Source organism: Amycolatopsis sp. 2-15 (genome assembly GCF_030285625.1).
Taxonomy (GTDB): Bacteria; Actinomycetota; Actinomycetes; order Mycobacteriales; family Pseudonocardiaceae; genus Amycolatopsis; species Amycolatopsis carbonis.
The window spans coordinates 2,236,868-2,294,538 of record NZ_CP127294.1 but is presented as its reverse complement, the minus strand read 5'-3'; the positions used below and the strand labels follow the sequence as shown (position 1 = coordinate 2,294,538).

Here is a 57,671-nt window from a genome sequence, read left to right as displayed (position 1 = left end):
ACCACGCCGCCACCCGACAAGGTGGCCGAGGAACCGATACGAGGCCACATCTCAAGCCCTCATGGGAAGAGCGGCCAGGGTGACATTCGGCCAACGCGGTCGTGATGTCGATCGACCTCGCAGCCACCCGACAAGGTGGACGAAGAACCTGTGCGAGGTCGCATCTCAAGCCGCCATGGGAACGGCGAACGAGGCGGGGTCGAGGTCGGCCAACGCGGTCGTGATGTCGATCGACCACGCCGCCGCCCGACAAGGTGGCCGAGGAACCGGTGCGAGGCCACATCTCAAGCCGCCGCGGGGACGGCGGCCGGGGCGGGGCGGAGTTCGGCCAGGACGGCGCGGGCGGCGGTGGCCAGGGCGCCCTTGGGTGGGAGGTCGAACTCGCCCGTTTCGAGGGTGGCGGCGACGCGGCGTTCGGGTGGCAGGGTGGCGAGCAGGGGCGGGCCGAGGAGCGCCGTGGTGCGGGAAGGGGGCGCGCCGGCGTGGGGGTGTCCACTTGCGACGATGGCGAGGCGGTCGGTGTGGGGCGTGAGGAGGTCGAGGACCTGTCGCGCGGCCATGCAGGCGCGGAATTCGACCGGCACGACCAAGACCACCAGGTCTGCGAGAGAGGCGACGGCCAAGGCGCCCTCGTCGAGGTGGCGGGGCAGGTCGCAGACGACGCTGCGGCCCGAGCGGCGGCCGGCGGTCACGACTGCGGACAACGCGCGCGGGGCGGGACCGGGGCCGGTACGGCCGCAGGCCAGCACGGGCAGAGTGCCGCGGCGCGGGAGGGCGTCGACCAAAGTAGGCAGTGAGACGCGGCCGGACAGGCGGACGTCGGGCCAGCGGTGGCCGGGGGTGTTTTCCAAGCCCAGTGGGAGATCCAGGCCGCCGCCCAAGGGGTCGCAGTCGACCAGCAGGGCTGGAGCGGCGCGGTCCGCTTCGACGGCGGTCGCGGCGGCCAGCACGGAAGCACCCGCGCCGCCGCGGCCGCCGATGAAGGCGAGGACCGGGCCGGGGTGTTCGGCGGGGGCGTCGGCGACGTCGGCCAAAACCACGGTCAGGTCGGATTCGTCGTCGGGCAGGCACAGGACCCGCCGGGCGCCGACCAACGCCGCGCGGCGCCAGGAGTCGACGCCGACCGCGCCTTTCGACACCACCACCACGCCGTCGCGGCGGGGTAAAACCACGCGGTCGTCGGCGCAGTCCTCGTCGAGCACGACCAGCGGTGCCCGCGTCCAGCGTGAACGCGCAGCCGCGAGATCGGGTGCGCGGTCGAGTTCGCAGCCGGCGACCGCGGCGACGCGCAGGATCTCGTCGAGCACCGCGCCCTCGGCGACGACGAGTGGACGTGCGGTTGTCATGAAGGCCTCCCCCTGGCGGATCGGACCCGGGCCACGTGGACCGGGTCCCACCAAGATCACCCGGCCCGAGCGTCGACGGCAATGGCCAACTGCCCGGCCTGTGGATAACCCGGGGCTTGTGGACAACTCGCACGCGAAACGGCTCGGCGCGGAGTTCCGGTCGGACCGATGAGGCACAATGCGCGACCCGCCGACGCCCCTGAACCGGGGAATTCCAGGCAGAATCGTAATTGCCACGAAAAACATCCTGGCGACCCGCGAACACGGAGGAAAAAATGCGCCATCCTGGAAAAGAGGGTGGCCCTCGCCAGGGGGGAGGGACGAGGGCCACCGTGGGTTCAGCCCCGGGGGTCGGACTGAACCGGCCCGGTTGGACACCGGGTTCCCCCACTGTAACTCCGCAGGGCACCGATTGGCGCCGCGAGCGACACCTACGATTCGATAACGGCATCCAGAGGCGGATGCACTGTCCTGTCATGGATTTTCCGCCGGACGGGCGCGCCGGTGTTCGATCAACGCGAGAACGCGGGCGCCGCTTCTCCTATCCTGATCACGTGGCCGAACCCAGCACCGCGCCGCCGCGCGAATCCCACCCCGAAGAACCTCGGCGCACCGTCGCCGCGTTCTTCGATCTCGACAAGACCATCATCGCTTCTTCCAGCGCGCTGGCGTTCAGCAAACCATTACTCAGAGAAGGGCTGATCAACCGCCGAGCCGCTTTGCGTAGCGCGTACGCACAACTCGTCTTCTCCCTCGCAGGCGCCGACGCCGACAAGACCGAACGCATGCGCGCCGAGGTCTCGAAGCTCTGCGCGGGCTGGGATGTCGCCCAGGTTTCCGCGATCGTGCGTGAAACGCTCCACGACGTGGTCGACCCCCTCGTGTACGTGGAGGCCACCGATCTGATCAACCGCCACCTCGCCGACGGCCACGACGTCGTCGTCCTCTCCGCCACCGGCGAAGAGGTCGCCGCACCCGTCGCCGCGATGCTCGGCGCCACGCGCTGCGTCGCCACGCGCATGGGTGCCACCGACGGCCGCTACAACGGCGAAATCGACTTCTACTGCTACGGCGACAACAAGGCCGTCGCCGCGAAGGAGCTCGCCGCGACGTACGGGTACGACCTCGCCGAGTGCTTCGCCTACACCGATTCGAGTACGGACATCCCGCTCCTGGACACCGTCGGCCACCCCCACGCGGTGAACCCCGACAAGCTCCTGCGCCGCGAAGCCGGCGAACGCGGCTGGCCGATCCTCGCGTTCGAACGCCCGATGTCACTGCGCAGCCGGATCCCCGCCCGGTCCGCGGGCATGGTCGCCCTCGGCGTGGGCGCCTTCGCGGCGGGCGCCACCTGGTACAGCCTGAGTCGTCGCCGACGGTTCCGAACGCCCCCGCGCTAGGCACCCACACGGCGGTACCGCGACCCGTTTTCTCAAGCGTAGAGCGGAATCGGCCGTTGCTCAGGGTGTGTGCATCACCGGATCGAGCCTCTTTTCCCGGTGCACCCGTCCACACTCTTGAAGTGACCGGGCTCACGGCGTAGAAAGAAGGTGCGGACGTTGAGCCGGCCAGGGCAGAGGTAGAAGAGAAGCCTCTGCCACCCCGGGCAACCTCCGTGCGCGGACTCCGGGTACCCACGCGCAGCGCGCCGCGGGAGGCTCGTCGTCTAGGGACTGCGTACCGGGACGCCGGACGCCGAGTCCATGAAGGTACGACCAGAGTTGCACGCTTGGTCGCCCGAGATGTTCCGCGCTAGCAGGCGGCGCCCGCCGGCTTCGGCCGACGGGCGCCGCCAGCGTTTCCGGGGTAATCTTCCCAAAAATCCCAGCACAACCCCCATGTTCCTGCGCTCGGCCGATGGACAACGCCCAAGCCGGTGAGTAGCTTCCCGATACCGGCGCTGCCAGGTGGACTTCTCACCACCCCGCGGCGCACGACACTGGGAGGCCTTTTCGTGACGACCCGACTCGCGCGCACGCGCCCGCGGAGGATCCATGCGCTCGCCGTCCCCCTCGCGGGGCTCCTCGCCGTCGCCGGAATCGGCGCGACCGCTTCCGGCAGCACACCGGAAGCGAGGGCGATGACGTCCCTCGACGCCGCCGCTCAGCAGGCGCTCCACGGCCTCAGCCTCGAGGAAAAGGTCGGGCAGCTGTTCGTCACGTGGGTGAACGGCAAGTCCGCCGATGAGGTCAACCCCAAGAACCAGACGGACTTCGGCGTCGACACGCCCGCCGAGGTCGTCCGCAAGTACCACCTCGGCGGCGTCATCTACTTCAACAACGACACCCGCGACAACTTCGACACCCCGACGCAGGTCGCGAAGCTCTCCAACGGCCTGCAGCAGGCCGCGATCTCCAGCGGCGCCCACATCCCGCTGCAGATCGGCACCGACCAGGAGGGCGGCACCGTCACCCGGATGGGCGCTCCCGCCACGGAGTTCCCCAACTCCATGGCCATCGCCGCCGGCCGCAGCACCGACAGCGCGACCCAGGCGGCCACGATCATCGGCCACGAACTGCGCGCCGTCGGCATCAACCAGGACTTCGCGCCCGACTCCGACGTGAACTCCAACCCGGCCAACCCGGTGATCGGCGTGCGCTCGTTCGCCGGGCAGCCCGGGCTCGCGAGCCAGTTCGTGACGGCCGAGGTAAAGGGCTACCAGAACTCCGGGCCGGCCTTCGAAACCGTTTCCTCCACGGCAAAACACTTCCCCGGCCACGGCGACGCCGCCACCGACAGCCACACCGGGCTGCCGCGCATCGACCGCACCGAGGACGAGTGGCGCAAGATCGACGTGCCGCCGTTCAAGGCCGCCATCGCCGCGGGGATCGACTCGATCATGAGCGCCCACATCCAGTTTCCGAGCCTCGACCCGTCGGGTGAACCGGCCACGCTGTCGAAGCCGATCATCACCGGGAAACTGCGCAACGAGCTGGGTTACGACGGCGTGGTGATCACCGACGCGCTGGAGATGCAGGGCGTGCGCGAGCTGCACAGCGACGCCGAAATCCCTGTGCTGGCACTGAAAGCCGGCATCGACCAGCTGCTCATGCCGGTGCACCTCGACCTCGCGATCAACTCCGTGATCGCCGCCGTGAAGTCCGGCGACCTGCCGATGCAGCGAATCGACCAGAGCGTGCTGCGGGTGCTCAAGCTGAAGCTCAAGCGCGGCATCCTCACCTCGCCGTTCGACAATCCGGCGCTGGTCGCGAAGAAGGTCGGCACACCGGCGCACCTCGCCACCGCGCAGGGCATCGCCGACCGCTCGATCACCGCCATCGCCAACGACGCGGGCGTGCTGCCGCTCAAGCAGAAGCCCGCCACCGCGCTCGTCACCGGCTGGGGCGTGGCCAGCACGCAGACGCTCGCCGAACGCCTCACCGCCCACGGCACCAAGGCGACCGCGTTGCAGACCGGGCAGACCCCGTCCGACGATCTCATCACCCAGGCCGCCGCGGCCGCCGCGAAGACCGACCTCGTGGTGGTGCTGACGAACAACGTCGGCGGATTTCCCTTGCAGAACGAGCTTTTGCAGGCGCTGATGGACACCGGCAAGCCGGTGGTCGCCGTCGCCGCGCAGATCCCGTACGACGCCGGGTACGCCAACCCCGTGCCCACCTGGCTCGCGACCTACGGCTACATCACGCCGTCGCTCGAGGCGCTCGCCAAGGTCGTGCTCGGCGAGACGAAGCCCAGCGGCAAGCTGCCCGTCGACGTCCCCGCGGGCGCCGACGTGAACACCGTCAAGTACCCCTTCGGACATGGGCTGAGCTGGTGAACGTCAACCGCAGGAAGTTCCTCGCCGTCCCCGCGCTCGCGGTGCCGGTCCTCGCGAGCGCGTCGGCGGTCGCGGAAGCCACGCCGGCAAAACAACGAGTGCTCACGGGCGCCGAACAACTCGCCGCCCAGCACTGGCGCCCGCTCGCCGGGCGCAAGCTCGGCGTCCTCTCCAACCCGACGGGTGTGCTCGCGACCGGCGACCACATCGTCGACGACATGGTCGCCGCCGGCGTGAAGCCGGTCGCCGCCTTCGGCCCCGAGCACGGCTTCCGCGGCAGCGCGCAGGCCGGCGGTTCCGAAGGTGACTACACGGACCCTCGCACCGGCATCCCCGTGTACGACGCGTACGGCGCCGACGCGGCGAAGCTCGCCACGCTGTTCACCAAGGCCGGCCTCGACACCGTCGTGTTCGACATCGCCGACGTCGGCGCCCGCTTCTACACCTACATCTGGTCGCTCTACACGGCGATGGTCGCGGCGGCGAAGGTCGGTGCGGCCTTCGTGGTGCTCGACCGGCCCAACCCGATCGGCGGTCGCCTCGCCGGGCCCGTGCTCGACCCGAAGTTCGCCTCCGGCGTCGGGCGCAAGCCGATCGCGCAACAGCACGGTATGACCGTCGGCGAGCTGGCGCGGCTGTTCAACGCCGAGTTCCTGCCGGGCGAAGGCGTGAAGCCGGTGAAGCTCGACGTCGTCGAGGTCCGCGGCTGGCGGCGGGACATGCTCTTCGCCGAAACCGGTCTCGACTGGGTCATGCCGAGCCCGAACATGCCGACGCCCGACACCGCGATCGTCTACCCCGGCACCTGCCTGTTCGAAGGCACGCTCTTCGCGGAGGGCCGCGGCACCACGCGGCCGTTCGAGATCATCGGCGCGCCGGGCGTCGACTGGCACTGGCGCGACAAGCTCGAAGCGCTCGACCTGCCGGGCGCGCGCTTCCGCGAGACGTACTTCGTCCCCACGTTCAGCAAGTTCGTGAACGAGACCTGCGGCGGCGTGCAGCTCACCGTGACCGATCCCCAGGCGTTCGACGCGATCACCACCGCCGTCGCGATGCTCGTGACGGCAAAGCAGGTCGCGCCGCAGACGTTCGGCTGGCGGCCCGACCACGCGATCGACTTGCTGTCGGGTTCCGACCGGCTGCGCACCATGATCGACGCCGGCGCCGGAGTCGACGAGGTCACCGGCGCCTGGCGCGCCGAGCTCGCCGCCTTCGATCGCCAACGCCGGCCCTACCTGATCTATCGCTGAGGAGAGCGGTCATGCGTGCTAGGAAGGTGCTCGCCGCGACAGTCATCGTGCTGTTCGCGGCCACGACGACCGCAGGAGCCGCCGCCATCGCCACCACGACGCAGCACGACCCGCTCGCCGGGCGCTTCGACGTGGTGCGACACGGCTTCGCGGCGCCGTCGACGACGTTGCGTGAAGGCAAGCCGTCCGACGTCGGCCTCGACGCCGGCCCCATCAAGTCCGCCGAGCAGTTCCTGGCGAGCTGGACGCAGCCTGACGCGTCGGGCCACCCGCACCTCTCCGGCGCCGTCGGTCTGCTTGCCCACGACGGCGTGGTCGTCGACCGCTACGCCGTCGGCGGCGCGCTGAGGTATGCCGACGCCGCGGGCACCGAGCTGCCGAAGGACCAGCAGGTCCCGATGCGGAACGACACGATCTTCGACATGGCGTCGGTCTCGAAGCTGTTCACCTCGATCGCCGCGCTGCAGCTGGTGGAGCAGGGCAAGCTCGACGTCAACGCACCGGTCGTGCGCTACCTGCCCGAGTTCGGCGTGAACGGCAAGGAAGCCGTGACGATCGAGCAGCTGCTCACGCACACGTCGGGCTTCGACGCCGACCCCGTGCCGTCGCTGTGGCAGGGCTACCCGGACATCCCGTCGCGCCGCAAGGCCGTGCTCGACAGCCCGCTGAAGAACGCGCCGGGCACGACCTACCTCTACTCCGACCTCAACATGCTCACCCTGGGCTTCGTCATCGAGAAGCTCACCGGGCAGACGCTGGACAAGGTGGTGCACGACCGCATCACCGCGCCGCTGGGCATGGTCGACACCGGCTACAACCCGCCCGCGTCGAAGCTGGACCGCGTCGCCGCCACCGAGTACGAGGCCGATCCGCCGCGCGGGCTCGTGCGCGGCCAGGTGCACGACGAGAACGCGTGGTCGCTCGGCGGCGTCGCCGGGCACGCCGGCGTGTTCTCCACGGCTAGCGACCTGGCGATCCTCTGCCAAACGATCCTCAACGGCGGTACCTACCGGGGCAAGCACATCCTGCGTCCCGACACCGTCGAGACGATGCTGACCAACTACAACCAGCGCTTCCCCGACGACGCCCACGGCCTCGGGTTCGAGCTCGACCAGCCCTGGTACATGGGTGCGCTTTCCTCACCGGTGACGGCGGGCCACACCGGATTCACCGGTACGACGCTGGTCATCGACCCGGAATCGCGGTCCTTCGCGTTGTTGCTGACCAACCGAGTGCACCCGAGCCGTAACTGGGGTTCCATCAACACAGCCCGCCAGGTCTGGGCCACTTCGTTGGCCCAAGCCATGACTGTGAAGCCCGCACAGGGCCGTGACGCGTGGTTCGCGGGCCTCGGCGACAAGTCAGCGGCTACGCTGAGTACGCAGCCCTTGACACCGCGATCCGGCGGCCCGCTGCAGGTCTCCTTCTACGCTTTCGTGGATACCGAAGGTTCTACTGATCCACTTCAGCTGGAATCGTCCTCGGACGGCGTTTATTGGCAACCAGTCGCGGTTCACGCGACCGGACCGGGCGCACCCCCCGGACAGGTGACGTCGCTCTCAGGTCACGGACACCGGGCCTGGTGGTGGGTGACGGCAGAAGTACCGACGTCGGGCGTTACGACCCTGCGCTGGCGTTACAACACCGACCCGAGTTACACCGGACGCGGAGTTTCTGTCGACGGTGTGAAAGTCACCGAACGCGGCCGGGCAGTTCTCGATGGTGAGCGGAATCCGTCGGCACTCACCGCGACCGGGTGGATTTTGAGCGCTCGGTGACCGGCCTGTCGCCCAGCGCCGAACTGGCCCTCCCACTCAGCGATCCGAAGCCTTTTGCGGGGCGACACTAAGTTGCCAAGTCGTTAGCTTGAGCTCGTTAACAAGGTCGACCTGGTTAGCGACTTTCTGGTCAACGATTAATCGCAAAACGAAGTCCGCAGACACGGACGGGTTGCGATCCTGCCGAAGGATGTGGGTAGCCTTGTCGCAAATGCCAACGGTTAGTAACTTTCCGACGGTGGACGATGCCGATTCCGTAACCATCCCGGCACCGTCCGAGCAAACCCCAGCTCAGACCACTGTCCGTGACGCCGATGCGAGCCCGCTGGTCCGCATCCGCTCGCTGCTGCCCGGGCTCGCCCGCGCCGAGCAGCGAGTGGCGAAGGTCGTGCTCGAGGACCCCGCGACGGTCGCGCGCCGGAGCATCACCGAGGTCGCCCTCGCCGCCAGCACCAGCGAGACCACGGTCACGCGGTTCTGCAAGGCCGTCGGCGTCGGCGGGTACCCGCAGCTGCGCATCGCGCTGGCCGCGGACACCGCGCGCACCGAGGCCAGAACCACGCGCAACCTCGGCGGGGAGATCAGCCCCGAGGACGACCTCGCGGCCGTGATCGGCAAGGTCAGCTTCGCCGACGCGCGCGCCGTCGAGGAGACGGCCGACCAGCTCGACGTCGCGACGATGCAGCGGGTGATCGACCTCTTGGCCGAGGCCGGCCGCGTGGACGTCTACGGCGTGGGCGCGAGCGCGTTCGTGGCCGCCGACCTGCAGCAGAAGCTGCACCGCATCGGCCGCGTGAGCTTCTCGTGGTCCGACACGCACATCATGCTCACCTCGGCCGCGGTGCTCAGCCCCGGCGACGTCGCGATCGGCGTCTCCCACACGGGCGCGACCACCGACACCGTGGAGGCGCTGCGCGTCGCCCGCGAGCACGGCGCGATCACCGTCGCCGTCACGAACTTCCCGCGTTCGCCGATCACGGAGGTCGCAGACCTCGTGCTCACCACGGCAGCGCGCGAAACCACCTTCCGTTCCGGGGCCACGGCGAGCCGCATCGCTCAGCTCACCGTGATCGACTGCCTGTTCATCGGGGTCGCGCAGCGGCACATGGACGCCTCCGTCAACGCGTTGGACGCGACGAGGGACGCGGTCGGCTCGCACCGGCTCGGGGTCAGGCCCGACGGTCGCCGCCGTCCGCGGGAAACCGGTAAATGAACTCAGAAACGAGGCGCATGATGACCGTCCCCTGCCAGGCGGTGCACGTCGATTCGCCGACCGAGCAACGCAACCCCCGCACGGTGGACATCGACCTGATGTCCACCATGGGGATCCTCAGCGCCATCAACGCCGAGGACCGCCGGGTGCCCGACGCGGTGGCCGCGGTGCTGCCGCAGCTCGCGCGCGCGGTCGACTACGCCGTGGAAGCCCTGCGGGGCGGCGGCCGCGTGCACTACGTCGGGGCGGGCACGTCGGGCCGCCTGGCGACGCTGGACGCGGCCGAACTCGTGCCGACGTTCAACGTGCCGCCGGACCTGTTCGTCGCGCATCACGCGGGCGGCGAGAAGGCCCTGCGGCAGGCGGTGGAGAACGCCGAGGACGACGACGAGGCCGGCGCGGCCGAGCTCGCTGCCGTGGTGCAGCCGGGCGACTTCGTGCTCGGCCTCGCCGCCTCCGGGCGCACGCCGTTCGTGCTCGGCGCACTCGAGGCGTCGAGCGGCCTCGGCGCGCACACGGGGCTGGTTTCGGCCAATCCGCGGGCGTCGAAGCCGGCCGGCGTCGACGTGCTCATCGCCGTGGCCACCGGCCCGGAGGTGCTCGCCGGCTCGACCCGCATGAAGGCGGGCACGGCGCAGAAACTGATCCTCACGGCGTTCTCCACGGCCACGATGATCAAGCTGGGGAAGACCTACTCGAACCTGATGGTCAGCATGCGGGCCACGAACGCGAAGCTGCGCGGCCGCACGATCCGCATCCTGCAGGAAGCCACGGGCCTGACCATGGCCGACTGCTCCGACGCCCTCACCGAGGCCGGCGGCGACCTCAAAACGGCCCTCGTGCACCTGCTGTCGGGCTCCGACGTCGAACACGCCGCGGCGGCGCTGACGGCCAATGGGGGCCACGTACGGAAGGCGCTCGACTCGCTGCACCTGCGCGCGGGCTGAGCTGCGTCTTCGGCCTCGGCTCCGCCGAGGCGCGCGAGATCGCTTCAAGCCCGCGATCTCGCGTGGTGGCAGGGCAGTAGGCCGAACGCCAATGACGTAATTCGGGCGAAGAGCCCCTCATCTCCTGGTGAGGGGCTCTTTTGTGAATCTGCGCTTATTGCGGTTCACCTGTTCACCTGCCTACCCTCTCAGGTGTTGCGCTGAGGGAGGGGCTGTCGATGACCGGGGTGCAGGAACCGACCCGCGCGAGGCAGCCGTTGTCGAGGCGGGAGTGGTGGTCGCTCTCCGGGATGGCGGCGGTGATCCTGCTGCTGAACCTTGTGGGCTGGGGTGTGCTCGTGCTGTTCATCGCACCGCACCACTACGACCTGGGCGCGTCGGGTGTGTTCGGGATCGGGCTGGGGGTCACGGCGTTCACGCTCGGCATGCGCCACGCCTTCGACGCCGACCACATCGCGGCGATCGACAACACCACGCGCAAGCTGATGTCCGAAGGCCAGCGGCCCCTGTCGGTCGGGTTCTGGTTCTCGCTCGGGCACTCGACGATCGTGTTCGGTCTCTGCCTGCTGCTCTCACTCGGCGTGCGCGCCGTCGCCGGGCAGCTCGAGGACGATTCGTCGACACTGCACGAGACCACCGGCCTCATCGGTACGTCCGTCTCGGGCGTTTTCCTCTACCTCATCGCGATCATCAACCTCGTGGCGCTCGTCGGGATCGTCCGGGTCTTCACACGGATGCGCCACGGCGAACTGGACGAAGCCGAACTCGAACACCAGCTCGACAAGCGCGGCTTCATGAACCGCCTGCTGCGCGGCGCGACCAAGGCCGTGCGCAAGCCGTGGCACATCTACCCGGTGGGTGTCCTCTTCGGACTCGGCTTCGACACCGCCACGGAGATCGGCCTGCTGGTCCTCGCGGCCGGCGCCGCGGCGTTCGCCCTGCCCTGGTACGCGATCCTCGTACTGCCCGTGCTCTTCGCCGCGGGCATGAGCCTGTTCGACGCCGCCGACGGCGTGTTCATGAACTTCGCCTACGGCTGGGCGTTCTCACGGCCCATCCGCAAGATCTACTACAACATCACCGTCACAGCACTGTCCGTGGCCGTCGCGCTGGTCATCGGCACCATCGAGCTCGTGTCGATCCTCGCCGAGAAACTCGACATCACCCACGGCCCACTCGCCGCGATCGCCGACGTGAACCTCGACTACGTCGGCTTCGCCATCGTCGGGCTGTTGATCCTCACCTGGCTGATCGCGCTCGCGGTGTGGCGGTTCGGCCGCATCGAGGAGAAGTGGTCGGCGCGCCTCACCGACCACTGAGCCGGTCGACGCGCAGCGCGAGCTGGATCTCCAGCGCGCGTTCCGGCTCACGCCAGTCATCACCGAGCAGCGCGGAGACGCGGTCGAGGCGCTGCACCACGGTGTTCACGTGGACGTGCAGCTCGTCCTTGGCGCGGGCCAGGTTCCCGCCGGCCGCGAAGTACGCGCGCAGCGTGCCGACGAGGTCGGTGCCACGGCGGGAGTCGTAGTCCAGGACCGGACCGAGCGTGGCCGTGACGTAGGCGGGCAGGTCGGCGTGGTGGCCCAGCAGCACCCCGAGGAAGCCCAGGTCGGCCATCGCCGCGCCGTCGCCTTCGCGGCCCTGTGCGAGCAACGTGCTCACGCAGCGGACGGCCTCGGCGTACGCGTGGGCGAGCGCGGCGGGACCCTTCACGGGGCCGGCGGCACCGACCGTCACCGGACAGTCCACAACGGACTGGAGCTCCCGCGCCACCTTGGCCGCCGCGATGCCGTCGGGCGCGAGGGCCACCACCTGCTCCGCGTACACCCCGACCAGGTCGCCGTACCGCGCGCACGCCGACGCGAGGCCACGCCGGGAGATCCCCGGTGCGTGGGCGACGAGCACCACGTGCGGCGCCGCCAAGTCGACACCCAGCCGTCGCGCGCGGGCCGTCAGCGAAGCCGGGTTGCGCGCGGGCGCCGTCAGCAGGTCCGTGAGCAGCTCGCCGCGCACCTCGTCCTCGGCCTGCGCGACGGACCGGCGCAGCATCAGCAGCAACGCCGTCACCACGGCCGCGCGCTCGAACAACCGCCGGTCCGCGCCCGCCAGCTCCGGCCGGCCCGCCAGCGTGAGGCTGCCCAGCAGTTCCTGACCGGCCCGCACCGCGCACACCCAGATGTCCGATGTGGACTCCGCACGCCCGCTGCCGCGCGAGGAAGCCACCGCCGGCGCGTCGAACGAGAGCACGGAGCCCGCCAGCAGGTCACCGGAAGCGTCGTGGACGGCGATCTCGCCACGCAGCACGCCGGCCACCTCCGCGGCGACTTCCGGCAGGTCACCGCCGCGGAGCACGAGGTCCATCAGGCGGTCGTGGGCCTCGTCGGCGCGGCGCATGGTCGCGTTCACGGCGTTGAGCTCGGCGGCCGAGCGGCGCGTCTCGTCGAGCAGGTGCGCGCTGTCCAGGGCGATCGCCGCGTGGTTGGCCAGCGACGAGAGCAGCGCCACCTCCGCCGTCGAGAACTCGCGCGGCGCGCGATCCGACGCGTAGAGCACGCCCAGCACCTTGCCGCCGATCGCCAGGGGCACGCCGAGGATCGCCGTGAGTCCCTCCTCCAGCACGCCGGTGTCGATGGGCGAGGTGTGGCGGAACCGGGCGTCGGCGAAGTAGTCCGCCGTCGCGTACGGCCGCGCGGTCTGGGCCACGAGCCCGCCGAGACCCTCGCCCATCCCGAGCACGATTTGCTGGAACAACGCGGAAACCGAGCCGTCCGTCACTCGGATGTAGGTCTTGCCGGCGGCTTCGTCGTTCAGGCTCAGGTACGACACATCGACGCCGAGCAGGGTCCGTGCCCGCCGCACGATCGAGCGCAGCACCGCGTCCGGGTCACGCAGCCGCGCGAGGTCGCTCGCGGTGTCGAACAACGCCGTGAGCTCGGCTTCGCGCCGCTGGTGCTCGGTGAGCGTCTCGCGGACGCGCAGCGCGAGCTCGGTCGCATCGGCGCCGGACTCACGCGCGGCGTGCGCCAGCTGCTCGCTGCTCGCTCCGGCGGCGAGCAGCTCGAGCAACCGGCGGTAGGGATCCACACAGGTCATGCTGTCACTGAGCGCCGTTCGGCGGGAGCCTCCTGCAGCGACTCGCCGCGCGTCTCGCGCGCGCCGAGCAGGGCCAGCACCGACAGCACGCACATCGCGGCGACGTAGATCGAAACCGGCACCGTCGAGTGGTACGCCTGGAACAGCGCCACGGCGATGATCGGCGCGATCGCGCCCGCCGCGATGGACGACAGCTGCCCGCCCACCGAAAGGCCGGTGTAGCGCACGCGTGTCGGGAACTGCTCGGCGAAGAACGCGGCCTGCGGCCCGTACATCGCGCCGTGAACGACGAGCCCGATGGTCGCCGCGCCGATCACCGCGCCCGTCGTGCGCAAGTCCAGCAGCCAGAAGAAGCCGAACGCCCACGCGGCCATCCCGACCACGCCGAACAAGTACACCGGCTTGCGCCCGATCTTGTCGGAAAGCAAGCCCCACAAAGGAATCGTCACGAAGTGCACGGCCGAGGCGACCAGCACGGCCGTGAGCCCGGTCGCCTTCGGCAGGCCGAGCCCGGTCGTCACGTAGACGAGGATGAAGGCCGTGATCACGTAGTACGACACGTTCTCCGCCAGCCGCGCCCCGAACGTCACGACGAGCCCGCGCAGGTGCCCACGGAACACGTCCACGATCGGCGTGGCTTCCTCCTCCCCCGCCGCGGCCTTCGCGGCCAGGAACACCGGCGACTCCGCGACGGCCAGCCGCACCCAGAGCCCGATCGCCACCAGCACGCCCGACAGCAGGAATGGGATGCGCCAGCCCCACGCGTTGAACGCCGCGTCGGACTGCACCGACGCGAGGATCGCCAGCACCGCCGTGGCCAGCAGGTTCCCGGCCGGAACGCCGGTCTGCGGCCACGACGCCCAGAAGCCGCGCCGCCGGTCGTCGCCGTGTTCGGACACGAGCAGCACCGCGCCGCCCCACTCGCCGCCGAGCGCGAAACCCTGCACGAGCCGCAGCAGCGTCAGCAGGACCGGGGCGAGGACGCCGACCGCGCCGTACGTGGGCAGCACGCCCATCAGGAACGTCGAGCCGCCCATCATCACCAGGCTCACCACGAGCAGGCGCTTGCGCCCGATGCGGTCACCGAAGTGGCCGAACACCAGGCCGCCGACGGGTCGCGCGAGGAAGCCGACCGCGTAGGTCAGCAGCGCGAGCAGCGTGCCGGTGAGCGGGTCGGCGTTCGGGAAGAACAGCTTGTTGAACACGAGCGCGGCGGCGGAGGTGTAGAGGAAGAAGTCGTACCACTCCACGGTGGTGCCGATCAGGCTCGCGCCGACCACGCGCAGCAGGCCGGCCCGGGTTGGTGTTGTCACTGCAGACTCCACTTCGTTGTGGGGACGGGGTTTCAGGCGGCCGACCAGCCGCCGTCTAGGGGCAGCGACGCGCCCGTGACGTGCCCGGCGTGCTCGCCGCACAGCCACACCACAAGGTCGGCGACGTCCGCCGGTTCGATGAGCCGTTTGATGGCCGCGCGCCGCAGCAGCACCTGCTCCACGACCTCGTCGGCGTCGAGACCGTGCTCGGCGGCCTGCGCGTCGAGCTGGCCGGTGACGAGCGGCGTGCGCACGTAGCCTGGGTTGACGCAGTTGGACGTCACGCCGTGCTCGGCACCTTCGAGAGCAGCCACTTTGGACAGTCCCTCGAGCGCGTGCTTCGCCGTGACGTACGCGGCTTTGAACGGGCTGGCGCGCAGGCCGTGCACGCTGGAGACGTTGACGATCCGGCCCCAGCCGCGCGCGTACATCGCCGGCAGCGACCGGCGGATCAGCAGGAACGGCGCGGTCACCATCAGCGCCTGGATCCGCGCGAACTGCTCGGGCGGGAACTCTTGCAGCGCGGCCACGTGCTGGAACCCGGCGTTGTTCACGAGCACGTCCAGCTCGGCCGGCAACGTGTCGATCACCGCGGGGTCGGTGAGGTCACCGACGTGCACCCAGCCGCCGATCTCCGCCGCGGCCGCTTCAGCACCGCGCGCGTCGACGTCCACGACGTGCACCTTCGCGCCGGCCGCGGCCAACGCCCGGACGCAAGCGAGCCCGATTCCGCTCGCGCCGCCGGTCACGAGAGCGACGCGGCCGTCGAGGGCGCCCGGTGAGCTGTGACTTACCCCACTGGTCATGGGCTACGAGGTTAGGACTCACCCACCTCGCCGACCATGTGTCAGGCCACCACAGCCCGGCAAGATCCAGTGTGGCCTGACCACACCCCTAACCGGCGGCAGACGAAATACTCCGCGCCTCCCGCGCACCCACTTCGAACGCCTCACAGCAGAACAGCAGCCACTCCCGCACCCCGTCCGCAGTCCCGGCCGCGAAGCCGGCAGCCAGCTCGACGTACTTCGGCACGCGCCGGAAGAACGCCACCTCCGGCACGGTCAGCGCCTTGGGGTCCAGGCCCGTCGCGATCATCGACAGGCGCGCCGCCGCGCGGGCGACCACGCCGTCGGCCGAGCCGAACGGCCGCAGCGCCAGCAGCTCCCCGTGCACGACGGCCGTGAGGACCGGCCCGGGCACCGACGTCGCCCCCGTGACGAGCTGGGCCAGCAGCTCCAGGCGCTCGCCGCCGGCGAGGGGCCGGCCGAGTGCGTCGGGATCGTCGACGACGTCGGCCGCGGCCAGGACGTGCAGTTTCGCCAGCGCCTGCAACGGCGCGCGCCGCCAGGTGGGCAGCAGCGGTTCCAGCGACTCGGCCACGCGCAGGGCGCCGGCGAGCAGCGGGTCGGCGACCGCGCCGTCGGCGGGCAGTTCGGGGTTCGCGCCGTCGATGCCGGCCGACGCCCGGGCCGCGCGCACCGACGCCTCGGCGGCCGTCTCCGCGCCGCCTCGCAGGTTGGCGGGCAGGCGGTGCACGGCGAACACCGCGTCCTGCGCCGCCTTGGCCGCGGCGGCGACGCCGTCGAGCTCCAGCAGCGGCTTGAGCGGGTCCCTCATGCGTCGAGCACCTGCCCGGCGCGCTTGACGACCGGCGGCAGGACCGACCACGGGAAGTTGATCCAGCGGTCGGTGCGGCGCCACACGTACTCGCTGGTGACGATGGAATGCGGCTTCTCGTAGATCACGGCGCAGCGCACGTCGGCCACGTGGTCGGCGCAGAAGTCGCGCACGAGCTTGAGGGTGGCGCCGGTGTCGGCCACGTCATCGGCGACGAGCACCTTCTTGTTGCTCAGGTCCACGACGTTGGGCACCGGCGGCAGCATCACCGGCAGGTCGAGGCGCTGGTCGACGCCGGTGTAGAACTCCACGTTCATCACGTGCAGGTTCTTCACGTCCAGCGCGTAGCCGAGGGCGCCGGCGACGAAGAGCCCGCCGCGGGCGATGGAGAGGATGAGGTCGGGCTCGAAACCGTCGGCGGCGATCTGCTCGGCGAGCTCCCTGCTGGCGGCGCCGAACAACTCCCAGGTGAGCTCTTCCCGCGCCGCGCCGTCTTCAGCCATGCTTTTGCCTCTCCTCTATCGTTCCCGCGAGCATAAGCAACCGGCAAGTGGCCTGGGTAAATGATCGAGAATTGGCTATCGAGGACGACCACTTGACGCCGTAGCTTGGGTTTCGTGAGCGACTGGAACGACCACCCGACCCTGTCCGGCACCCACGTGCGCCTCGAGCCTCTCGGCCCTGACCACGCCAAAGGCCTGTTCGAGGCGGGGCAGGACCCCGCGATCTGGGCCTGGTTGAGCTTGCGGCAGTTCGAGGAACCGGCCGACGCCGAGCGCTTCGTCGAGGCGGCCACGGCCGATCCCGACCGCCGCGCGTTCGCGCAGATCGACGTCAGCACCGGCCTCGTCGCCGGCACCACGTCGTACTACCAGGTCGTGGCGAAGCACCGGATCCTCTCGATCGGGCACACCTGGATCAACCCCCGCTGGCAGCGCACCGCGCTCAACACCGAAGCCAAGTTCCTGTTGCTGCGCAACGCTTTCGAGGTGCTCGGCGCCCAGCGCGTGGCGTGGGAGACCGACAGCCGCAACCTGCGTTCGCAACGCGCCATCGAGCGGCTCGGCGCACTGCGCGAGGGCGTGCTGCGGGCCCACCGGATCCGCCCGGACGGCAGTTCGCGCGACACAGTGGTGTACTCGATGACGGAAGCTGAATGGCCCGGCGCACGCGCCCGGCTGCTGGCCCGCCTCGACTGAGGGCGCGCCCACACGGCTGCATCCTTGTCGCGAGCGGACTAACGTCGCTAGCGTGCCGTGAGCCGCGGGTTCGCACTACAGGAGGCCTTGCACCATGACCGAGCAGTCCCCAGCGCTGGACAACCTGCTCACCGAGAGCCGCACCTTCCCACCGAGCGACGAGTTCGCCGCTCAGGCCAACGCCAAGGCCGACACGTACGAGAAGGCGGATGCGGACCGGGAGCAGTTCTGGGCCGAGCAGGCCGAGCGCCTGAGCTGGGACACGAAGTGGACCCAAGTACTGGACTGGACCAATGCGCCCTTCGCGAAGTGGTTCGTCGGCGGCAAGCTCAACGTCGCCTACAACTGCGTCGACCGGCACGTCGAGTCCGGCCACGGCGACCAGGTCGCCATCCACTGGGTCGGCGAGCCCGGCGACACCCGTGACATCACCTACGCGCAGCTGAAGGACGAGGTCTCCAAGGCCGCCAACGCGCTGACCTCGCTCGGCGTGACCGCCGGCGACGTCGTGGCGATCCAGCTGCAGATGGTGCCCGAGGCGATCTTCGCGATGCTCGCGTGCGCCCGCCTCGGCGCGCTGCACAACGTCGTCTTCGGCGGCTTCTCGCCGCACGCGCTGCGCGCCCGCGTGGACGACGCGGCGGCGAAGATCGTGATCACCTCCGACGGCCAGTACCGCCGCGGCAAGGCCGCCGCGATGAAGGCCAACGTGGACGAGGCGCTCGAGGGCGCCGAGACCGTGGAGAAGGTCATCGTGGTCCGCCGCACCGGCAGCGACCTCGCGGGCGAGGTGCCGTGGACCGACGGGCGCGACCTGTGGTGGCACGAGCTCGTCGACGGCCAGTCGGCCGAGCACACGCCCGAGGCCTTCGACAGCGAGCACCCGCTGTTCATCCTCTACACCTCCGGCACCACCGGGAAGCCGAAGGGCATCCTGCACACCTCCGGCGGCTACCTCACGCAGGCCGCGTACACGCACCACAACGTGTTCGACCACAAGCCGGGCGAGGACGTGTACTGGTGCACGGCCGACATCGGCTGGATCACCGGCCACAGCTACATCGTCTACGGGCCGCTGGCCAACCGCGTCACGCAGGTGGTCTACGAAGGCACGCCGAACACCCCGCACGAGGGCCGGCACTGGGAGATCGTGCAGAAGTACAAGGTCTCCATCTACTACACCGCGCCGACGCTGATCCGCACGTTCATGAAGTGGGGCGCGGACATCCCGGCGAAGTACGACCTCACGTCGCTGCGCGTGCTCGGCAGCGTCGGCGAGCCGATCAACCCCGAAGCCTGGATGTGGTACCGCGAGACCGTCGGCGCGAACAAGGCGCCGATCGTCGACACGTGGTGGCAGACCGAGACCGGCGGGATCATGATCTCGCCGCTGCCGGGCGTCACCTCCACCAAGCCGGGCTCGGCGCAGCGCGCGCTGCCGGGCATCTCGGCGAAGGTCGTGGACGACCAGGGCAACGAGGTTCCCCACGGTGGCGGCGGCTACCTCGTGCTGGACAAGCCGTGGCCGGGCATGCTGCGCGGCGTGTGGGGCGACGAGGAGCGCTACCGCGAGACGTACTGGTCGCGCTTCGCCGACCAGGGCTTCTACTTCGCCGGTGACGGCGCCAAGTACGACGCCGACGGTGACATCTGGCTGCTCGGCCGCGTCGACGACGTGATGAACGTGTCGGGCCACCGCATCTCGACCACCGAGGTCGAGTCGGCGCTGGTCTCCCACCCGACGGTGGCCGAGGCGGCCGTGGTCGGCGCGACCGACCCGACGACCGGGCAGGGCATCGTGGCGTTCGTGATCCTGCGCGGCAACGCTGTCGACGGTGGTGACGAGGCCGTGCAGGAGCTGCGCAACCACGTCGCGAAGGAGATCGGCCCGATCGCGAAGCCGCGCCAGATCATGGTCGTGCCGGAGCTGCCGAAGACGCGCTCGGGCAAGATCATGCGGCGCCTGCTGCGCGACGTCGCGGAGAACCGGGCGATCGGTGACGTCACAACGCTCGCCGACTCGTCGGTGATGGACCTGATCTCCTCCGGTCTGCAGTCGGGCAAGGAAGAGTAGGCACCGCGGGGTAGATTCTGTCCGCGAGGAAGGGGCTCTCCCGCCGGGAGGGCCCCTTCCTTCATGACTACCCCGAATGGCGGACATCGAACGCATGTTCTAAGATGTGCCGCTGTACCCACCCCAGATCCGGGCAAGGAGACGACACGAATGACCGTGGAAGCCTTGACGCACGACGAGGACACCGCGGCCGAAGCGGCGACGACTGAGGCAGCCCCTGCCTCGGCCCAGGCCGCCGACGCCCCGGAGGTCACCGAGCCCACCGAGACCACCGCCTCACCTGCGTCGTCTTCCGGTTCAGACGCGGCCGCTCCGGCCGCCGAAGAGGCGCCGAAGCCGAAGCGCGGCCGCCCGAAGGCCGCGGCCGCGTCCACCGCGAAGAAGACCCGCACCGTGGAGCTCATCCTCACCGTCACCGGCACGGCCGACGGCGAGTGGCAGGCCGAGCTCAAGAACGGCAGCAAGTGGGTCGCGAAGGGCCTCGAGATCCCGGCCGCCGCCGTCTCGCGCGCGGCGAAGGAGCTGCACGCGGACCTGTCGGGCCCGATCGACGAGGTCATCAACCAGGCCCGCGAGGCGCAGGCCGCGAAGGTCGCGCAGCTCGAGGCCGAGCTGGAAGCCGCCAAGGCGGCTCTTGCGGAGCTTGACGCCTGAGTGGAGCTCGACGTCTGAGGTTTCCCTGAAACGGCCCGGTATCCTCGTGGTGCCGGGCTTTTTCATGTCCGCGGCGGGTTTCCGGCAGCGGCGCGTTCAACTCGAGCCTGCAACTGTCCACAATGGCTGCCACTGCGACGCGGTCGAGCCGGCCTGCACCGTCGAGCAGCCACCGGCGCCGATCTTCTGACGTTCAAAGGCTAGGCACAATTAAATAAGGAAACCCTTCCTTAATGTTGCCAACAAGACAGCAGCGCGCACCCGAATTCCGTGTTTCACTATTCCCGTGACCGAAACGGTGGACGCGACTGATTCCCACTCCCACGAGCCCCACGAGGACGTGGGTGGCAAGCTGAACTGGCTGCGCGCCGGGGTTCTCGGGGCCAACGACGGGATCGTGTCCGTCGCGGGCATCGTGGTGGGCGTCGCGGGCGCGACCACGAACAGCACCGCGATCCTCACCGCCGGAATTGCCGGACTGGTGGCCGGCGCGTTTTCGATGGCCGGCGGGGAATACGTGAGCGTGAGCACGCAGCGCGACACCGAACGCGCGTTGCTGCAGCTCGAGAAGCAAGAGCTGAAAGAAATGCCCGAGGCCGAGGAACGCGAGCTGGCCGAGATCTACGAGGGCAAGGGCCTGTCGAAGGAACTCGCCGCGGAGGTCGCGCGCGAGCTGACCCGCAAGGACGCGTTCCACGCCCACGCGGAGGCCGAGCTGGGCATCGACCCGGACAACCTCACCAACCCGTGGCAGGCGGCCTGGGCTTCGCTGATCGCGTTCTCCGTCGGCGCGCTGCTGCCGCTGTTGTCCATTGCATGGACGGCCGTGTCGGTGCGCGTGTGGGCGTGCGCGCTGGCCGTGGTCGTGGGCCTCACGCTCACCGGGTTCGTGAGCGCGCGCCTGGGCAACGCGCAGGTGGGGCGCGCGATCGCGCGCAACGTGGGCGTCGGCGCCCTCACCATGCTCGTCACCTATTTCGTGGGAGTGCTGTTCGGCACCACCTTCGCCTAGGAGCTAGTGCACGCCCTTCATCAGCCGCCGGATGAACGGGATCAGCGCCAGCAGGATCAGGCCGATCGCGATGGCCACGCCGCCGATGATGCTGAAGTACGGCGTCTCGTCGTGCACGTCGTAGGACTCGGCGAGCTTGCCCGACATCGCAGTGCCCAGCGAGACCGACAGGAAGTTCAACGCCACCATCTGCGTGCGGAACGCCTTCGGCGCGAGCTTCGTCGACAGCGACAGCCCGACCGGCGACAACATCAGCTCGGCGATGGTGAACACCAGCAGGATCCCGGCGAGCGCGATCAGCGGGCTGCCGTTCACGCCGGTGCCGGTCATCGGCAGGAACAGCAGGAACGCCAGGCCCATGAGCACCGTGCCGAGCACGAACTTCATCGGCGTCGAAGGCTGCTTCGGCCCGAGCTTCGTCCAGATCGCGGCGACGATCGGCGCGAAGATGATGATGAACACCGGGTTGATCGAGTTGACCCACGACACCGGCATGTCCCAGCCGAACAGGCTCCGGTCGAGGCGCTGGTCGCTGTAGACCGAGACGACCGTGGACTGCTGCTGGTAAAGCGAGAAGAACGCGGCGCTGGCGATGTACATCGGAATGAACGAGAACACGCGGCTGCGCTCGTCGGACGTGATCTTCTTGCTGGTCAGGATGACCACGAAGTACACCACCGAGATCGCGACGACCACGTACACGACCACGTCGGCCAGGTTCGACGGTCCGACCACCCCGGACATGATCAGCGCGACCACCGCGACCACGATCACCACGGCGACGCCGATCGCCATCCAGCGCTGCGAAGGCAGCAGCGGGTTCGGGATCTCCGACGCCTTCTCGCCCAAGTTCTTGCGGCCGATCGTGTACTGGATCAGGCCGAGCGCCATGCCGATCGCGGCGAGCCCGAAGCCGAGGTGGAAGCCGACCTCAGACTGCGCGAGCCCGGTGAGCAGCGGGCCGATGAACCCACCCAGGTTGATACCCATGTAGAAGATCGTGAAGCCGGCGTCACGGCGTTCGTCACCCTCGGCGTAGAGGGTGCCGACCACGGCGGTGGCGTTGGCCTTCAGCCCGCCCGACCCGATCGCGACGCACGCGAGGCCCACGCCGATGCCGGTCAGGCCCGGCAGCAGTGCCAGCGCGATGTGGCCGATCATCACCAGCACGGCGCTGTAGAACAGCGTGCGCTCGGAGCCGAGCAGGCGGTCGGCCACCCACGCGCCGATCACGGTGGCGAGGTAGACCGTGCCGCCGTACGCGCCGACGACGCCGAGCGCGTCGCCCTGGTCGATGCCGAGACCGCCCTGGTCGGCCTTGTAGTACAGGTAGATGGCGAGGATGCCGAGCATCCCGTAGTAGGAGAAGCGCTCCCACATCTCCACGCCGAAGAGGTTCGCCAGCCCTCGTGGGTGCCCGAAGAACCTCGTGTCGTGCTGCGCCGCCTCGGTAGAGGTACTCACAACTGTCTCGTCCTTGTCCTAGACAACGTTGTCGTTTCCGATTCGCATGCTAGAAGGCAAACGGGTGAACGGGACACTTGACCTGCTGTGGGAAGCGTCATCCACAGCCCTCACGGGCTCTTCGCGTTTGTTAAGGTCATATCAAGGTGCGCCGGGAAGTCTGGTCGGCAAGAGTTTGCGTTCGTCGCCGTACCCGGAGGTCAGCCCGTGCTCGCCGCTCGTCAAGCCGCCGCCGAATTCGCCCGTTACCTGCGTACGGAGACCACCGGCGGGATCATCCTGCTGGCCGCCACGGCCGTGGCGCTGATCTGGGCGAACTCGCCGGCCGGTGACGTCTACCGGGCCGTGCGAGACTTCCACCTCGGCCCCGAGTTCCTGCACCTGAACCTGTCGGTGGGCGACTGGGCGAAGGATGGCCTGCTCGCGTTGTTCTTCTTCGTCGCCGGGCTGGAGCTCAAGCGTGAGCTCGTGGTGGGTGAGCTCTCGAGGTTCAGGCAGGCGGTGCTGCCGGTGATCGCGGCCGTCGGCGGCATGGTCGTGCCCGCGCTGATCGCGCTGGCCGTCGGCTGGGGCACGCCGGGGATCGACCGCGCGTGGGCGATCCCGGTGGCCACGGACATCGCGTTCGCTCTCGGTGTGCTCGCGCTGACGGCGTCGAACCTGCCGAGCAGCGCCCGCATCTTCCTGCTGTCGCTGGCGGTGGTCGACGACCTCGGCGCGATCCTGGTGATCGCGATCGTCTTCACCACGGGCTTCGACCTCGTGGCCGCCGCCGTCGCCGTGGTGGCGCTGGCGCTGTACTGGTTCCTGCAGCACAAACGCGTGCGCACGCCTTGGCTGTACGTGCCGCTCGCGCTGGTCACGTGGGTCGCAGTGCACGCGACGGGCATCCACGCGACGATCGCCGGCGTCGCGCTCGGGCTGCTCACGCGCGTGAAGCCTGACGAAGGTGAGGCCGAGGCGCCGGCGCTGCGGCTGGAGCACCGGTTGCAGCCCTGGTCTGCGGCGGTCGCGGTGCCGGTGTTCGCGCTGTTCGCCGCGGGGATCTCGGTGAGCGGGCACGCATTGGGCCAGGTGTTCACCACGGCGCTGCCGCTGGCCGTCCTGATCGGACTGGTCGTGGGCAAGTTCGTCGGCATCCTCGGCGCGAGCGTGCTGGCGGTGAAGCTCGGCGTGGCGGAAAAACCCACCGGCACGGGGTGGCGTGATCTGGCGGCTCTGGCGCTGCTCGGCGGAGTCGGCTTCACGGTGAGCCTGCTGATCTCCGACCTCGCGCTCGAGAGCGCGGAGAGCGAGCTGACGAAGGCGGCGGTGCTGATCGCGTCGGCCATCGCCTCGCTGGCGTCGGCCGCGCTGCTGCTGCGGCGTAACCGGGCGCACGCGAGAGCAGACTGATCCCGACACTCCCGCCGGTCCGCCGCGCCTGGGGAACGGGTACGTGGCACGATGACCCGGTGACCAGCCCCAAACACGAACGCACCGGCCCCGACGGCGTGGGGGCCGTGCCCTACCTGCCCCTGTCGAGTGACGAGGAGGCCGCGGCGGCGGAACAGTCCATCGGCAAACTCGTCGGCGACGCCACCCAGCACCTGTCGACGCTGGTCAGGGCCGAGGTCGAGCTGGCGAAGTCGGAGCTCGTCGGCGAGATGAAGAAGGGGCTCAAGGGGGGCGTCTACTTCCTCATCGCCCTCGCGGTGGGGCTCTACAGCTCGTACTTCCTGTTCCTCTTCATCGCGGAGATCCTGTCGGACTGGTGGGGCGTCCGCTGGCCGGCGTTCCTCACCGTGTTCGGCCTGATGCTGCTCACCACCGCCGCCACGGCGTTCCTCGGCTGGCGCAAGGTGAAGAAGCTGAAGGCGCCGGAGCGCACGATCGACAGCTTCAAGGAGACGGCCGCGGCCCTGAAGCCGAGGCGCGCCGCCGAAGAAGACAACCTGCCCGCGACGCGTCCCTGACGCGGCACCGCACCCAGGCTGAGTTGCCAAAACGATCGGCACAGTACCGGCTGAAGCGGAGCCCGCAGTGCAGCTCACGCCCGACCCGTCGATCGTCCGGATCGACGGCCCGTGGACGCACCGCGACGTCTCCGCCAACGGCATCCGCCTGCACGTCGCCGAACTCGGCGACGGACCACTGGTGCTGCTCCTGCACGGCTTCGGCGAGTTCTGGTGGACGTGGCACCACCAGCTGCGCGGCCTCGCCGACGCCGGGTTCCGCGCCGTCGCCGTGGACCTGCGCGGCTACGGCGACTCCGACAAACCCCCGCGCGGCTACGACGCGTGGACGCTGGCGGGTGACGTCGGCGGCCTGATCAAGGCCCTCGGCGCCCGCCGCGCGCACCTCGTCGGCCACGCCTGGGGCGGCCTGCTCGCGTGGACGGTCGCCTCCCTGCACCCCCGGCTCGTGTCGTCCGTGACGGCCGTCGGCGCCGCGCACCCGCTGGCGCTGAAGTCCGCCGTGCTGCGCTCGCCCCGGCGCCAGGGCCGCGCGGTCGGGCACCTGTTCCGCTTCCAGGTCCCGATGGCGCCGGAGAAGTGGCTGGTGCGCGACGACGCCGCCAACGTGGAGTCGTTGTTCCGCAGCTGGTCCGGCCCGGCCTGGCAGTCCTCTTCGGACTTCACCGCCACCGTCGACCGGTTCCGCCAGGCGATGCTGATCCCGGGCGTCGCGCACTCCGCGCTGGAGTACTACCGCTGGGCCTTCCGCGCCCAGTTCCGCGGCGAGGGCCGCCGCTTCACCGACGCCGTGGGCAAACGCGTCGCCGCCCCCGTACTGCAACTGCACGGCGCCGTGGACACGTGCATCGTCCCGGAAACCGCGCGCGCGTCCGTGCACTGGGCCGGACCACACGGTGAGCCCCGCATCTGGCCCGGCGTGGGGCACTTCCCGCACCTGGAGGAGCCGGACCGGGTGACGAAGTCCGTTGTGGACTTCGTGAGCTGACTCAGCTCGCGGGGAACAGGTCAACCACGCGGCAATGCGCGGACCTGAGCCCTTCGAGGTCGTGGGAGGCTCGGCGTTCGCTGGTGTTTCGAGCGGGCGCCGACAACCCGCGATCGTGCTGTCGCGGATACCGCGGCGGCCGCACCGTGGCGGCGACGCGGCCGTCGTGTAACAAGGCACCGAGCCCCGCGCACCTCGGTCATCGTGGTCTGAATATCTGTCCGCAAAGAACCGGAACTCCTCCTGCGCACCCGCGGTGAAAGCAGTGATCTCGAGAGGCAGGTGCTCGCGCCAGACCTGCGCCGAGCGCAGGGCCACCACAAGCCCCTCGGACTCGTGGAGCACGCGTTCCCAGGGCAGGCTCGCCGCCAGCACCGACGACCGGGGCGCCATCGCGCGCGAGCGGTCGAACACCGGCTGCGGCAGCTCCACCGGCTCGGAAGCCAGTTCGTCGAAGATGCCCATTCCCACGTCGGATGTGGCGTCTACTGCGCCCGGCTTGTTCGGCAACCGGAGAAGCCCGACTCAGCTCGCGCAGGCGCCCGTGCTCACGTTTGTCGTCTGCGACGGCGCCGCCCCGACCTCCGCGCGCACCTGTTCCGCGGTCAGGGTGAAGCCGGTGTCCGGGTCTTCCACGGCCGCGCCGAAGACGACTCCGATCACGTCGCCGTCGGGGGTGATCATGGGGCCACCGGAGTTGCCGCTGCGGATGCCGGCGCGGATGGTGAACACGTCGCGTTGCACGGTGTTGGCGTCGTAGATGTCCGGGCCGCGCAGGTTGATGCGGCCGCGCACGCGGGCGGCGGTGGAGGTGTACGGGCCGTCGAGCGGGTAGCCGAGCACGATGGCGTTGTCGCCGGCGCGCGCGGTTTCCGGCGCGAACGGCAGGGCGGGCGCGGACAGGCCCGGCACGGCCAGCACGGCGATGTCGACCTCGGGGTTGAAGTACACAACGCGCGCCCGGTAGTCGCCGCGGGTGGACTCGATGCCGACCTCGCTGGTGCCCGCGACCACGTGCGCGTTGGTCATCACGCGCTGCGGCGCGATCACGAAACCGCTGCCCTCCAGCGATTTCGAGCACGAGGGCGCGTTGCCGCGGATCTTCACCACGCTCGGGCGCACCCGGCGCGCGACCGCGGTGATGTTCATCGACGTGTCCGGCGGCGCGGCGTCGGCGGCCGGCGCCTTCTCGAACGGCGAGAGCGCCGACGGGAAGCCCGACGCGTCGAGCAGCTTGCGCAGGTCGCTCGGCAGGCCCTGGGCCTCGGCCGGCATCAGGTCGTTGACCTCGCCCAGCACCACCGACGAGTTGATCGACTTCGCCAGCCCCGGAATGGCCGACACGGTGGTGAGCGGGTTCGCCACCAGCCACGCCACCACGAAAACCGCTGCGGCCTGGACGATCGCGCCGAGCGTCTTGTCCACTCCGGACAACTTGTCGGGATTGATCTTCTGGCGCAGCTTGCGCCCGATCCACACTCCGAGCGTCTCACCGAGCACCACGAGGAACACGACCACGGCTAGCGCGAAGGCCACCTTCGCGACGGGGTTGTCGAACAGCTCGATCACGAACGGCGCCAGCTTCACACCGAGCACCGCCCCGATGGCGACCCCGACAAGCGCGGGCAGCGCGACGATCACGCCCTGGAACGCCCCCGAAACGGCCGCCAGCACCGCCAGCACCAGCACGAGGACATCGACCCAGTTCACGCCGTCACTCCTCGTTCGCCTCTCCCCGCGCCGCGTTGCGGGCCCGGTGTTCGGCCAACGCTACGTCAAGGTCGCGCACGTCGCCGGTGTCCCACTCGCGCTCCCAGCCGCCGAGTGAAAGCAGCGCCGACAGCAGCCCGGCGGTGAAACCCCAGACGAACAGACCGGCGACGTCGAACGCCGGACCCGTCCACGAGCGCCCGCGCATCCGCACCCGGAACCGGTTGGCCGGATCGGCGAGGTCCGCGAGCGCGACGCGCGCGACGGCGGCCGTCTCACCGGGATCCACGGCGTGCACGGGCGAGGGTGTGTGCCAATACGCGAGCACGGGCGTCACCGCGAAGCGCGACACCGGCACAGGCAGCTCCGGCAGGATCGCGACGGGCAGGATCCCGGTCGGGTCGACACCCGTCTCTTCCTCGGCTTCACGCAGGGCCGTGCCGACGGGCCCGCCGTCGCCGTCCTCCGCGCCGCCGCCCGGGAACGCGACCTGGCCCGCGTGTGAGCCGAGCGTGTCGGCGCGGCGCTGCAGCAGCACGTCGGGACCGTCGGCGCGCTCGCCGAAGAGGATCAGCACGGCGGCCGAGCGCGTGAGCGAGTCGTCGACGGTGAAGCGGCTGAACGCGCGGCTGTCGACCTCCCCGGACACCTTGACCAGCGGCCGCAGCCATTCGGGCACGGCATCGGGGTCGACGAGGGGACCGGTCATGAGAAGTCCTTCACGGCTGCGCGCACCTGGTCGGTGCTTTCGAACGTGCGGGGGCTGGAGATGAAGCGCACCTGACCGTCGGGGGTGACGAGGTAGGACGCGGGCAGCGACGGCACCTTGAGCGCGGTGCGGATCGGGCCGGTGTCCCCAGCGCCGTCATAGATCGCCGGCAGATGCACGCCGAGCTGCTGCAGTAGGCCGAGTCCGTCGGCGGCCGGGCTGGCCGTCTGGACGCCCAGCACACGCACGGCGCCGGGCTCCACGGCGTAGCTCTGCAGCACGGGCAGCTCGGTGCGGCACGGCACGCACCACGAGGCCCACACGTTCACCAGCGTCGGGCCGCCGGCCAGCACCTTGCCGACGTCGACGCGCGAGCCGTCGCCGAGGCAGTCGGCCTGGATGCCGGACAGCTGCCCCACGGCGGGTCCGGGCGACGGCGGCGGGCACGCCTGCAGCGCGGCCTTCGCGCGCACGCCGGCGAGGTCACCCGTCGCCGCGGGCGCGTCCTTCGAGCCGCCGCGCGTCGTGAGCACGGCGACCAGCACCGCGACCACCAGGACCGCGACGCCGAGTGCCCACTTGGTGACCGTGGTCACCCGCGGGCCGCCAGCTCGAGGATGTGCTCACGCTCCTCGCCCTTGACGAGCTTCGCGGCGACCTCGAACTCGGTGGGTCCCAGTCCGTAGGACGGGCAGTCCTTCTTCAGCGGGCACGCGCCGCACGCCGGCTTACGCGAGTGGCACACGCGGCGGCCGTGGAAGATCACGAGGTGGGACAGCATCGTCCACTCCTTGCGCGGGATCAGCTCCCCCACTGCGTGCTCGACCTTCACCGGGTCTTCCTCGGCGGTCCAGCCCCAGCGGCGCACGAGGCGGCCGAAGTGGGTGTCCACAGTGATCCCCGGCACGTCGAACGCGTTGCCGAGCACGACGTTGGCCGTTTTGCGCCCGACCCCGGGCAGTGTGACGAGGTCGTCGAGCTTCTTGGGCACCTCGCCGTCGAAGCGCTCCACGAGCGCCGCGCCCAGGCCCATCACCGAGTTGGCCTTGGCCCTGAAAAAACCGGTGGGCCTCAGGAACTCCTCGAGTTCGGTGCGATCCGCGCCCGCGTAGGCGGCCGCCGTGGGATAGCGCTTGAACAGTGCGGGCGTGACCAGGTTCACGCGCACGTCGGTGGTCTGTGCGGAAAGCACCACCGCGACCAGCAGTTCCAGCGGATTCGTGAAGTCCAGCTCGGCTTTCGCGTCGGGATACACCTCGTCGAGGCAACGCTTCATACGCCGGGCGCGTCTCACCAAGGCGAGCCGGCTTTCACCGGCGCCCTCGCGGGGGGCGTTCGTGACGGCAGGTGGCACCCCGATAGCCTACGGGCGCGTCGGACGAGCCGGGCGGGAGCACCCGCCGGTGGACGTCCGACACGCCAGAGCACCACCTCGGCGCACCGTGTGCCGCGAGGAGCGAGGATCTGGAGTCGATGCTTACTTTCCGTAGTGGATGTGCGTCATGACCGCGTGGTTCGTGATTCTGGTCCCACTGGTGATCATGTTCTTCGCTCTCTTCATGGAGCGGGTGGAAAGCCGCCTCAAGCACGTCGCGGTGCAGGAGAACGAGGTCGAGGAGTTCCTCGAGCAGGCACAACCCAACGAGGTCAGGGCCCTTTACGGCCACGGAATCGGCCGTGCTCTGGAGCTGTTCCGGCTCCGCAGGCTGGGCGGACGGGCAGCCAGGCTACGCGCGCGGCGCGTGCGGAGTTAGGCTCCCTGTTCGTGCGAGATCGTCTCCGGCTGCCGCGCCCCGCGCGGCGAGCCGACGGGCGATCTCGCCGACACGCCCTAGACTGACGCGAAAGTGATCGGCGACACGGCCTTCGACCTTCGAAGGAAGTGATCGTTTCTCGACGAGGAGGCACCCGAGGTGGACGAAACCCTGGCCCGTGCGGGCATTTTCCAGGGTGTTGAGCCGGCAGCCGCTGAGGCTCTGGCCCAGACCTTGGAATCCGTGGAGTTCCCCCGCGGCCATGTCATCTTCAGCGAGGGTGAGCCGGGCGACAAGCTGTACATCATCCAGTCCGGCAAGGTGAAGATCGGCCGCAAGTCGCCCGACGGCCGCGAGAACCTGCTGGGCATCTTCGGCCCGTCGGACATGTTCGGCGAGCTGTCCATCTTCGACCCGGGCCCGCGCACGTCGAGTGCGACCACGGTCACCGAGGTCCGCGCCGTCACCATGGACCGCCCGGCCCTGCGCCAGTGGATCTCGACGCGCCCGGAGATCGCGGAGCAGCTGCTGCGCGTCGTGGCCCGCAGGCTGCGCCGGACGAACAACATGGTCGCCGAGCTGATCTTCACCGACGTGCCCGGCCGCGTGGCCCGCGCGCTCCTGCAGCTCGCGCAGCGCTTCGGCAGCCAGGAGGCCGGCCTCCTGCGCGTGACCCACGACCTCACGCAGGAGGAGATCGCCCAGTACGTCGGCGCCTCCCGCGAGACCGTCAACAAGGCCCTCGCCGACTTCGCCCACCGCGGCTGGCTGCGGCTGGAAGGCAAGAGCGTCCTGATCCTGGACCCGGAGCGCCTCGCCCGCCGCGCGCGGTAGCTCCCGGCTTTCCGAAGGCCACCCCTCACCACACCGGTGTCGGGTGGCCTTCGTCATTTCTGGGCTGGAGCTGGGATCCAGGCTTTGTGGGCGTCCCCCACACGAGCGGCATCCCGGTGCCGCCGTCGTGTCGCAGGGCGTTTTTCCTCCACAACAGGGAAACTGAGTGCGGCTTTGGAGATCACCCACCGGCGGGATCGCACGCCTCGGCGAAGCTGAGGCAGACAACACAGCGATCCCGCACGCCTCGGCGAAGCCGAGGCCAAAGACAGGGAGCCGGGCGCCACCCCCGACGTGGCGCACCGGCTCCTTGCCTCGCGCGGACCATCCCCCGACGACCCGCGCTCCCCGCCCTCCGGTTCAGGCCCCGACCCGTATGCCGGAGGGAGCTGGGATGTGCTGTTTCTCAACCATCATGGCCACTACCCACGAATTCAAGGCCATTCACTCTCAAGGACGCCGCTTCGGCCGTTTCGTTGCACGAGTTCACTGAGAATCCATAGAGCGTTACGGGATCGAGACCTCTGCGGCGTAACCGAAGCGTTCGATGCGAGGTGACGCACCCGACCGCAAAACAACTGGTACTTCCGTACCACTCGCAGGCATACTGGTACGCGTGTCCCACTCTGCTCGCTCCGAAGGCCGCACCACACTCGCCGACTACCGTGCCGCGCTGAGGGCCCCTGGTTCTCGCCGCCCGGTCGTCGCGTCGGTGCTCGCCCGCTTGCCGATCGCGATGATCGGCATCTCGGCGCTGCTCTACGTGCAGCGCGAGACCGGCTCGTTCGCCGCCGCCGGACTGGTTTCCGCCAGCTCGCTCGCCGGGGTGTCCGTGGGCGCGGTGGTGCAGGGGCGCCTCATCGACCGCTACGGGCCCACCCGGCCGCTGCTGGCCACGGTGGGACTGTTCGCGCTGTCGATGGTCGCGCTGGCCCTGGCGATCGAGGCGCACGCGCCGACGGTCCTCCTGGTCGCGCTGGCCGCCGCCACGGGTTTGTCGGAGCCGATGATCGGGTCGGCCTCGCGTGCGTTGTGGACGAAACTGCTTCCCGGAGGCCCTGCACGCAACGCGGCCTTCTCGTACGAAGCGATCAGCATGGAGGTGTTCTTCATCCTCGGCCCGGGCATCGCGGGTCTGCTGATCACGGCGCCGTGGGCCGGCACGGGCATGGTCGCGGGTGCCGCGGCGATGGTCACCGGCGCGATGGTGTTCGCACTGAGCCCCGCCGTGCGCGCCTGGGGCCCGGCTCCGCGCGCGAAGACGCGGCTGCTGGGTGCGCTGGCGAGCCCCGGCATGCGGACGCTGGCCGTGGCCGCGCTGGGCTTCGGTGTGGTGATCGGGTTCGTCGAGGTGGCCGTGCCGGCCGCCGCGACGGAGTCCGGGCACGCGGCGCTGAGCGGGCTGCTGCTTTCGGCGTGGTCGCTGACGTCGGTGGCGTTCGGCGTGGCGTACAGCCTGCACCCGTGGCCGCGCCGGCTGGGCCTGCGCCTGCCCGCGTTGCTGGGCGGGTTCGGCGCGCTGGTGGCACTGCTGGCGCTGCCGTCGTCGCTGTGGGCACTGGCCCTGCTGATGCTGCTGGCGGGCGCGCTGATCACGCCGCAGTCGACCACGCACTCGACGGCGATCGAGACGGTCGCGCCGCGCGGTACGGCTGCGGAGGCCTTCGGCTGGGTCCTCACGGCGGTGACGCTGGGGCTGGCCGCCGGCCAGTCGGTGAGCGGTTACCTGGTCGAGCACTCGGGCCCGAGCGCGTCGTTCCTGGCCGCCGGCGTGGCCGGGGTGGCGCTGGCGATCGTGGTGTGGTTGATGCGCGACACCGTGCGCGCACCGGCCGCGGAGCCGACCGAATCGGGTGAGCTCGTGGGCGCCGGCCACTGACGTTTCCGCAGTTCAGCGAGATCGTGGCCGGATTTTGTCGGTGGCCCGCGCTAGCTTCGCGGGCATGGATCTGACGTCACCGGCACGGCCGCTGTCCACGGCCGTGAACGCCGCCGCTCGCCTGTTGCCGAGGCAGGCCGCGCTGCGGCTGCGCGCCGACGCGGACGGGCTCGAGGTCGCCGGCAGCGACCGCGACCTGTCCGTGCGTTTGGTGTGTCCGGCGACGTCCCACACCGACGGGGAGGTGCTCGTGCCGGCGGCGCCGCTGGCCGAGACGCTGAAGATGCTGGACGACGACCAGGTGCGCCTGGTCGTCGAAGGCAGCCGGCTGGCGGTGCGCGTGGAAGGGGCGCGCTTCGCCTTGCCGCTGCTGGACCGGGGTACGCGCGTGGAGCCCGCGCAGCCACCGCGGTTGTCCGAAGTGGACGGGGAGCTGCTGGCGGCCGCGGTCCGCACGGTCGCGGGCACGGCCGCCAAGGACGATCCGCTGCCGGTCTTCACGGGCGTGCGCGTGCAGAGCTGCGGTGACACGCTCGTGCTCACCGCCTCGGACCGCTATCGCATGGCCGTGGCGCGCGTGCCGTTGCGAGCGGCGTGGGGGCCGCTCGACGTGCTCGTGCCCGCACGCCTGCTGACCGAGGCCACGCGCCACGCCACCGGCACCCTGACCCTCCACGCCGACACCGGCCACTTCGGCTTGGCCTGGGCCGGCGGCACCGTCACCACCGCCGTGCTCGACGCGGGGTTCCTGTCGGCCGACGCGATTCCGAGCGGCGACGTCGACACGGAGGTCGAGTTGCCCGCCGACGCCCTCGCCGCGGCCATCCGCCGCGTCGGCGTCTACGCCGAGGACCGCCGCGTCCTGACCCTCGAAGTGGGCGACGCGCACGTCCGCCTCGCCAGCACCCGCGCCGACACGGGCGAAGCCGAGGAAACCCTGAAGGCAAACGTTTGCGGCGGCCGCACCGCACCGTCGTTCCAGGCGCGCTACCTGCTCGACGCACTGGCGCCCTTCGCGGACTCCACCGTGCGGCTGTCGATCCAGCCGGGCCTGCGCGCATGCGTCCTGACGGCGGCGGAGGCCCGGGAGGTGAGCCTCACGTACTACCTGATGCCGATGCTGCCCCGGTGAAACGGAGGGGGACGCGGCCGCCGCAGGCTTTCCGCGACCTCGTCGACGGCTGCGAACGGGCCGTCAATGGCCGCCGGCCACGGCTGAGGAGCCCGGCCTCACGGCCGTGAGGCCGGGCTCACGAAACTCCTGTCAGCCGTCCCTGAGGACGGTGTAGACCCTGCTGCGCAGCAGTTCGTACTCCGCGGCGAGGCGCTTGAGCTTCGGCTGCCGCGGAACGACCACTCCCGAGCTCACAACCTCATCCGCGGCGAACTGGTCTCGCGTCAGATCGATGTCGATGCCACCGGCCAAGCGGTTCCACCAGTGGAAGTCAGCGCGCCGCCCGTCGACGTGGCCTCACCGCGCACGAGGTCACCACCCAGCAGGTCGTTGACCACAACGCGGTCACGCCGCACTGTCCGCGGGCCGGGTTTCCCGGCTGCCAGCCGATCCGATCCTCCGGTGCGCAGGTGTCCTCGCTCCAGGACCGGCGGATGGCGCGCTCGATGCCTGTCAGTGTCCGGGGCTTCACCGGACACAGTTTCGGCCCTCCCCTGGCAAAAGTGGTCCGATCGGCGGGCGAGCTCAGGGCGCGACCCAGCTGCCCGAGCGTTTGATCGTCCGGATCATCGGCGCCGTCTCGACCTGGTGGACGCCGGGGAGGGCGCCGAGGCGGGTGGCGAGGAAGTCGTAGAGGGCGTCGTCGTCGCGGCAGCCGATGCTGAGGGTCAGGTTGGTCGGGCCGGTGGTGGCCGCGACGAGCGCGACTTCCGGGTAGGTCGCCACCTCGCGGGCGACGGCGTCGAGGCGGGACGGGCTGACGCTGAGCCACAGCAAGGCCGACAGGGACGCGCCAAGCAGGGCTGCGTCGACCTCGACGTCGAAGTAGAGGGCGCCCGAGGAGCGCAAGTGCTCGAGGCGGCGCCGGACGGTCGTTTCGGAGCGACCCGACACGGCGGCGAGCGTGGCCAGCGAGGCGCGGCCGTCGTGGGCCAAGGCGGTGAAGAGGGCGTCGTCGCCGGGTTCCAGGCGCGGTGACACCGCGCTGCCCTCCCAGGCGGTGGTCAGCGCGGCGACCTGAGCGGCGTCCAACGCGCTCGCCCGCCCCGGCCAGCCCGCGGGGCCACCAGCGAAGCGGCGCAGCAACCGGTGCGCCGTCACGGACACCACGCGCGGCGTACGCGGCAGCTGGCCCAGCAGCAGCCCCTCGTCGGCCTCCTGGCGCGGCGCCGAGGTGTAGCACGTGATCTCCGTGCCGGCGGACGTCAGGTTGACCCACGACGTGTCGTCGCGCCGCGCCAGGGCCGTGGCGATGGCGCTCGCCGCGTCGGGCATGCAGCGCACGCGCAGCAGCCACACCACGCGCCCGAGTTTGGTCGCCTCCGGCACGCCCACGACCCGCAGCACCCCCGTCGAACGCAGCCGGTGGTAGCGCCGCGCCACGGTCTGGTCCGACACGCCCAGCACCTCGGCCAAGCGGCTGAACGGCACCCGCCCGTCGAGCTGGAAGGCGTGCGTCAGCCGGCGGTCGAGGTCGTCGAGCTGAGGTGAATCCACCGGATCAGCCTAGCCAGCGTCGGATTTCGAGCAATGCAGGCGGATGAGCACCCCGAATCGCCAGCGAAGACGAGAGTCGAACTCACCGGAAAGGAGCCGCGAATGAACCTTGACCACACCGTCTTCCTGGCCCAGCGCTACGAGCGCGTCTGGCAGCTCTACGAGCAGCTCGGCTTCACCCTCAGCCCGCCGTCGCGCCACTTCGCCGCGGGCACCAGCGGCAGCGAGCCGACGCTCGGCTGCACGGCCAACCGCTGCGCCTACTTCGGCGACTCGTTCGTCGAGCTGATCGGCATCGTCGACGCGAAGGCGGGCGACCCGTGGCACGTGCTGCCGATCGTCGCACGCGGCGACGGCCTGCACGGCGTGTCCTTCGGCGTCCCCGACACGGAGGCGGCCGAACGCCGGCTACGTGAAGCCGGCCTGTCGAAGTCCGGCGTGCTTTCCCTGCAACGCGACGTCGACACCCCCGAAGGACCCCGCACCGCGCGGTTCCGCAGCGTCCACCTGCTCCGCGACCGCACGCCGGAAGGCATCCTGCACACGGCCGAGCACCTCACGCCGGAGTACGTGTTCCAGCCGCAGTTCCTCAGCCACGCCAACACGGCGAAAGGTCTCGACAGCGTCCAGCTCGTCGTCGCCGACGCCGACCTGTCCGCCTACACCCGGCGCTACGAACAAATCCTCGGCCAGAAGCCCGCCAACAACTCCTTCGCCATGGGCACCGGCCGCCTCGACCTCGTCCCCGTGACCCGGCTCGACGACGTCCTCCCGGGCGAACAAGCACCCCGCCTGCCGTACTTCGCGGCGCAGACCGTCGCCGTCGAAACCCTCACTCCCGCAAGGAAACTGGCCGCCGACGCCGGCCTTCCCACCGTCGACCTGCGCGGCGGCGGCTTCTTCGTCCCCGCCGCTCACGCCGGCGGTGCGGCAATCGCTTTCGTGGAAAGGTGAACACAATGATCGTCGAGACCACCCACGGCAAGGTCCGCGGCGCGAACGGCGCGTTCCGCGGCATCCCTTACGCCCACCAGGAACGTTTCCAGCCGCCGGCAAAAGCACCCGCGTGGACGGGCGTGCGCGACGCGCTGGAACCGGGCCCGGCGGCGATCCAGCCGTTGTCCCGGCTCGAGGCGGTGGTCGGGCCGATGACGCTGGCGCAGTCGGAGGACTGCTTGTCGCTCAACGTCTTCACGCCGTCCGTCACCGGTTCGCGCCCGGTGCTCGTGTGGATCCACGGCGGTGCCTTCGTGACCGGCTCAGGCGGCCAGGACTGGTACGACGGCACCCGGCTCTCGCAGGAGGCCGACGTCGTGGTGGTCACGGTGAACTACCGCCTCAGCGTGTTCGGGTTCCTCGCGCTCGACGGTGTCAGCCGGCCGAACCTCGGGATCGCCGACCAGCTCGCGGCGCTGGAATGGGTGCGCGACAACATCGCGGCCTTCGGCGGTGACCCCGGCCGCGTCACCCTGGGCGGCCAGTCGGCGGGCGCGCAGTCGGCGCTCGCGCTCTGGTCGGCACCGCGGGCGCAGGGCCTGGTCCACCAGGTCGCGCTGCAGAGCACGCCCGTGGGAATGCCGCCGCAGACGCCCGAAGAAGCCGCGGGGTGGGCGGCCGAGTACCTCGAGGTCCTGGGCCTCGAGCCGAGCCGCGCGCCCGCGCTCATCACCCTGCCGGCGGAGCAGCTGCTCAGCGGGATGACGGAGCTCGCCGTGCGGCACCGGGGGCCGTGGCGGATCGCGCCGCCGTTCCAGCTGGTCGCCGACCACGACCTCGTCGCCGACGACCTCGTCGCCGCCGTGCGTCCCGGACCGGCACTGATCAGCTGGACCCGCGACGAGACCCGCATCTACAACGTGACCGCGCCGCAGGAGGAGGTCGACGAGTACACGGCCAAGTTCTTCAGCGGCGACCTGCCACGGCTGGCGAAGCAGTTCGGCCCGGACGCCACGCTGATGCGCTTCGACTGGGCTGCCCCGGGCAACCGTTACGGCGCCAGCCACTGCGTCGATGTCGGGTTCCTTTTCGGCACCCAGGACCGCGCGCGGGGAGCGGCGCTGCTCGAAGGCGCCCCCGCCGACCTGACCGATGTCGACGATCTCCGCCGGATCTGGACCGCGTTCCTCCACGGCGAACGCCCGACGATCGACACCCCGCTGCTCACTGGGTTCTGACCACGAAAAAGGGCCGCTCACCAGTCCCGGTGAGCGGCCCTGAGCCAACCGTCAGGCCGCCGAAGCCGCCTTCACCGCCGCCTCGACCTCGGCGAACGACGGGTTCACCATCGCGGTCGACCCGACGATCACCGTCGGCACGGTTTCGTTGCCGTTGGCCACCTCGCGCACGCGCTCGGCCGCCCCCGGCTCCTCCCAGATGTTGATCTCCTTGACGTTCAGGCCGCTCGCCATCAGCGGCCGCCGCAGCGCCGCGCAGAAGCCGCAGCCCGGCCGCCAGTAGAACTCGACCTCGACGTCACTCATCGCCCGTCCTCCGAAGCACGTAGGTAGTCCAGCTGCGCCCGCACGCTCAGTTCGGCAGGCGCCCACAGCGCCCGGTCGACGTCCGCGTAGACCACCTCGACCACCTGTCGCGGCGACGCGTCTGCCCCGAGCACCTTCAAGGCGGAACGCACCTGATCCAGCCGCTGTTCCCGGTGGGCCAGGTATTCGCGCGCGGTCGCGGGCAGATCGGCGAGCTCCGGGCCGTGGCCGGGCAGGCCGGGTGTGCCGTCGGGCAGCTCGATGAGCTTGCGCAGCGACCTCAGGTAGTCGCCGAGGTCCTTGAGCACGGTCGTGCCGCGCCCGAGGATCGTGTCGCCGGTCAGGATCTGGCCCGCGACATGCAGGGACACGGAGTCGTCGGTGTGCCCGGGAGTGTGCAGCACGCGGAACTCGAGCCCGCCCGCGGTGAACACCTCACCGTCGGCCAAGGCCGGAGCGCCGACGCACAGCGAAGCGTCGAACGCCCGGATCGGAGCACCCACGCCCTCGGCGAACCACGGCGCGCCCTCGGCGTGGTCGGGGTGGTGGTGGGTCAGCACCACGAGCTCCACGGCATCGACGGCCGCGAGCTTCTCCAGGTGCTCCAGGTCGCGGTAGCCGGGGTCGACGACCACGGCGGCCGACGCGTCCGGACCACGCAGGACCCAGCTGTTCGTGCCCTCGAGCGTCATCGTGGACGGGTTGTTCTCCAGCAGCACCTGCGCGGTCTCGGAGACGCGGCGAAGCACACCGTACGCGGGAGCAGTCACCGGTCAGACCTCCGTCGGGTCGAGGACGACGCGGAAGCGGTCACCTTCCTTGATGAGCGTCGGCATGGTCCGCACGATCTCGCGCGGTGCGGCCAGCAGGGCTTCGGCCGTGGCGAACTCGTCGATCTCGACGAGCGTGAGCCAAGTAGGGGGCATCAGCATGCGGCGGCCATCGCGCGCGTCGCCGATCGCGGCCGACGGGCGCTGCCAGCCCGTGGCGAGCGCCTCGGACGTCGCGCCGTCCGCGCGCTGGCCTTCGGGCAGCTTCGCGGAGAAGAAGCGGGTGTCGTAGCGGCGGGATTCCTGCGGCGGCGTGACCCAGTGGGCGAACGGCCGCAGCAGGTCCGCGCGCAGCGTCAGCCGGGCGTCGGCGAGGAACGCGGCGAGCGAGATTTCCCGGCTCTCCAGGGCTTTCCGCGCTTCGGCGTACGGCGCGACGTCGGCGACCACCGCGTCCTGCGTGCCCGCCAGCAGCACGCCGGACTCCTCGAACGTCTCGCGCACCGCGGCGCACACGAGCGCGCGGGCGAGGCTCTCGTCGCACGCGAACTGCCCGGCCCACCAGCTCGGCGGCGGTCCGGCCCACGCGACGGACGTGTCGGCGTCGCGCGGATCCACCCCGCCGCCGGGGAACACGGTCATGCCGCCGGCGAAGGGCATGCCCTTCACGCGGTGCTGCAGGAAGACTTCGAGCCCGTCCGCGCCGTCGCGGGTGAGGATCACCGTGGCGGCGTCCTTGGGCTTCACGGGCGGGCCGTCGGCGTTCGCCCTCGTGCTGACTCCGGCCCCCACGGGGATGTCGAAAAGGAACTCACGCGGCCGATCCACCGAGGCAACATACCTCGCGCCCGTGACCTCACGCCCACAAGTTGTGACATGTCACCGACGCACCGCAGCCCCGGACCCACAAGGGGCCCGGGGCTGCGATCAAACGTCAGAACCTCAGGACGACGACCAGCGGTCGCCACCCGAACGGGACGCACCGTTGAGCCGCAGCCGGGCGGCCTCGGCGCGTTCGCGCTCGGCCAGCTCCTCGTGCAGCTCCCGCAGCAGCGCGCGGTCGCGCTCCGACAGGCTCGGGTCGTCCAGATCCAGCGCCGGCAGCTCTACGACCTCGTGCATGCTCGGCTTGCCCGCGGCGATCTCGCGGCCCTTCTCCGGGTCCTCCGCGAGCGCCTGGCGCAGCTGGGCGACCTCGGCCGGCGTCAGGTCGGCGGTGCGCTCGGCGCGCGTCTCCGACCGCGACTTGCGCGAGTTGTCCACCGGCGGGGTGGGCGCGTTCTGCACGATCGGCACCACGGGGGCGACGGCCTCGGGCGCCTGCCGGATGCTGTGCCGGCTCGGGGCCTCCATCACCACCGGTTCCACCACGGGCGTCGGCACCGGGGTGGGTGCGGGCGCCGGCTGCGGCGGAGTCACGACCGGCTCGGGCCGGTAGTCCGAGGTCGTCGTGTGCGTGGCGCCGGTGACCCACACCGGAGTGGCGACGGACGCGGCCGACTGGTGGTACGCCGACCGCGCGACACCCGGGCCGCTGACCTCGACGACGGAGCGGATGCCTGCGCGGCGCAGGGCGGTGTCGACGCGGAACGCAACCGCGGGCGGGTTGCCCTCCGGGCCCAGCTCCACCAGCACCACGCGCTGCGGCAGCGCACCCGGCACGGAACCCGCCGGGGTGTTGCGCCACACCGCGTGCACCGAGCGGACGTCCGGCAGCACCTGCAGGGTGCGATCGAGCGCCTCGGCCAGCCCGAACTCCGGCTGGTTGTCGCCGGTGAAGCGGTGGCTGTGGACCTGTTCGGCCTCGTCGACCAGCAGGTCGTTGGCGAGGGTGGCGTCCGACCGGCTCATCTCAAGCACCAGTGCCAGCTCGCGCTGCTCGGCCGAGCTGACGGAGATCCGGCCCGCGATGAGCGTGCCGGTCGTCAGTTCCACCGCTTCGTCGATGTGCGCGCGGGCGATCAGCTCGCGCGCTTCGGTGAGCGCGCTGTCGTCGATGCGGCCCGCCAGGGCCAGCAACAAGTTGTGCAGGCGCAGGGGCACCGAGAACCCGTCCATGGGCGGGCCTTCGTGAACCTCCACCATTGCTCTGCTCCTCCCAGCTCGCCTGGCGGCTCGAGCGTTAAGCGGCGACGAGTCGATTACCGGAACCCGCGGCGCCGACGCAGACCAGCTCGGAATTGGCGAGCGCGGCCCGGTGGTACCCGGGAAGGTCGAAGCGCGGTGGGATGACCTCGACGCTCGGTTCCTCGTCCCCCAGCACCCGCAGCACGCGCTGCAGTTCGCCGGTGAGCCTCGGCAGCCCGGACGTCGCCGTCACCAGCAGGACTCGCTTGGCCCCACCCTCACCGACCACACCGAGGTGTCGCCAGCTTTGCCGCACTTCCCCCACATCCGCGCGTCCTCGCAACGTTGCGTGGAGCAAGACGGACACAGAGTCGACCGAGTTCACCCATTCGGGCGCACTCGGTGTGAATGTGTACCTGGTCTCGGTGACGTCGTCTACCCCCAGGGTGGAACTCACCTGGTGCCAGTCGGCGCCGTGCGGGATCAGACCGGCGACGAGCAGGCGGTACTCGGTTTGGTCCAGATCGATCCTGTGCTTAAGCAAAGACCTGGGCAGGGTGCGCGCGAGCGTGCCCATCGCGCCCTCGCCCAGCCAGTCGCGGAACCGCCACAGGAGCTGGTCGGGTGTGCGCCCCGCGAGCCGGATCAGCAGCTCGTGCAGGGACTGTTCGATGTCGGGGTCCATCACTTCACCTCCACGATCAGTTCGACCTCCACGGGCGCCCCGATGGGCAGCTCCGCGACGCCGACGGCCGAGCGTGCGTGCTTGCCCGCGTCGCCGAAGATCTCGCCGAGGAGCTCGGACGCGCCGTTGATCACCGCGGGCTGGCCGGTGAAGCCCTCCGCGGACGCGACGAAGCCGACCACCTTCACGATCCGCGTCACCGAGTCGATGCCCACGAGCGCGTGCACCGCGGCCAGCGCGTTGAGCACGGCCGTGCGGGCGTGGCCCTTGGCCTCTTCGGGGCTGACCTCGGCGCCGACCTTGCCGGTCGCGGCGAGCGTGCCGTCGACGAAAGGCAGCTGGCCGGAGGTGTAGACGTGCGAGCCGCTCTGCACGGCCGGCACGTAGGCGGCCAGCGGCGCGGCGACGCCGGGCAGTTCGATGCCGAGCTCGGCGAGCCGGGAAGTCCAGGTCACGACGGGTCCCCTCAGTTCTTCGGGCGCTTGAGGTACGCGACGTGCTGCTCGCCGCTCGGGTTCGGGAGCACGGTGACCAGCTCCCAGCCGTCCTCGCCCCACTGGTCGAGGATCTGCTTCGTCGCGTGGATCAGCAGGGGGACGGTCGCGTACTCCCATTTGGTGGCGCTCATGACCGGGGAGCGTAGCCAAGCGGGCAAGCGCGGTCATGGCCACCGCCGTCCAACGGCAGGGCCGCTCAGGGGAACACAGGTGCACCCGTCCAGGTGAACGACTCACCGACCGTCAGCGAATGTGGTCCACTTCACACCTTCGGCACTCGCTAGCGTGGGGGTGTGGAGACGTGGCGGATCGTCGCGACCGCCTTGCTCGCCGCGGCCGGGCTGCCGCTCGTGCTCGTGGTGATGGCCAAGGTACGCGACCACGTGAACAGCTCGGCCCGGGTCGCGATCGCCGGCGCGATCACGTTCACGGCGCTGGTGGTGGTGGCCGTGCTCACGCTCACCGTGCTGCCCGGCGCGCTCACCTGGATCCTCGTCGCCGTGGTCGCGGCTGCGGTCGGCGTCATGGTGCTCGCCAGCTGAGCGCCGGTTTAGTGTTGACGGTGTGACCACACCCTCCGCCGGCTGGCCCGACGAGCTCACCCGGGCCCGGCTGCACTTCGTCACCGGCAAGGGCGGCACCGGCAAGACCACCCTCGCGGCGGCGCTGGGCCTGGCCCTCGCGCGCGAGGGCCGCCGGGTGCTGCTGATCGAGGTCGAGGGCCGCCAGGGCATCGCCCAGCTCTTCGACACGGAGCCACTGCCGTACGCGGAGCAGCGCATCGCGTCCGTCCCCGGCGGGGGCGAACTGCGCGCGCTGCACATCGACGTCGAGGCCGCGCTGCTCGAGTACTTCGAGATGTTCTACAACCTGGGCTTCGCCGGCCGGACGCTGCGGCGGATGGGCGCGATCGAGTTCGCGACCACGCTCGCGCCGGGCCTGCGTGACGTCCTGCTCACCGGGAAGATCAAGGAGTGCGTGGGCCGCACGGAGTCCGACGGCCGCCACACCTACGACGCCGTGGTGGTCGACTCGCCGCCCACCGGTCGCGTGGTCAAGTTCCTCGACGTCACCAAGGCCCTGACCGACCTCGCCAAGACCGGCCCGATCCGCGGCCAGGCCGACGGCGTCGTGCGGCTGCTGCACTCGGGCGAGACCGCCATCCACCTCACCACGCTGCTGGAGGAGATGCCGGTGCGCGAGACCGTGGAGGCCGTGGCGGAGCTCGACGGCGCCGATCTGCGCCCGGGCGCCGTGCTGGTGAACCGCGTGCGCCCGCCGCGCCTGCCCGCGCGTTCCGTCACGGCGGCCGCCGACGGCCGCGTCGACGCCGGCCGCGTGCGCTCCGGCCTCGCCTCCGCCGGGCTGAAGCTGCCGGACGACACGCTCGAGGCTCTGGTGGAGGAGACCGTGGAGCACGCCGTGCGAGTGGCCGCGGAGCAGCGGTCCCGCGAGCAGCTCGCCGAGGCGGACCTGCCGACACTGGAGCTGCCGGAGGTCACCGACGGCGTCGACGTCGCGTCGCTCTACGACCTCGCGGAAGCGTTGCTGGACCAGGGGGTGCGCTGATGACGCTGATCGACGTCGACGCCCTGCTCGACGACCCGGAGAGCCGCGTGATCGTGTGCTGCGGCTCCGGCGGCGTCGGCAAGACGACCACCGCGGCGGCGCTCGCGTTGCGTGCGGCCGAGCGCGGCCGGCAGACGGTGGTCCTGACCATCGACCCGGCGCGCCGGCTGGCGCAGGCGCTGGGCCTGCGTGAGCTGGGCAACCATCCGCGTCAGGTGCAGGTGGAAGGGTTCGAGCCCAAGGGCGAGCTGTGGGCGATGATGCTCGACATGCGCCGCACGTTCGACGACATGGTGCGCGTGCACGCCGGCCCCGAACGCGCCGAGCAGCTGCTGCAGAACCCCTTCTACCAGACCATTTCCACGTCGTTCTCCGGCACGCAGGAGTACATGGCGATGGAGAAGCTGGGCCAGCTCGCCGCCACCGACGACTGGGACCTGATCATCGTCGACACGCCCCCGAGCCGTTCGGCGCTCGACTTCCTGGACGCGCCGACGCGCCTGTCCAGCGCGCTCGACGGCCGCATGATCCGGCTGCTGACCGGCCCCGCGAAGGCGGGCGGCTGGGGGCTGCGCAAGGTGGTCAGCGCGGGCTTCTCGATGTTCGCCAAGGCCGTTTCGACGATCATCGGCGGGCAGCTGCTGGCCGACGCGTCGGCGTTCATGCAGGCCTTCGACAGCATGTTCGGCGGGTTCCGCGAGCGGGCGCGCAAGACGGCGGAGCTGCTGCGCTCCAGCGGCACGTCGTTTCTCGTGATCGCCGCGCCGGAGCCGGACGCGCTGCGCGAAGCTTCGTACTTCGTCGAGCGGCTCGCGGGTGAGTCGATGCCGCTCGCGGGACTCGTCGCGAACCGGACGCACCCGGTGCTCGCGTCGCTTTCGGCGTCGGAGGCGATCGCGGCCGCGGAGTCGCTGCAGAAGGGCGACACGAGCGCGCCGCTGGCCGAGGCCGTGCTGCGGCTGCACGCCGACCGCGTGGCGCTGGCCGAGCGGGAGAACCGGCTGCTGGCGCGGTTCACGAAAGCACATCCCGAAGTGCCGCTGGTGCGAGTGCCGGCGTTGGCCGGTGACGTGCACGACCTCGAAGGTCTGCGCGACATCGGAACCAAGCTCGTGAGTGGCTAGTTCGTGAGTGGCTGGGCCTGTTCTCGGACCGGCCCAGCCACTCACGAAGGTGTCAGCTGACTTGCGCGCCTTCCAGCGCGTCGCGCTTGGCCGCCTCGAGCAGCTCGGTCCAGCTGGTGACGTCGGAACGCCGGCGCAGCAGCGCGCGGCGCTCGCGTTCGGTCATGCCACCCCAGACACCGAAGCTGATCCGGCCGTCGAGCGCCTCGGCGAGGCACTCCGTGCGAACCGGGCAGCCCATACACACGGCTTTCGCCCGGTTCTGCTCGGCGCCGCGCACGAAGAGCCCGTCGGGATCCGCATCCCGGCACGACGCGCTCATGCGCCAGCTCGACTGGTTGGTCTCCATACCCCCAGCTCCCTACCCTGGTGTTCGACACCAGCGAAGGTGAAGCTCCCGCTCCCACCCCCGCGAGCGTGTCTCCCTCTGCTCCCACGTCGGTGACGGCACCTCCCCGGTGCCGCTGCCGCCATTCGGTCCAGAGGAGCTCCCACTCGCACTGGGCCGTCCGGTCGGCAAATCTTTCGTGAGACGTTGACGGACTGTAGGGGCCCTCGGTTCCCCCCGCCAAGACCTAGCATGCATTCCGTTACCGGAAGTCACCTCATGGGGTCCGTTTTGTCACGACTGTCGACCCCTGGCGGGTGTGAGGTAACGGGAGCACAACAGGCCTTCAGTACCCTGGCCTTCGTGCGCAAAACGGACGGTCTCTTCAAGCTCATCGGCCTCTGTCTGCTCGCGGGGGTGCTCGTCGCCGGAATCCTGTTCCCCGTGGTGGGCGCGGCCGGCGTCGCGTCGAACCAGGCGAGCGAGACGGTGGAGAAGACATCGTCCGACCTCGCCGACATCCCGCCACCCCTGGTGACGACGATCACCGACTCGGGCGGCAAGCCCATTGCGACGCTGTACGACCAGTACCGCATCCCGGTGGCGGCCGACCAGATCAACGAGGCCATGCAGTGGGCCTTGGTGTCGGTGGAGGACAAGCGCTTCTACGAGCACCACGGCGTCGACTGGCAGGGCACGCTGCGCGCGGCCGTGTCCAACAGCACGGGCGGCGACACGCAGGGTGCTTCGACGCTCACGCAGCAGTATGTGAAGAACTACCTGATCAACGTCGTGTATCGAGGCGACAAGGTCGGCCAGGAGAAGGCGCAGGAGCAGACGCTCGCGCGCAAGCTCAAGGAAGCCCGCATCGCGATCCAGCTCGAGACGAAGCTGTCGAAGCAGCAGATCCTGGCCGGGTACCTGAACGTCGTCGAGTTCTCGCGCCAGATCTTCGGCATCGGCGCCGCCGCGCACGCGTACTTCAACACCACACCCGAGAAGCTCACCGTGCCGCAGGCGGCGCTGCTCGCGGGCCTGGTGAACAACCCGATCAACGACGACCCGTGGAAGCACCCGGACAAGGCCACCACGCGCCGCAACCTCGTGCTCGACCGCATGGTGGACAACCGGAAGCTCGCGAAGGACGACGCGGAACGCTTCAAGGCCTCGCCGCTCGGCGTGGTCCCCGAAACGCCCGCGAAGCCCGCGTCGAACTGCACCGGCGCCGGCCCGGAGAACGGCTTCTTCTGCCAGTACGTCGAGGACTACTTGCTGAAGGCCGGCTTCTCGAAGGACGATCTGTACACGGGTGGGTACACGATCAAGACCACCCTGGACGAGAAGGCCAACCACGAGGCGAAGGTCTCGGCGGAGACACAGGTCAAGAAAACGCAGAAGAACGTAGCGAACACGCTTTCGTTGGTGCGCCCGGGAAAGACGCGGCATGAAGTGGTGGCGCTGGCGGCGAACCGTGATTACGGGATCGACGCGGATGCCGGCCAGACCACGTACGCACTACCTTCGGGCGTTTACAACACCGGTGGGGCGGGGTCGAGTTACAAGATCTTCACCACTGCCGCGGTGCTGGATCGCGGAATCGCGGGGATCTACAGCAATATCCCGGTCGGGGACAGCTATGTCTCGCACGTGTTCACCGGCAGCCAGCCCCAGTGCCCACCGACCGGAGCACCACGCACCCGGTGGTACTGCGTTGGCAACGCCGGACACTACGGCGCGACGAACAGCTTGCAAGGCGCCCTGGCGACCTCGCCGAACACCGCGTTCGTGGCCCTGCAGGACAAGCTCGGCAGCACCGCGCCCGGCATCGATATGGCGACCCGGCTCGGCATGAAGAACACCATGGCGAGCGACACCAACGGCAACCCGGTGGATCCCAAGAACCCGGACAGTGTGCCCCAGTCCAAGGCGTACGGCCCTCAGGGCAACTACCCCGGCGTCGGTTCGTTCACCCTCGGCTTCAGCCCGACGAGTGGTCTGGAACTCGCGAACGTCGCAGCCACCCTGTTGAGCGGTGGTGTCTGGTGCCCGCCCACGCCGTTGGCGGGTATCTCGGATCGGAACGGGAAAGCGGTGCCGTACAAGGAAGAAGCGTGCACCCAGGCCGTGCCTGAGGGCCTGGCGAACACGATGGTCGTCGGCATGAGCAAGGACGACCAGGCCGGCGGAACTTCGGCAAGGGCCGCTGCCGCAGTCGGGTGGAACCGCCCGATCCTCGGCAAGACCGGCACGACTCAGATCAGCGGTTCCGCGACATTCGTCGCCGGAACCCCACAACTTGCCGGTGTCGCCATGGTCTTCCGCACCGCCGGCAGCGGCGGCCTCTGCTACAACGGCGTCGGTAACGTCACTGCCTGCAACAACGGCAATATGTTCGGTGGCCTCAGCCCGGCCCAAACCTGGTTCGGCGCGATGAAGAACATCATGGCGGACCAGCCGATCATGCCGTTGCCACCGGAGGATCCGAAGTACACCGGTCGCTAGTGCGCATCACTCCCCCGCTGACGCGACGGATCCGAGCATGTCTGGCCCGGATCCGTCGCCGTCGTTCATCTCACGTCAGATTCCCTCGACACCATTGCAAGTGCGAACGGGCAACTGGTTGCTGGGGTAGTCGATGTAGTAGCTCGCAATCCAGGCCTGATATGCATACGCACCTGCGGGAACGTGCGTGTCAACCAACACCCAATAAGGATTTCCACCGATCGTCTGACCTGCGCGCTGGCAGATCACATCCAGACCCCAGTCCTGGCTGACCTTACCGATGACCCAGTCACAATTGGTTGTCGACGGGTAGTTCGCGCACTGAGACCAATGCACCTCGCCACCACCACGGGCGTTCACGTCGGCCGCCCAAGTGTGGTACGTGGCATTCACCGATCGAGCAGATTGCGGCACCGCCGTGTCAGCCGAGCTTTCACCGACAACAGCAGTCGTCAAGAGCCCCGCCGCGAGTGAAACGACTCCCATTGCAGTCAAAAGTCTTCGCGTCAGACGTGCACCAAAAGACATTGATCCCTCCCAATTTCAACATTATGAAATTCTGCAAAAGACGTCACACGAAGAGAGCGAAGACCAAATGCGCAGCAATGTAGCGTCTTTCGCCAACTGATTCACCCATAAAGGACGTCCATGATCAATACTCCAGTCGGGTGGCGGAAAAATGTCCGAAAACTTACCAAAGTCGCAACGCTGATCACTCCAACTGACTCTTGATCAAGACCCCGACCTGCGGCTTTACTCGACAAGCTCGCTGTTCACGCAGCAGCCACATGACACCCGGCCTAGGGAGGAGGCCGGGTAGTCCTCGCATTCTCAAACTGACGCCCGGCCCGGCACTTTGGCGCGCCGAATGCATCCGCCACGCGCGAAGAAACGTCACGTGTGAAATCGCAGTCGTGGACACAGTCGAACCTTCGCGCCTGAGGTGCAAGGGCCAGCAACCCCGAGCGGGATTGGCTCAGATGCACAATCCCGATCGCGTGTGCGACGCGTCCCGCGCCGCACACCCACCAAGGAAGGCGCATCCCATGAACCGTGCTCGTCGGAGATCGCGTTGGGCGGCCGTCTTGGCGGCAGCCGGCTTGGTCTGCGGGCTGGCAAGCCCGCAAGCCTCCGCGGCCCCCGCCCGAACAGAGCCCACCGAGACGCCAGCCCAAATTCGCGATTCCGTACCTCCAGCCGACCGGTCCGCCGTGCTCGGCACGGGCTGGACCGAATCAGCCGACCGCGCGGTGACCACTGCGGGCGACACCTCCGGGTTCCCTGTCCTCGTGGCCGACGCGAAAGACGGCTACGCCTGGCGCACTGCCGCAACGCTCACTGAACCAGGTTCCGAGACCGGCCAATGGATCGGACAGGATTGCGTCACCGCGTCTGGCCGGTTCGCTGCAGTCGTGTACGCACCGCGTGAAGCGGTCAACCACGAAGACCTGTTTCGGGCCGGAGGTCTCACCGCCATTGTCGACTTGAGCAGCGGCGGAGTCCACAAGCTGCCTTTCACCGTGAACCTCGCCTATTACAACCCTGGCTGCGGCGCGGGCGACGAGGTCGTCTTCACCCGAAATTTCACCGCCGGCGATACCTACAAGTCGCAGCTCGTCACTGTGAACGCCGCCACCGCGAAGACGGTCCGACAGGTCAACGCGACTGGCCAGGTCACGTCCGCAGTGCCCTTCGGGGACGGCGTTCTGGCCGCCGCCGCGGATGGCCTCACCACCGTGAGCGCCGACGGGACGCTGAAGCATGTCGCGGGTACCACCGACACACCTTTCCGTCTGAGTGTGGACAAGGACGGCGGGGTCGGTTACGAGATCCGAACGCCGGCCGGTACTGAGATTCACCGGTACACCAAAACCGGCGACGCCCGGATCGCTCTGGCGCCACTGGACTCCGTACGGGTGAGCCAGATCGCCGGACGTGTGACCGTGCAAGGTCCGGCAGCGACGCGACTGAGGGTTCCGCTGCCACGCGACTGGCAGGCCGCCGACGTGCCGATCGACGCCGATCTTTCGATGACAGGCTCACTCGCGGTCCTGTCGGCGACCAACGTCGAGAGCGCGCCAGACCATCCTGGCGACCCGACGCCAGTCACGATCAACACCCAGGTACTGAAAACTGGCGCCCGACCGCAGTTCACGGTGCACCCCAACGCCCTGATGCCGTCGGCTGGGCGAGCTGTCTCGCCCGCAATCGGCTCACCGTCGACAGGGGGAAAGAAGTCCGCCGCGGTTGATCCATCCACCACCACGACCGACCCTGACCGAGCGTGCGCGATTCCCCGCAACGACCCGAAGATCCAGTCACTGCAGCCCACTCCCGAGATGGGCGAGTGGGCCGCCGACCTGGCAGTGAAGGGGCAGTTGACCGTCCAACGCCCCGCGGGCTGGAACGGTTCGACGTTGCCCGCATACAGCCCGGGAGTCATGTTCAAAAAACACGAACTCATCGGCGGCGGACAAGTTCCCGTGCAGGTGCTGCTTGGAGTTATGGCGCAAGAGTCGAACATCTGGCAGTCCGGCATGGACACCGTCGATGGTGAGAGCGGCAATTTCAACCAGGGTGGGTTCTACGGCAAAGGGGTCGGCGTCAACAAAGTCGACTTCGGCAACGTCGATTGCGGCTAGGGCGCCACCCAGGTGACGACTGGCATGACGATCGCCGAAGGCACTTCCGTGTATCAGCCAAATGAACAGGTCGCGCTGACTGTCGACTATGCGGCCAATATCGCCGCTGGCTTGAACATCCTCATCGACAAGTGGAATCAGATGAAGCAGCTCGGGATCGTCGTCAACGACGGCGACCCCAGTAAGATCGAAAACTGGTGGTACGCACTCTGGGCCTACAACAGTGGCTGGCACGCACCGGGTGAAGCAGGCTCAAACGGCGCCTACGGCCTTGGCTGGAGCAACAACATGACCAACGAGGATTACCCCGCTGACCGTGACGGCTTCCTCGACGCCAGCTACGACGACGCAAAATACCCCAACCACTGGACGTATCCTGAGCGCGTACTCGGTTGGGCGAAGCACCCACTGCTCCGGCTCGATTGGAAGGCAGGCACGTATGGTGCCGCCTATCGGCCTGCGCTCTGGCCGAACAGCGGCACGCCCCAGCGACCGCCGCTGGGCACGTTCTGCGCCGCATCAGTGCAGTGCGACATGAACCAGATCCACAAGCCGACGGAGTACCCCAGCGACCCTGGCAGCCATTGCCTACGTGATGACCTGCGTTGCTGGTGGCACACGTCCACGAGCTGGACAAACTGCCCGACCGCATGCGGTGGCGAGAACGCGCACTACGCGCCCGGTACACCCGAGCCGGCTCTCCCGGCCTCTCAGATGCTGTATCGGCCGGACTGCTCCGGTGCCTCGACGTTGCCATCCAACGCACTGATCATCGACGATGTGCCGACTGATGTCACAACAGCCCGCAGTTGCGCCAAGAACTGGACCAATCAAGGTTCACTCACCTTCAAATTCGCAGCGGACAACTCCGGCCATTACCCGTCTAAGATCGACTTCCATCAGATCGACGGCGGGTTCGGCGGGCACATGTGGAGCGCACACGCTTGGAACATCAACAACCCCGATAATGCGATACACCGGATCACCGGGACGTGGACCCTCGACCGCCAGATCAACGGTTGGGCCCGTGTGCTCGTGTACATCCCAGACCACCGCGCACGTACGCCGCAGGCGTTCTACACGGTAAACGGCTCGGACTCCACTTCGCCCACCCGCTCGATTGTCGAAGGCAACTATCTCGACGACGAGCGCAACCCGGCGCCTGGACACTGGGAGTCTCTCGGCGCGTTCAACTTCCACGGCACCCCGAGCGTGTCGCTGGACAACTTCATCCACTCGCCAGTCGACAACACCTGGGAGGACGACATCCGGGACGTGCCCTGGGACGCGCTCGCCTTCCAGCCGCTACCGGGCAAGCCAGGCGACCAACTGGTCGCGCTCGGCGATTCCTACGCCTCGGGTGAAGGAGCCAGCGCTGACCCGGTGAACGGCGCCTGGAGCTACTACCGTTCCAGCGACCACGACGGCCGTGACGGCCACGGCGACGACCCCAAGCTGCGCGACGCGTGCCACCGCTCGCCAAACGCGTGGGCCCGGCAGATGGTGACTCCTGCCAACCCTGGCCGCACAGTCGGGTCACGCATGGATTCGTTTGACGTCTCGCTGGATTACCACATGTCCGCCTGCTCCGGCGCGACCACAGACATGCTCCTGCCGGTTCACGGTCCGGGTGATTCAGGCCAGTACCAAGAGGGCAGGCAGCTTGACCAGGGTTACCTCGACCAGAACACGTCGTTGGTGACCTTCTCCATCGGTGGAAACGACGCCCGGTTCACGCCGCTGCTCCAGCAGTGCATCACTTCGATTTCGGTGTGCCAAGACGAGGTCTTCCAGAACGACGGCGAACCACTCTCGTCGGCCGAACCGAAGGTGATCGACGGGATCGGCGCAAAGCTGCGAAACGTACTCGACGCGGTCAAGCTCAAGGCACCCAACGCCCGGATCCTGGTAATGGGCTACCCGATCTTGTTCGAACTGTCTGGAGAATGCATTCCGGGCATCGGCACCGAGGAGGCACCGTGGATCACCGAGATGAACAACCGTCTCGACGACGTACTCGGCTCGGCCGTGGCGAGCGCGAAGTCAGCCGGGACAAACGCGGTCTGGGCTGATCCGCGAGCGGCTTTCAAGGGCCGAGGTGCGTGCGGTGACGACGCCGCCGGAGCACCAGAAGGCACCGAGGTAATCCACCGGATCGTGTTGTCGCTGACTCGCGGGGACAGCCCAATCTTCCAGTTGGGGACGATCGGGGTTGTATCGCAGCAGACTCTGCATCCGACGGTCCAGGGTGCTCAGGTCTACGCGAGTGTCGCTTCGTCGACGCTCGCGGCTGCGTAATCCACAGCTAGTGCCTCATCAAGAAACGTTGACGTTGTCATCGTGTCGTGTGGACATCCGGGCCGGTGATCGCGAGGCTGGCTGTGGAGGTGAGGCTGGTGGCGCGTCAGCCGGAGGTGTTCGCGCGGTCGCTGGAGCCGGAGGAGGCCCAGCGGCTGGTCAAGATCACGAGGTCCGCCCGGGATCGGGTGCGGCTGCGACGATCCGGGATTGTGCTGGCCTCGTCGCAAGGCCGGTCCGCGAAGGAGATCGCGGCGATGTTCGCCGCGACCGAAGGCTATGTGCGGGAGGTGATCCACGCGTTCAACGAGTCCGGGTTCGCGGCGTTGTCCCCAAAATGGAGGGGCGGTCGACCGGCTAAGTTCGGGCCGGCCGCCCGTGATCAAATCAGCCGCATCGCCGCCTGCAAGCCCGCCGAGCTGGGATTGCCGTTCACGACCTGGAGCCTGACCAAGCTGGTCGCCTACCTCGCCGAACACGCATGGATCAGGGCGAGCACCGAGACCGTCCGGCAGATCCTGCGCAAGGCAGGCGTGTCATGGCAGGCGACGAAGACGTGGAAAGCCAGCAAGGATCCCGATTTCGTGGCCAAGAAGAACCGCATCCTCGACCTCTACGATCACCCACCCGCCGACGGGCGAGTGATCTGTGTCGATGAGTTCGGGCCGCTGAACCTGCAACCCCGCCCCGGCCGCGGCTGGTTTCCCCGCAGCCGCCCGGCCCGGCAGCGCGCGACCTACACCCGCACCAAGGGTGTCCGGCAGATGTTCGCTGCGCTCGATCTGGCCTCCGGGCAGATGTTCTACCGGTTCCGCGACCGCAAACGCTGGCCGCAGTTCCTCGACTTCTGCAAGCAACTGCGCCGCCGCTTCCCGACCGGGAAGCTCTACCTGGTCAGCGACAACTACGGACCACACGGCAAGGCCGAGGTCCGGGACTGGTGCGCGGCCAACGACATCGAACTGATCTACACACCCACCAACGCGTCCTGGCTGAACTGGATCGAGTGCGAGTTCACCGCGGTCCGCTACTTCACCCTCGACGGCAGCGACTACCCCAGCCACGCCGCCCAGGAAGCCGCCATCACCGGCTACCTCCGCTGGCGCAACCGCCACAGCCACCCCAAACGCCACTTCGCCATCAACTCCAAAATCCGCCGCCCCGATTACCTACCCAACGTTGCTTGATACGGCACTAGAAACCAAGCTCCACGGCCGGAAGGGGCCGCAGACATCGAACTGCGGCCCCTTCCGGCTTGTACGTCGCGATGAGAGTGCAGCTGCCCGGGCTGCGAAACAGCCCTCTGCGCCTTCCACGGCGGAGAAATGCCCGCGGTGCGCCAGCCCCCTTGAGCGCCGCGATCGTCACCAGACCAGACATCGCGGCACTACAATTTCGGAGTGATGCGCTTGCGAAGGATGCTGGCCGGCGCGTGCGGCCTGATGGCGCTGGCGGTATGCGGTACCGCCTGTGGCAGTCCGGCTGACAAGCTACAACCGATTGCCACGAGCGCCGTGCGGGAGAAGGCTTCAGGCGCGCTCGGCGAGTTGCGCGGCGCAACTCCGCGCACACCGGAGTCGATTGAGCGGGCCGTCACGAATGTCCTGCTCAAATGGAACACTGGCGGTGCCACTGTGCTGCTTGAGAAGGACGTCCCGGTCACCGGCCGGTTCTCCGCCCGCTTTGCGTTTCTCGCGTTGGTGGGTGATGGTTTCGTCGGACAGTACGTGCAGTACGCGGTGCGGCTCTGCGTGTCCTACTCCGGCGAGGTGGGTCGAATCGGCTCAGTGGAAATGGCCGACCTGACCTGCCCCCCTGGCTTGCCCGACCCGAGTGACAGCGTGCCGGTGGATCGGGAAGTCAAGCTCACCGGCTGACTGCCACCCTGTTCTCCACGGTTACTCAGACGAAGGGTCACCGGGTGAACCGGCGCGGCGTCAGAACTTCGGCAGGTCTTGCAGGATGACCTCGTTCCACCAGAGGTACATCCGGTCGCGCTCCTGGGGCGTCGACACGCCGTCGAAGACGAGGACGCCGAGGGTGTGGGTGCGGGCGTCCGTGTAGACGAACGTGTCGTCGTAGCAGGTGATGAAATCGCCGGCGTGGGGAACGTTGGCACCGGACCGGTTGTAGGAGCCCCAGATTCCGGGGTGTTTCACGGGGTCGCAGCCGCCGTGGTCGTCGTCGCGAGTGAGGTCGCGGAGCTGGACCATGCCTTCGAAGAAGGCGGCCATCGTGGCTTCGTCGGGGAACTGGTTGAAGTGCGCCTGAGTCGGCTGGTGCAGCATGACGTTTCCGGACCGGAAATCGCCGGCGAGCGACTTCGTGCAGTACGCCGCGCCGGTGGCGCCCTGCACAGGTTGAGCCGACGTGCAACCGCCGCCCTGGTAGGTGGCCGGCACCGGCACATTCGCGCTGGGCGCGTTCGCTGACGTCGGCGGGCCGCTCGACGACGACGGAGGACTGGACGGGCTACTCGGGGCGGTGGTCTCGTTGTCCGTGCTGGGCGGACCCGACGCACTCGACGTCGGTGTCGGTGGCGGGGTCGACGTGCCGCCGCCCGCCTCGGCTTGGCCCTGGCTGCGGATGATCAGCACCGTCGCGACGACCGCGAGCACCACCACGACCGCCACCGCGGCCGTGATCACCGCCCCCTTGCGCGACTTCCGCGGCGGCACCGGCGACGGCCGCGTCTGCGGAGGCGGCCCGCCCGGAAACGACGGCGCCCCGGCAGCCAACGGGATCGGCGTGTTCAACGACGTCGCCGGAACGCCCCCGGACGTCGCGGGACCGTTCGGGTAGGCGGGCCCACCGGTGAACACCCCCGACGGCGGCCCGGCCCACGTGCCGGGCGGAGTGCCCGGCCCAGTCGAAAACCCAGGCGGCGGAGTGCTCGGCGGCCCGGCCAGCGTGCTGGGAAGGACCGCACCCGGCGGCGGAGTGCTCGGCGCTCCAGCACCCAACCCAGCCGCAGCAGCTGCCCCCGAATCAGGAGCGCCCGGCCCAGCGGCCGAGCCGGAACCCGGTCCAGGCACACCCGGCGCCCCAGCTGATCCGGAGCCCATCGCCGCGGAGCCTGACCCAGCGCCCGCCGACGGCACCCCAGCCGCCCCAGCGCCCAGCTCGGCCGGGCCAGCGGCGAAGCCGGGCCCCGGCCCCGCGCCCGCCTGTCCAGAGCCCGGTACCCCAGCGGACCCCGCCGAGCCGCCAAGCTCCCCCCGCTGCCAGACCGGCGCACTCGGCCCCGCGCTCAACGCCGTCGGCCCCGACGCGCCCGCCAGCGCCGCGGTCACCGCCGCCGCGAAGGCGCCCGCCGTCGGGTAGCGGTCGGCTGGGTCCTTCGCCATCCCTCGTGACACCACGTCATCGAGAGCGCGTGGCAGGTCCCGTCGCGCTCTGGACAAAACCGGCGGCGGAGCGGTCAGGTGCGCGCCCATCTGTGCCACCGCGCCGTCAACGGGAAACGGCCGATGTCCCGTCAGGCACTCGTAGAACACGCAAGCCAGCGCGTACACGTCGACGGACCCGTCGAGCGCCTTGTCGCCAAACCGTTCCGGCGCCATGTAGTCCAGCGTGCCGATGACGTTTCCCGTGACCGTGATCGACGTCACGGCGCCCGACATCGAGCGGGCGATGCCGAAGTCGACCAAATACACGAAATCACCGTCGGTGACGAGGATGTTCGACGGCTTCACGTCGCGGTGGACGAGGCCGTCGGCGTGGGCGGCGTCCAACGCGCTCGCGACCTGTGTGACCAGGCCGGCCGCACGCGAGGCCGTCAGCGGCCCGGGAGCGATCAGGTCCTTGAGGTCCTGTCCTTCGACCAGGCGCATGTCGAGGTAGAGCCGGCCGTCGATCTCGCCGTACGCGTGGATCGGGATGACGTGCGGCTCGCGCAGCCGCGCCACCACCTGCGACTCGCGGCGGAAGCGGGCGCGAAACGCCTCGTCGGCCACGTACGCGTCGGAAAGCCGCTTCAGAGCGACAACGCGGTCGTGCGCGGTGTCGTAGGCGCGGTGCACCTCGCCCATCCCGCCGCGGCCCAGCAACGCCTCGATCCGGTACGGCCCGAACTGTTCCATCGTTCTCCCCAAGCCCCCGGCTTGTCACCCGTACGCGGGCCGACGCAGATGCTAACCAGCCCGTTCCCCCGAACCGGCTGGTATCACCCAACTGTTGAGCACGCAATCGGATACCAAAAGCACGGTCAGTGATCGTCGCTGCCCGCAAGCCCAGGAACACGCCGACCACGTATCCTCGCTTTGTGAGCACGCTCAGTAACACCAGCACTGCCAAGAAGCTCGCCGTAGGGACCCTCGCGCTCGGGACCGCGACACTCGGTTACGCCGTGGGCGTCGAACGGCGGCGGTTCACCCTCCGCACGGCCGAGCTGCCCGTGCTGGCGCCCGGCTCGAAGCCGTTCACGATCCTGCACGTCTCCGACCTGCACATGCTCCCCGGGCACCGCGCGAAGCAACGCTGGGTGGCCGCGCTGGACCGGCTCGAACCCGACCTCGTCGTGAACACCGGCGACAACCTCTCGCACCGCACGGCGGTGCCGTCGGTGCTGCGCGCGCTCGGCCCGCTGCTCGACCGGCCCGGCGTGTTCGTCTTCGGCAGCAACGACTACTACGCCCCCAAGCCGAAGAACCCCGCCCGCTACCTCATGCCGAAGGGCAAGAAGAAGCGCATCCACGGCACCAAGCTCCCGTGGCGCGACCTGCGCGCGGCCTTCCTCGAGCACGGCTGGACCGACCTCACCCACTCGCGCCACACGGTTGACGTCGCGGGCCAGGCCGTGTTCGCCGCCGGCCTCGACGACCCGCACTTGCACCGCGACCGTTACGCCGAGATCGCCGGCCCGGCCGACGCGGGCGCCGTCGTGCGCCTCGGCGTCACGCACTCGCCCGAGCCGCGCGTGCTAGACCCGTTCGCCACGGACGGTTACGACCTCGTCCTCGCCGGCCACACTCACGGTGGCCAGCTGCGCGTGCCCGGCTACGGCGCCCTCGTGACCAACTGCGAGCTCGACCGCACCCGCGCCCGGGGCGCCTCCCGCTGGGGTGCGCACATGTGGCTGCACGTCTCGGCCGGACTGGGGACGTCGCCGTACGCGCCCGCGCGGTTCGCGTGCCCGCCGGAGGCGAGCCTGTTGACGCTGGTCCCGCGCGGAAGCGGAGCGTCCGATACCCGTAAGGCAACCCCACGCAAACCCGCCAAGACCGTCGGCTAAACTTCCTCACGACCCGTTAAGCAGTACCTCGGGGTGTGGCGCAGCTTGGTAGCGTGCCTCGTTCGGGTCGAGGAGGTCGTGGGTTCGAATCCCGCCACCCCGACAAGATAGTCCGGAGGCCCTGTATCCGCGGAAAACGCGGATCCAGGGCCTCTCTTGTGTGTCCTCTGGGGGTCGAACCCCCAAGGCCCCGACAGGGAGGCTTCGCCCCTGGCCCCCCGGTGGTGGGTCACGTCGG

Annotated in this window: 53 protein-coding genes and 1 tRNA gene; 30 read left to right on the top strand and 24 right to left on the bottom strand. The window is 69.5% G+C overall.

Features of this window, described 5'->3' with window-relative positions; translation table 11 throughout:
* Positions 1–284: 284 nt before the first annotated feature.
* Entirely contained in the window at positions 285–1,346 is a 1,062-nt protein-coding gene (gene ssd / locus QRX50_RS11185) for a septum site-determining protein Ssd (RefSeq protein ID WP_285971881.1), read from the bottom strand.
* 554 nt (positions 1,347–1,900) lie between these two features.
* Here ssd and QRX50_RS11180 point away from each other — a divergent pair.
* From QRX50_RS11180 to nicT, 7 genes are all read left to right on the top strand, one after another.
* Complete coding sequence (locus tag QRX50_RS11180) at positions 1,901–2,746, top strand: HAD family hydrolase (RefSeq protein WP_285971880.1); 846 nt, start codon at positions 1,901–1,903, stop codon at positions 2,744–2,746.
* Between the two features lie 554 nt (positions 2,747–3,300).
* On the top strand, positions 3,301–5,124 hold the full coding sequence (locus QRX50_RS11175; RefSeq protein ID WP_285971879.1) for a glycoside hydrolase family 3 protein: 1,824 nt from the start codon (positions 3,301–3,303) through the stop codon (positions 5,122–5,124).
* Positions 5,121–6,374, top strand: a complete 1,254-nt coding sequence (locus QRX50_RS11170; protein WP_285971878.1) for an exo-beta-N-acetylmuramidase NamZ family protein — start codon at positions 5,121–5,123, stop codon at positions 6,372–6,374. Before QRX50_RS11175 ends, QRX50_RS11170 begins: the two co-directional genes overlap by 4 nt.
* Positions 6,375–6,385: 11 nt before the next feature.
* The gene (locus QRX50_RS11165; protein ID WP_285971877.1) at positions 6,386–8,152 is read left to right on the top strand and encodes a serine hydrolase domain-containing protein; all 1,767 of its coding nucleotides are present in this window, start codon (positions 6,386–6,388) and stop codon (positions 8,150–8,152) included.
* A gap of 238 nt (positions 8,153–8,390) precedes the next feature.
* Positions 8,391–9,365: a MurR/RpiR family transcriptional regulator gene (locus QRX50_RS11160; protein WP_434533257.1), complete on the top strand. Its 975-nt coding sequence runs from the start codon at positions 8,391–8,393 to the stop codon at positions 9,363–9,365.
* 17 nt (positions 9,366–9,382) lie between these two features.
* A complete protein-coding gene (gene murQ, locus QRX50_RS11155) occupies positions 9,383–10,312 on the top strand; it encodes an N-acetylmuramic acid 6-phosphate etherase (RefSeq protein ID WP_285971875.1) in 930 nt (309 codons plus the stop codon).
* A gap of 218 nt (positions 10,313–10,530) precedes the next feature.
* A complete protein-coding gene (gene nicT / locus QRX50_RS11150) occupies positions 10,531–11,631 on the top strand; it encodes a Nickel transporter NicT (RefSeq protein WP_285971874.1) in 1,101 nt (366 codons plus the stop codon).
* Here the strand turns inward: nicT and QRX50_RS11145 are convergent.
* The 5 genes from QRX50_RS11145 to QRX50_RS11125 all read right to left on the bottom strand — a co-directional run bounded on the left by QRX50_RS11145 (position 11,618) and on the right by QRX50_RS11125 (position 16,838).
* Entirely contained in the window at positions 11,618–13,405 is a 1,788-nt protein-coding gene (locus QRX50_RS11145; RefSeq protein WP_285971873.1) for a helix-turn-helix domain-containing protein, read from the bottom strand. The two genes, nicT and QRX50_RS11145, sit on opposite strands and share 14 nt — an antisense overlap.
* Positions 13,402–14,718, bottom strand: a complete 1,317-nt coding sequence (locus QRX50_RS11140; protein ID WP_285971872.1) for an MFS transporter — start codon at positions 14,716–14,718, stop codon at positions 13,402–13,404. Before QRX50_RS11140 ends, QRX50_RS11145 begins: the two co-directional genes overlap by 4 nt.
* Positions 14,719–14,750: 32 nt before the next feature.
* A complete protein-coding gene (locus tag QRX50_RS11135; RefSeq protein WP_285971871.1) occupies positions 14,751–15,524 on the bottom strand; it encodes a 3-hydroxybutyrate dehydrogenase in 774 nt (257 codons plus the stop codon).
* 88 nt (positions 15,525–15,612) lie between these two features.
* Complete coding sequence (locus QRX50_RS11130; RefSeq protein WP_285971870.1) at positions 15,613–16,335, bottom strand: Fic family protein; 723 nt, start codon at positions 16,333–16,335, stop codon at positions 15,613–15,615.
* Positions 16,332–16,838 carry a phosphoribosyltransferase gene (locus tag QRX50_RS11125; protein WP_285971869.1) on the bottom strand — a complete coding sequence of 169 codons (507 nt, stop codon included), beginning with the start codon at positions 16,836–16,838 and terminating at the stop codon, positions 16,332–16,334. Before QRX50_RS11125 ends, QRX50_RS11130 begins: the two co-directional genes overlap by 4 nt.
* Positions 16,839–16,952: 114 nt before the next feature.
* On the opposite strand from QRX50_RS11125, the gene QRX50_RS11120 reads away from it, so the two are divergent.
* The 4 genes from QRX50_RS11120 to QRX50_RS11105 all read left to right on the top strand — a co-directional run bounded on the left by QRX50_RS11120 (position 16,953) and on the right by QRX50_RS11105 (position 21,274).
* Positions 16,953–17,534 carry a GNAT family N-acetyltransferase gene (locus QRX50_RS11120; RefSeq protein WP_285971868.1) on the top strand — a complete coding sequence of 194 codons (582 nt, stop codon included), beginning with the start codon at positions 16,953–16,955 and terminating at the stop codon, positions 17,532–17,534.
* Between the two features lie 94 nt (positions 17,535–17,628).
* Positions 17,629–19,608, top strand: coding sequence for an acetate--CoA ligase (acs, locus tag QRX50_RS11115; RefSeq protein ID WP_285971867.1), 1,980 nt, complete (start codon positions 17,629–17,631; stop codon positions 19,606–19,608).
* Between the two features lie 150 nt (positions 19,609–19,758).
* Positions 19,759–20,262 (top strand): DUF6319 family protein, encoded by a 504-nt coding sequence (locus QRX50_RS11110; protein ID WP_285971866.1) that lies wholly within the window; start codon positions 19,759–19,761, stop codon positions 20,260–20,262.
* Between the two features lie 286 nt (positions 20,263–20,548).
* A complete protein-coding gene (locus QRX50_RS11105; protein WP_285971865.1) occupies positions 20,549–21,274 on the top strand; it encodes a VIT1/CCC1 transporter family protein in 726 nt (241 codons plus the stop codon).
* 3 nt (positions 21,275–21,277) lie between these two features.
* Here QRX50_RS11105 and QRX50_RS11100 read toward each other — a convergent pair whose 3' ends face one another.
* On the bottom strand, positions 21,278–22,738 hold the full coding sequence (locus QRX50_RS11100) for a peptide MFS transporter (RefSeq protein ID WP_285971864.1): 1,461 nt from the start codon (positions 22,736–22,738) through the stop codon (positions 21,278–21,280).
* A gap of 207 nt (positions 22,739–22,945) precedes the next feature.
* Between QRX50_RS11100 and nhaA the strand changes: the two genes are divergently transcribed.
* The 3 genes from nhaA (at position 22,946) to QRX50_RS11085 (ending at position 25,681) form a co-directional block, all read left to right on the top strand.
* Complete coding sequence (nhaA, locus tag QRX50_RS11095) at positions 22,946–24,133, top strand: Na+/H+ antiporter NhaA (RefSeq protein ID WP_285971863.1); 1,188 nt, start codon at positions 22,946–22,948, stop codon at positions 24,131–24,133.
* 59 nt (positions 24,134–24,192) lie between these two features.
* Positions 24,193–24,693, top strand: a complete 501-nt coding sequence (locus tag QRX50_RS11090) for a phage holin family protein (protein WP_285971862.1) — start codon at positions 24,193–24,195, stop codon at positions 24,691–24,693.
* Positions 24,694–24,760: 67 nt separating this feature from the next.
* On the top strand, positions 24,761–25,681 hold the full coding sequence (locus QRX50_RS11085) for an alpha/beta fold hydrolase (RefSeq protein ID WP_285971861.1): 921 nt from the start codon (positions 24,761–24,763) through the stop codon (positions 25,679–25,681).
* Between the two features lie 525 nt (positions 25,682–26,206).
* Here QRX50_RS11085 and QRX50_RS11080 read toward each other — a convergent pair.
* From QRX50_RS11080 to nth, 4 genes are read right to left on the bottom strand one after another with little or no spacing between them, the layout of a single operon-like run.
* Positions 26,207–27,391 (bottom strand): MarP family serine protease, encoded by a 1,185-nt coding sequence (locus tag QRX50_RS11080; protein WP_285971860.1) that lies wholly within the window; start codon positions 27,389–27,391, stop codon positions 26,207–26,209.
* Positions 27,392–27,395: 4 nt separating this feature from the next.
* The gene (locus QRX50_RS11075) at positions 27,396–28,100 is read right to left on the bottom strand and encodes an NUDIX hydrolase (RefSeq protein WP_285971859.1); all 705 of its coding nucleotides are present in this window, start codon (positions 28,098–28,100) and stop codon (positions 27,396–27,398) included.
* Entirely contained in the window at positions 28,097–28,696 is a 600-nt protein-coding gene (locus tag QRX50_RS11070) for a TlpA family protein disulfide reductase (protein WP_285971858.1), read from the bottom strand. Before QRX50_RS11070 ends, QRX50_RS11075 begins: the two co-directional genes overlap by 4 nt.
* Complete coding sequence (gene nth / locus QRX50_RS11065) at positions 28,693–29,376, bottom strand: endonuclease III (RefSeq protein WP_285971857.1); 684 nt, start codon at positions 29,374–29,376, stop codon at positions 28,693–28,695. The genes QRX50_RS11070 and nth overlap by 4 nt, the downstream gene beginning before the upstream one ends.
* A 226-nt stretch (positions 29,377–29,602) precedes the next feature.
* Here nth and QRX50_RS11060 point away from each other — a divergent pair, with 226 nt between their 5' ends.
* The 4 genes from QRX50_RS11060 (at position 29,603) to QRX50_RS11045 (ending at position 33,699) form a co-directional block, all read left to right on the top strand.
* Complete coding sequence (locus QRX50_RS11060; protein ID WP_204092841.1) at positions 29,603–29,854, top strand: hypothetical protein; 252 nt, start codon at positions 29,603–29,605, stop codon at positions 29,852–29,854.
* A 159-nt stretch (positions 29,855–30,013) separates the two neighbouring features.
* Positions 30,014–30,688, top strand: coding sequence for a Crp/Fnr family transcriptional regulator (locus QRX50_RS11055; protein ID WP_204092840.1), 675 nt, complete (start codon positions 30,014–30,016; stop codon positions 30,686–30,688).
* 616 nt (positions 30,689–31,304) lie between these two features.
* Positions 31,305–32,567 carry an MFS transporter gene (locus QRX50_RS11050; protein ID WP_285971856.1) on the top strand — a complete coding sequence of 421 codons (1,263 nt, stop codon included), beginning with the start codon at positions 31,305–31,307 and terminating at the stop codon, positions 32,565–32,567.
* Positions 32,568–32,631: 64 nt separating this feature from the next.
* Positions 32,632–33,699 (top strand): DNA polymerase III subunit beta, encoded by a 1,068-nt coding sequence (locus QRX50_RS11045; RefSeq protein WP_285971855.1) that lies wholly within the window; start codon positions 32,632–32,634, stop codon positions 33,697–33,699.
* A 132-nt stretch (positions 33,700–33,831) separates the two neighbouring features.
* Here QRX50_RS11045 and QRX50_RS50245 read toward each other — a convergent pair whose 3' ends face one another.
* Genes QRX50_RS50245 through QRX50_RS11040 form a run of 3 tightly spaced genes read right to left on the bottom strand, consistent with a single transcriptional unit; the run spans position 33,832 to position 35,238 of the window.
* A complete protein-coding gene (locus QRX50_RS50245) occupies positions 33,832–33,993 on the bottom strand; it encodes a YunG family protein (protein WP_434533256.1) in 162 nt (53 codons plus the stop codon).
* A 19-nt stretch (positions 33,994–34,012) separates the two neighbouring features.
* Entirely contained in the window at positions 34,013–34,213 is a 201-nt protein-coding gene (locus QRX50_RS50240; protein ID WP_434533255.1) for a YunG family protein, read from the bottom strand.
* A gap of 53 nt (positions 34,214–34,266) precedes the next feature.
* Positions 34,267–35,238, bottom strand: coding sequence for an Lrp/AsnC family transcriptional regulator (locus QRX50_RS11040; protein ID WP_285971854.1), 972 nt, complete (start codon positions 35,236–35,238; stop codon positions 34,267–34,269).
* 102 nt (positions 35,239–35,340) lie between these two features.
* On the opposite strand from QRX50_RS11040, the gene QRX50_RS11035 reads away from it, so the two are divergent.
* Together QRX50_RS11035 and QRX50_RS11030 are read left to right on the top strand one after the other, a co-directional pair.
* On the top strand, positions 35,341–36,192 hold the full coding sequence (locus QRX50_RS11035; protein ID WP_285971853.1) for a VOC family protein: 852 nt from the start codon (positions 35,341–35,343) through the stop codon (positions 36,190–36,192).
* Positions 36,193–36,197: 5 nt separating this feature from the next.
* Positions 36,198–37,412 carry a carboxylesterase/lipase family protein gene (locus QRX50_RS11030; protein ID WP_285971852.1) on the top strand — a complete coding sequence of 405 codons (1,215 nt, stop codon included), beginning with the start codon at positions 36,198–36,200 and terminating at the stop codon, positions 37,410–37,412.
* Between the two features lie 51 nt (positions 37,413–37,463).
* Here the strand turns inward: QRX50_RS11030 and QRX50_RS11025 are convergent, their stop codons facing one another.
* From QRX50_RS11025 to sp36, 7 genes are all read right to left on the bottom strand, one after another.
* Positions 37,464–37,718 (bottom strand): glutaredoxin family protein, encoded by a 255-nt coding sequence (locus QRX50_RS11025; protein ID WP_220244876.1) that lies wholly within the window; start codon positions 37,716–37,718, stop codon positions 37,464–37,466.
* Positions 37,715–38,488, bottom strand: a complete 774-nt coding sequence (locus QRX50_RS11020) for an MBL fold metallo-hydrolase (protein ID WP_285971851.1) — start codon at positions 38,486–38,488, stop codon at positions 37,715–37,717. Before QRX50_RS11020 ends, QRX50_RS11025 begins: the two co-directional genes overlap by 4 nt.
* Before the next feature lie 3 nt (positions 38,489–38,491).
* Positions 38,492–39,316, bottom strand: a complete 825-nt coding sequence (locus QRX50_RS11015; RefSeq protein WP_285971850.1) for an NUDIX hydrolase — start codon at positions 39,314–39,316, stop codon at positions 38,492–38,494.
* Between the two features lie 114 nt (positions 39,317–39,430).
* Positions 39,431–40,573, bottom strand: a complete 1,143-nt coding sequence (locus tag QRX50_RS11010) for a hypothetical protein (protein WP_285971849.1) — start codon at positions 40,571–40,573, stop codon at positions 39,431–39,433.
* 37 nt (positions 40,574–40,610) lie between these two features.
* Complete coding sequence (locus QRX50_RS11005; protein WP_220244880.1) at positions 40,611–41,240, bottom strand: hypothetical protein; 630 nt, start codon at positions 41,238–41,240, stop codon at positions 40,611–40,613.
* Positions 41,240–41,695, bottom strand: a complete 456-nt coding sequence (locus tag QRX50_RS11000; protein ID WP_285971848.1) for a RidA family protein — start codon at positions 41,693–41,695, stop codon at positions 41,240–41,242. The genes QRX50_RS11005 and QRX50_RS11000 overlap by 1 nt, the downstream gene beginning before the upstream one ends.
* A gap of 11 nt (positions 41,696–41,706) precedes the next feature.
* The gene (gene sp36, locus QRX50_RS10995) at positions 41,707–41,868 is read right to left on the bottom strand and encodes a Sp36 family protein (protein ID WP_006238837.1); all 162 of its coding nucleotides are present in this window, start codon (positions 41,866–41,868) and stop codon (positions 41,707–41,709) included.
* Positions 41,869–42,030: 162 nt separating this feature from the next.
* Here sp36 and QRX50_RS10990 point away from each other — a divergent pair, with 162 nt between their 5' ends.
* Genes QRX50_RS10990 through bagB form a run of 3 tightly spaced genes read left to right on the top strand, consistent with a single transcriptional unit; the run spans position 42,031 to position 44,430 of the window.
* Positions 42,031–42,279, top strand: coding sequence for a hypothetical protein (locus QRX50_RS10990; RefSeq protein ID WP_285971847.1), 249 nt, complete (start codon positions 42,031–42,033; stop codon positions 42,277–42,279).
* Between the two features lie 22 nt (positions 42,280–42,301).
* Complete coding sequence (bagA, locus tag QRX50_RS10985; protein WP_285971846.1) at positions 42,302–43,306, top strand: ATPase BagA; 1,005 nt, start codon at positions 42,302–42,304, stop codon at positions 43,304–43,306.
* Positions 43,306–44,430: an ATPase BagB gene (bagB, locus tag QRX50_RS10980; protein ID WP_285971845.1), complete on the top strand. Its 1,125-nt coding sequence runs from the start codon at positions 43,306–43,308 to the stop codon at positions 44,428–44,430. Before bagA ends, bagB begins: the two co-directional genes overlap by 1 nt.
* 52 nt (positions 44,431–44,482) lie before the next feature.
* On the opposite strand, the gene QRX50_RS10975 is transcribed toward bagB, so the two are convergent.
* Complete coding sequence (locus tag QRX50_RS10975) at positions 44,483–44,779, bottom strand: WhiB family transcriptional regulator (RefSeq protein WP_285971844.1); 297 nt, start codon at positions 44,777–44,779, stop codon at positions 44,483–44,485.
* 342 nt (positions 44,780–45,121) lie between these two features.
* Here QRX50_RS10975 and QRX50_RS10970 point away from each other — a divergent pair, with 342 nt between their 5' ends.
* Positions 45,122–47,260: a transglycosylase domain-containing protein gene (locus QRX50_RS10970; protein WP_285971843.1), complete on the top strand. Its 2,139-nt coding sequence runs from the start codon at positions 45,122–45,124 to the stop codon at positions 47,258–47,260.
* Positions 47,261–47,335: 75 nt separating this feature from the next.
* Here QRX50_RS10970 and QRX50_RS10965 read toward each other — a convergent pair whose 3' ends face one another.
* Positions 47,336–47,788 carry a hypothetical protein gene (locus QRX50_RS10965; RefSeq protein ID WP_285971842.1) on the bottom strand — a complete coding sequence of 151 codons (453 nt, stop codon included), beginning with the start codon at positions 47,786–47,788 and terminating at the stop codon, positions 47,336–47,338.
* A gap of 683 nt (positions 47,789–48,471) precedes the next feature.
* Here QRX50_RS10965 and QRX50_RS10960 point away from each other — a divergent pair.
* The 4 genes from QRX50_RS10960 to QRX50_RS10945 all read left to right on the top strand — a co-directional run bounded on the left by QRX50_RS10960 (position 48,472) and on the right by QRX50_RS10945 (position 54,077).
* The gene (locus QRX50_RS10960) at positions 48,472–49,902 is read left to right on the top strand and encodes a hypothetical protein (RefSeq protein ID WP_285971841.1); all 1,431 of its coding nucleotides are present in this window, start codon (positions 48,472–48,474) and stop codon (positions 49,900–49,902) included.
* 24 nt (positions 49,903–49,926) lie between these two features.
* Positions 49,927–52,200, top strand: a complete 2,274-nt coding sequence (locus QRX50_RS10955) for an SGNH/GDSL hydrolase family protein (protein WP_285971840.1) — start codon at positions 49,927–49,929, stop codon at positions 52,198–52,200.
* Positions 52,201–52,298: 98 nt separating this feature from the next.
* On the top strand, positions 52,299–53,387 hold the full coding sequence (locus QRX50_RS10950; RefSeq protein ID WP_285967553.1) for an IS630 family transposase: 1,089 nt from the start codon (positions 52,299–52,301) through the stop codon (positions 53,385–53,387).
* 213 nt (positions 53,388–53,600) lie between these two features.
* A complete protein-coding gene (locus QRX50_RS10945) occupies positions 53,601–54,077 on the top strand; it encodes a hypothetical protein (RefSeq protein WP_285971839.1) in 477 nt (158 codons plus the stop codon).
* Positions 54,078–54,137: 60 nt separating this feature from the next.
* On the opposite strand, the gene QRX50_RS10940 is transcribed toward QRX50_RS10945, so the two are convergent.
* Positions 54,138–56,282: a serine/threonine-protein kinase gene (locus tag QRX50_RS10940; protein ID WP_285971838.1), complete on the bottom strand. Its 2,145-nt coding sequence runs from the start codon at positions 56,280–56,282 to the stop codon at positions 54,138–54,140.
* A gap of 182 nt (positions 56,283–56,464) precedes the next feature.
* Between QRX50_RS10940 and QRX50_RS10935 the strand changes: the two genes are divergently transcribed.
* Positions 56,465–57,433 carry a metallophosphoesterase gene (locus QRX50_RS10935; protein ID WP_285971837.1) on the top strand — a complete coding sequence of 323 codons (969 nt, stop codon included), beginning with the start codon at positions 56,465–56,467 and terminating at the stop codon, positions 57,431–57,433.
* Between the two features lie 29 nt (positions 57,434–57,462).
* Positions 57,463–57,536: transfer RNA gene (locus QRX50_RS10930), tRNA-Pro, on the top strand.
* Positions 57,537–57,671: the final 135 nt, after the last annotated feature.

What these genes read in the sequence shown, in the direction of transcription:
- murQ (WP_285971875.1), top strand. Translation starts at nt 9,383, where the DNA reads ATGATGACCGTCCCCTGCCAGGCGGTGCACGTCGATTCGCCGACCGAG.
- QRX50_RS11030 (WP_285971852.1), top strand. Translation starts at nt 36,198, where the DNA reads ATGATCGTCGAGACCACCCACGGCAAGGTCCGCGGCGCGAACGGCGCG.
- nicT (WP_285971874.1), top strand. Translation starts at nt 10,531, where the DNA reads ATGACCGGGGTGCAGGAACCGACCCGCGCGAGGCAGCCGTTGTCGAGG.
- QRX50_RS11025 (WP_220244876.1), bottom strand. Translation starts at nt 37,718, where the DNA reads ATGAGTGACGTCGAGGTCGAGTTCTACTGGCGGCCGGGCTGCGGCTTC.
- QRX50_RS10965 (WP_285971842.1), bottom strand. Translation starts at nt 47,788, where the DNA reads ATGTCTTTTGGTGCACGTCTGACGCGAAGACTTTTGACTGCAATGGGA.
- ssd (WP_285971881.1), bottom strand. Translation starts at nt 1,346, where the DNA reads ATGACAACCGCACGTCCACTCGTCGTCGCCGAGGGCGCGGTGCTCGAC.
- QRX50_RS10940 (WP_285971838.1), bottom strand. Translation starts at nt 56,282, where the DNA reads ATGGAACAGTTCGGGCCGTACCGGATCGAGGCGTTGCTGGGCCGCGGC.
- sp36 (WP_006238837.1), bottom strand. Translation starts at nt 41,868, where the DNA reads ATGAGCGCCACCAAATGGGAGTACGCGACCGTCCCCCTGCTGATCCAC.
- QRX50_RS11045 (WP_285971855.1), top strand. Translation starts at nt 32,632, where the DNA reads ATGGATCTGACGTCACCGGCACGGCCGCTGTCCACGGCCGTGAACGCC.
- QRX50_RS11060 (WP_204092841.1), top strand. Translation starts at nt 29,603, where the DNA reads ATGACCGCGTGGTTCGTGATTCTGGTCCCACTGGTGATCATGTTCTTC.
- QRX50_RS10955 (WP_285971840.1), top strand. Translation starts at nt 49,927, where the DNA reads ATGACGATCGCCGAAGGCACTTCCGTGTATCAGCCAAATGAACAGGTC.
- acs (WP_285971867.1), top strand. Translation starts at nt 17,629, where the DNA reads ATGACCGAGCAGTCCCCAGCGCTGGACAACCTGCTCACCGAGAGCCGC.
- QRX50_RS10975 (WP_285971844.1), bottom strand. Translation starts at nt 44,779, where the DNA reads ATGGAGACCAACCAGTCGAGCTGGCGCATGAGCGCGTCGTGCCGGGAT.
- QRX50_RS11165 (WP_285971877.1), top strand. Translation starts at nt 6,386, where the DNA reads ATGCGTGCTAGGAAGGTGCTCGCCGCGACAGTCATCGTGCTGTTCGCG.
- QRX50_RS11130 (WP_285971870.1), bottom strand. Translation starts at nt 16,335, where the DNA reads ATGAGGGACCCGCTCAAGCCGCTGCTGGAGCTCGACGGCGTCGCCGCC.
- QRX50_RS11110 (WP_285971866.1), top strand. Translation starts at nt 19,759, where the DNA reads ATGACCGTGGAAGCCTTGACGCACGACGAGGACACCGCGGCCGAAGCG.
- QRX50_RS11005 (WP_220244880.1), bottom strand. Translation starts at nt 41,240, where the DNA reads ATGGACCCCGACATCGAACAGTCCCTGCACGAGCTGCTGATCCGGCTC.
- QRX50_RS11075 (WP_285971859.1), bottom strand. Translation starts at nt 28,100, where the DNA reads ATGACCGGTCCCCTCGTCGACCCCGATGCCGTGCCCGAATGGCTGCGG.
- QRX50_RS11135 (WP_285971871.1), bottom strand. Translation starts at nt 15,524, where the DNA reads ATGACCAGTGGGGTAAGTCACAGCTCACCGGGCGCCCTCGACGGCCGC.
- QRX50_RS11145 (WP_285971873.1), bottom strand. Translation starts at nt 13,405, where the DNA reads ATGACCTGTGTGGATCCCTACCGCCGGTTGCTCGAGCTGCTCGCCGCC.
- QRX50_RS11035 (WP_285971853.1), top strand. Translation starts at nt 35,341, where the DNA reads ATGAACCTTGACCACACCGTCTTCCTGGCCCAGCGCTACGAGCGCGTC.
- QRX50_RS11125 (WP_285971869.1), bottom strand. Translation starts at nt 16,838, where the DNA reads ATGGCTGAAGACGGCGCGGCGCGGGAAGAGCTCACCTGGGAGTTGTTC.
- QRX50_RS11010 (WP_285971849.1), bottom strand. Translation starts at nt 40,573, where the DNA reads ATGGTGGAGGTTCACGAAGGCCCGCCCATGGACGGGTTCTCGGTGCCC.
- nth (WP_285971857.1), bottom strand. Translation starts at nt 29,376, where the DNA reads ATGAAGCGTTGCCTCGACGAGGTGTATCCCGACGCGAAAGCCGAGCTG.
- bagB (WP_285971845.1), top strand. Translation starts at nt 43,306, where the DNA reads ATGACGCTGATCGACGTCGACGCCCTGCTCGACGACCCGGAGAGCCGC.